Genomic DNA, 57671 nt, shown 5'->3' on the forward strand with positions numbered 1-57671 from the left:
CTTCGACCCGACCGCCCTGGTCGGCATGGGCGGCGAGTCCAACGCGAATGGCTCGGGATCGGTGAACCGCTCGGAGAAGGTCAGCCTGACCATCGCCGCCGTCGTCACCGATGTGATGGCCAACGGCAACCTGGTCATCCAGGGTCGGCAAGAAGTGCGCACTAACCGCGAGGTCCGCGAACTGACCGTCGCCGGCATCGTGCGCCCCGAGGACATCAGCTCGGCCAACACCATCGCCCACTCCCAGATCGCAGAGGCCCGCATCTCCTACGGCGGCCGCGGCGACATCAGCCGCGTCCAGGCCACGCCGGCCGCCCAGTCGCTGGTCGAGCGCTTCAGCCCGTTCTGATCAGCCACACCTGAAAGATGCAGGGACGGCCGGGGTTCGCGCCCCGGCCGTCTTCGTTTGTTCGGCGAACGAGCGTCAATTTCGCAACAGCGAGCACGATGACGCTATTGCGAGAAGCGGAGCCGTGAACCGTTAACGAAAATCGGCGTTTGCCCGGCCAGACGCGAGTAGATTTTCCATGTTCAAGTTCGCCGTTCCCGCCGTAGCCGCCCTGGGCCTGATCGCCATTGCGGCCCAATCGCAAGCCACCAACACGGACGTCGCCGTCGTCGACGGCCTGCCGATGGGGTGGCACCTCAGCCATGAGGAATCGATGGCCAAACTGGCCTACGGCGTCGAGAATTCCGATCAACTCGCCCTGATGATCACCTGCGAGCCGGGCCAGGCCCAAGCGATCGTGTATGGAGACGTCCAGCCGGACAGTCCCCGCCTGGTGCATGCGTCGGCAGGCGCTGCCTTCATCGACCCCCTGTCGGGCGACCTGTCTGACGAGACCCGGATCGCCTTGCGCGATCCCGCGTTACGGGATCTGGCCCGCAAGGGTCGGATGCCGGTGACCGGCGAAGCGGGCGCTTATGAACTGACGGCGACCCGAGAGGAGCGCCGGCTGATCAACCAGTTCCTGTCCTACTGCGAAACCAGCCACGTCTGACGAAACGCGGCCAGGGGGGGGAGACAAGATGATCGCCATTGTCGCCGCCCTGGCGCTGGCCGGGCAGACCGCGCCGGCTGAGGCCGCCTGGACCTGGACCCTGTACGACGACACGACGCCCGTCGTTCTGGCCAACGAGATCCCCGACACGCCAAGCCTTAGGGCCACGCTGGAGTGCGATCCCGCTTCGGGCGTGGCGCGCATCATCCTGTATGGCGGATCACCCGATGGGGGCATGGCCCGGATCACCGCCGGCCAGACCTCCGCCATGGCCCAGGCCGAGGCCCAGCGAGGCGGTGCGCTCAAGCTCGCCCTGCCGACCGACCATCCCGTATTTGCGGCTTTCGCGGCGGACGGCCGCATGTCCATCGCCGTCGCCGAACAGCGCCAGTCGTTGGAAGTGCCGCGCGCCCACCTTGCCAAGCTGCGCCGGTTCGCCGAACTGTGCTCCGGTTAGTCCGGAGCCGTCCATGCGCCTGCCCGTCCTGTTTGTCCTCGCCGGCCTGACGCTGGGCGTGACCGCCTGCGCCTCGGTCGCGCCGCCGCCTGTGGCCTCATCGGGCGCGCCTTTGCCGGTGGACGGCTACGACTGGCATTTCAGCGGCGACGCCGCATCCGCCCGCCTCGCCTACGGCGTCGAGGCCAGCGACGACGTCCGCCTGGCCATGGATTGCCAAGCCGGCGCCGGGCGCCTGGATCTGATCGCCAATGCGCCCGAGGGAACACGCCCGGAGATCCATCTCGAATCCGGCGGCGACACCGAGCGATTCCCGGCCGCGAGCGAACCCTCGATCATCCATGACGGGGTCTTCCTGACCGCCGAGGCAGCCGCGGACGAGCCGGTCTTCCTGCGATTCCGCCGACTGGGCTGGATCGCAATCTGGCGCGGCGAAGAGCGTGAGCCGCTGGCCGCCCATCCGGGGACGCTGCCGCAGATCGAGCGGTTCTTCGCCTTTCTGCGGTTGACGGCGGCGCTCGGCTCCGGTGCAGTCCCGCCCGCATTCGGGAGGGATCCATGAAGACCATGCTCGCCGTCGGGGCCGCCGCCCTGCTCGCCGTCGCCGCCCCGGCCTGCGCCGCGCCCCTCCAAGCTCCACCCGCCGCGTCGCGGAATGCCGAGAACCCGGCCCTGGCGTCAGTGCTGGCGGATTATGAAACCTACCTCCGCACCGTCGATCCCATCACCGCCGGCATGGAGGGCGATCGCGCCGCCCTGTCCCGCCTGCCCGACGCCTCGCGCGCTTTTGAGGTGGCCCAGGAGCCGGTGCTCAAAGCCTTCGCCGACCGACTGGCCGCCATAGACCCGGCGACATTGAGCGACGATGACCGCCTGAACCATGCCTTCCTGGCCTATGTAATCCAGCGCTCGCGCGACCGCATTCCGCTCGACACCGGCCGACTGGAAGCCTTCAACTCCGAGGGCGGCCCCGGCCAGAATGTCAGCTACCTCGCCAGCGTCACCCGCATCGCGACCCGCGAGGACGCCGAGGCCTGGATCGCGCGTCTCGAGGCCATGCCCAAACTGTACGAAGACCAGCTGGCCAGCGCCCGACGCGGCCTGGAAAGCGGCCTGGTGCAGCCCCGCTCGATCGTCGAGAACGCGCTCAGCCTGATCGAGCCGGAGGCGGCCCTGACACCCGCGGCCGACCCGCTGTTGAAGCCCTTCGCCAGTCTGCCCGCCTCGATCCCCGCCCCCGAGCAGGCCGCGCTGCGCCAGCGCGCCGAACGCGCCGTGGCCGATGGCGTCATGCCCCACCGCCGCGAGTGGGCCCGCTTCCTGCGTGAGGACTACCTGCCCCGCGCGCCCGAGACCCTGGGCGTCGTCCACCGCCCGGGCGGCCGCGAGCTCTACGCCTTCTACACGCGCGGCTTCACCACGACCGACCTGACCCCGGATCAGATCCACGCCATCGGCCAGCAGGAAGTCGCCCGCATCCGCGCGCGCATGGACATCGAGATGAAGGCCGCCGGATGGACCGGCGACTTCGCCTCATTCCTCAACTTCCTGCGAACCGATCCGCAATTCTACGCCGCCAGCCGCGAAGCGCTGATGGAGAAGGCGTCGGAAATGGCCAAGCGTTCCGACGACGGCCTTCCGGCCCTGTTCGGGACCCTGCCCCGAACCCCCTACGGCGTGCGCGAGGTGCCGCGCGAGATCGAGGCCAACTACACCACCGGCCGCTACTTCCCCGGCTCAATGGAGAACGGCGTCGCCGGCGGCTATATGGTCAACACCGGGAGGCTGGACCAGCGTCCGCTGTACGAGCTGCCCGCCCTGACGCTGCACGAGGCGGTGCCCGGCCACCACCTGCAGATCGCCCTGCAGCAAGAGGCCGAGGAAGGCCCGTACTTCCGCCGCAGCGTCGACGTCACCGCCTTCGTCGAGGGTTGGGGCCTCTACTCGGAGTTCCTGGGCGAGGAGATGCAGTTCTACCGCACGCCCTACGAGCGGTTCGGCCGCCTGAGCTACGAGATGTGGCGGGCGTGCCGCCTGGTCGCCGACACCGGCATCCACGCCCTGGGCTGGGATCTCGAACAGGCCCGCGCCTGCTTCCGCGATAACTCGGCCCTGGCCCCACACAACATCGAGACAGAGTTGCAGCGCTACATCGGCTGGCCGGGCCAGGCCACGGCCTACAAGATCGGCGAGATCCGCCTGCGCGAGATCCGCACCCGCGCCGAGCGCGAACTGGGCGACAAGTTCGACGTCCGCCGCTTCCACGACGCCCTGCTGGTCGACGGCCCGCTCCCGATGGCGCTGCTTGACGAGCGAATGGACCGCTGGATCGCGGCGGAGAAGGCGCGGCCGGCGGGGTAGGCGCCCGGCCTACAGGCGCCGGACGCGGATCGCGCGGCTGGAGCCGACGGTCATCAGGAAGCTGCCCATCGCCGCGCGGCGGATTCGCACGGGTTGGCCGGGCCGGTTGCGGAACTGCGCCGACTCACTGTCGGCCTGAATCCAGCTGCTGCCGTCGGCGAGGCGGAAGGTCCATTCGTCGCGCGGATTGCGGCTGGCCCCGACCAGGGTGGTCTCGACCTCGGTCAACGCGGCCCCGGCGCCGGCGCCGAACACCTGCGGGAGTGCGGACAGGTCCAGGCCGAAGGTGTCGCGCCGGGCGCGATCCACCTGGGCCCGGTCGACCACCACGATGGAGCCGTCTCGGCGGGCGGTCTCGAGGGCCCCGGCGGCCGCGTCGAAACAGGCCAGGCGGGCCGTCCCCTCGGTCAGCGCGCGGCAGGCGAGCAGACGCTGCAGTTGTTCGGGGTCCTGTGACGGGGGCGCCTCCTGGGCCGTGTTCAACGCCAGCGCCGCCAGTACGGATGTCACCAACATGGGCCTCTCCCTGTTTCGCCCGCGGAGCATGCGGTCAGCCGGGAGGAAGTCCAAGGGCTGCGCGCCGTTTTATCGAGAGCTTCGCCGAGATCAGCGAATGGGCGATGACCAGATGCTCCGCCAGTTCGTCGTCGGGCCAGTCGTCGATGCTGGGCAGGTTCACCCACTTGGCCCTGGCCAGATAGGGCGCCGGGCGAGCGCGGCCGTCCTCGGTCAGCACCTCATAGGCGATGTCGGAGACCTTGAACGAGATGCCGCCCATCTCGCCGACCATGGCGAACATCTTGCCGCCGATGCGATAGGCGTCGTGATGGTCGCCGAACGGGTGGTCGAGCGTGGCCCCCGGCAGCGCCAGGCACACCTTGCCGACCCCCGCCCGGTCCATGATCAGGCGTCCGCGGCGACGCCGACGCCGATCGGGCAGACCACGCCCGTCCCGCCGATTCCGCAGTAGCCGGCCGGGTTCTTGGCCAGATAGCCCTGGTGGTAGTCCTCGGCGAAATAGTAGGGGCCCGCCGGTTCGATCTCGGTGGTGATCTTGTCGCGGCCCGCCTTGTCGAGCGCGGCCTGGTAGGCGTCGCGCGAGGCCTCGGCCTCGGCCTTCTGGGTCTCGTTCAGGTAGTAGATCACTGAGCGGTAGGTGGTGCCCACGTCATTGCCCTGGCGCATGCCTTGGGTCGGGTCGTGATTCTCCCAGAACACCTTCAGCAGTTCGCCGTAGGTGATCTCGTGCGGATTGAAGACCACCTGCACCACCTCGGCGTGGCCGGTGCGGCCGGTGCAGGTTTCCTCATAGGTCGGATTGGGCGTCAGGCCGCCCGAATAGCCGACCGAGGTCACCCAGACCCCCGGCAGTTGCCAGAACACGCGCTCGACGCCCCAGAAGCAGCCCATGCCGAAGATCGCGGTCTCGAACCCCACCGGATGCGGCCCCTTCAGCGGCCGGCCGGAGACGAAATGGACCTCGTCGGTATGCAGCGGCTTGTCGCGCCCCGGCAGGGCTTCGGCGGCGGTCGGCATCTCGGCGGTCTTCTTGAACAGCATGGCGGGGTTCTCCAGTCGGAGGCTTCAGGACGTCGTCGCCTATATGGGATGCGTCGCGGCGCTTGCCGAGGGGGCCCGGGTGTTCTATCAGCGCGCCTCGCGCCGGATCGACCGTCCGGCGCCTTCACGCACGTCGTGGAAACGGACAGGTGGCGGAGTGGTCGATCGCGCACGCTTGGAAAGCGTGTGTAGGTGAAAGCCTACCGAGGGTTCGAATCCCTCTCTGTCCGCCACGCCCCCCCCCGGAACAGTTCTGTGATCTGATCGAGGCCTCGCAAGGGCCCGGGCCGTCGGGGTGGATTGCCGTTACCCCCGTACCGCTCCCCTGGAAACCGCCGCGCCTCGCCAAGCCAGTCAGCGCGGGCCCTTCGGCTACCGCCCGCCTCAGGGGTCGCTCGTCTACAAGAAGGCGGGCAAGCTACGCCCCTGCGAGCTCCTGCTGGCGACGCCCGGTGGTGGTAAGCCGACACCACAAACAGACCAGATCGCTCACCCGTCCGGCTTTCAGATAGCGATTGATTCACGTAGGTGGATCATCATGTTGTTGGGGGGGCCAGACAGCAGGAGAGCGCCGCGCGTGGCCCGGATACTGATCGCCGACGATGATCCCCTCCTGAGGGCCCTGTTGCAGCACAGGCTGGCCGCCGACGGGCATGATGTGTTCGCCGTGGAACATGGCGGCCAGGTTTTGCCCGCCCTCGCGGATTTTCGTCCCGACCTCATCGTTCTGGACGCGATGATGCCGGTCATGGATGGGTTCGAGATCCTGCGCCGCCTGAAGTCCGGTGCGGACCAGGACGCCACGCCGGTCATCATGCTGACGGCCCTGAAACGCGAACCCGACATCGTGGGCGCCCTGCAGCTGGGCGCCGCCGATTACCTGGTCAAACCGTTCATTCCGGAAGAACTGTCGCAACGCATTCGCCGCATTCTGGCGGTCGAAACTAGCGGAGAAGAGCATGATACCGGCGCCCGCCGTCCAGGTTGAGGTCGCAGCGCAGGTTCAGGCGGATCCGCAGGCCCTCTATGAGGCGGCCGTCACCGCCCGCCTTGCCGGCCGCCATGCCGAGGCGGTCGACCTCCTGAACCGAGTGCTCGCCCTGCGCCCCGCCGACGTGGACGCGAGGCTGAACCTCGGTCTGTCTCTGCTGGCTCTCGGCCGCATTCCCGAGGCCGAGACGGCCTTCCGGACCGTGCTCGATCAGGCGCCGGGATATGCGGACGCCGAAGTCGGGCTCGCGCGCGCTGCTGAACTGCGCGGCGATCGCGAAGCCGCGCGGGAACACGCGACGCGGGCGCTGATCCTTTCGCCCGGTCGACAAGATGTGGCGGCGTTCCGCCGCAGCCTCGACGCGGTCGCTTGGCGCGGGGACATCGATGTCTCGCGCAGCCGGCTGTCGGCCGGCCTTCCGGACTGGACCATGACCCGCCTCGGCGTGGCCCGTTCGATCACGCCCGTTTGGAGCGTCAGCGGGTCGGTGGAACGGACGGAGCAATTCAACCAGGTGGACGTCTATGTCGAGGGCCGCATTGACCGCCGGATGACTGGAGCCGACGCCTATGTCGCCCTGGGCGGAACGCCCGAGGCCGACCACCGACCGGAAGTCATAGTGATGGCGGGGGGGAGCGCCTTGATCGCCCCTGACTTGCGGGCGACGCTGGACGCATCGGCCGCACGCTATGTGACGGGATCTGTGGAAAGCCTCCAACCCGGTGTGACGGGCGCCCTGTTCAACGGCCGTTTCGAGATCACTGCGCGCTGGATCAACGTCTGGGACGAGACGGATCGCCATCGCAGCGGTTATGCGGCGCGCGCCGCCTGGCAGGTGACCGATCGTTTCCGGTTGAGCGCCGGACACGCGGACGCTCCGGAGACTTCCGAGGGCGTGGTGGTCGATGTGGTGGCGACTAGTCTCGGGGCGGCGTTCGATATAACGGATCGGGTGACCCTGCGCCTTGGCGTCGTTGACGAGGACCGCGTCTCCTACACCCGCGAGGAGGTTGCTGTCGGCCTCGGCTGGCGCTTCTGACGTGAGCACGCTCGCGGGTCTCTGGTGGACATCCCTTCTCCTGGCGGCTCTGGCGCTGATCTGGATGAGCGGTCTCGTCCTGGCCCGGTTCAGCCGGGAAAAAGCTGACAAGCGCCGGGACATCGACAGGGCGCGCGTCCGCGCCGCCTGCCTGGACATCATGCAGGGAGCGGGAGATGCCGCATCGGGCCTCATGCCCTTCCGGCGTCGGGCCCGGCTTATGTCCGAAACCCTTCTGGAATTTCTCGCCATCGTGCGGGGAGGAGAACAACAGGCGCTGGTCTCGGCGTACAAATCGCTGGGCATCGACGGTCGCATCAGGGGACGCCTCATGCGAGGCGGCAAGGCAGGCAGGCTGGCGGCCGCAGAAGCGATAGCCGCCTTCCCCGGCCCGGAGACCGTCGCCGCGCTGGAGCGGCTCATAAGGGAGCACGGCGACGCCGAACTCCGCATCGCGGCTGTAAAGTCGCTGATCGATCTCGACGCCCCCCCGCCACTCCGGGACCTTCTGGCCGACATGCGGACCCAAGGCGTCAGCGAGTCCCTGCTGTACCTCCCTGTGGTTCAACGCATGACCAGGCTGGATCCGGACGGCGCGCTAGAACTGTTCGCCGACGCCACCGTCGAGCCTGCGGCGCGAGCCCTGATGGCCGACGCGCTGGGGCAGTCCGGAGACTATCGGGCGGTGCCTCCCTTGTGTGTCGCCGCCGAGGCCCCGGACCGGTCGCTCCGGATTTCAGCGGTCCGCGGTCTCGGGGAGCTTGCCCACCCTGCGGCCGCCGAAGCCGTCATCCAGGCGCTTGAGGATCCGGAATGGGAGGTCCGCTCCGCAGCCTGCGAGGCGGCGGGGCGCATTGGCCTGACCGCTGCGCTTCCGGCGCTGACCTTACGGCTGGCCGACCACATCTGGTGGGTTCGCTTCCAGGCCGCCGAAGCGATGACCGGGATGGGTCGCAAGGGGATCGAAAGCCTTCGCGTCGCCGCCGAGGCCGAATTCGATGTCGTCCGTCGCGCGGCTTCCATGGCGCTGGCGGAAAAGGGCCTGACCGAAGGGGTGGACGCTTGATGGAGTCCGCAGGCCCCGTCATGGCCGGATTGGCCGGACTGATCGCCTGGTTCGTGATCGGCACCGGACTGCTGCAGAATCTGATCTATCTGGTGCAATTGGGACTGGCCGCGGCCGCCCTCATCGAACGCCCGCCGTCGCCCCAAGCCGGCGTGTTGTGGCGCCGTTATGCGGACGCCTCGCCGCCCATCGCGCTGCTGGCGCCGGCGTTCAACGAAGCGATGACGATCTCGCAGAGCGTTCGCTCGCTGTTGTCGCTGCACTATCCCAATTTCGAGGTCATCGTCATCAATGACGGCTCGACGGACAAGACGCTGCAGGTCCTGATCGACGTCTTCGACCTCAAGCCGCTGCATCGGCATTACGATCTGGCCATCGATCACAAGCCGATCCGCGCGGTCTACGGCGCCGCGCACCAGCCGCGCCTGATCGTGGTGGACAAGGAGAACGGCGGCAAGGCCGACGCCTTGAACGCGGGCATCAACGTCTCGCGCGCGCCGATCTTTTGCTCGATGGACGCCGACTCCCTTCTGGAGCCGGACGCCCTGCTCCGCGCCGTGCGTCCTTTCGTCGAGGATCCCGAGAAGACCGTCGCCGTGGGCGGCACCATCCGCATCGCGAACGGTTGCCGGATCGAGGATGGCAGGGTTGTCGAGGTGCGCGCGCCCCGCAATCCCCTGGCGCTCCTTCAAACCGTCGAATATTTGCGCGCCTTCCTGATGGCCCGGCTCGCCTGGAGCCGGATCAACGCCCTCACGATCATCTCCGGAGCCTTCGGCCTGTTCCGCCGCGCACGGGTCATCGAGGTCGGCGGCTACACGCATGGCACCGTCGGGGAAGACATGGAGCTTGTGGTCAAGCTGCACCGGCTGATGCGAGACAAGGGCTTGCCGTACCGGGTCTCCTTCGTGCCCGAGCCGGTGTGCTGGACAGAGGCGCCCGAGAGCATTCGCGTCCTCGGCCGTCAGCGCTCCCGCTGGCACCGCGGCGCCTTGGAGACCTTTGAGCGCCACTGGCGGATGCTGTTTACGCCCCGCTACGGCCGCGTGGGATTCGTCGGGTTCGGCTACATCCTGCTGGTCGACGTCATCGGCCCGGTCGTGGAGCTTCTGGGTTATCTGCTGATCCCGACGCTGTGGGCCATGGGCCTGCTGTCCGTCGACTATCTGCTGGCGTTTCTGGCGGGCAGCTTCACGTTTGGCGTGGTCATCTCCGTTGGCTCCCTTGCGCTGGAGGAATCGGAACTACGCCGCTTCCCCCGCGCCCGTGATCTCATCCTGTTGACCACCGTCGCGGTGATCGAGAATTTCGGCTACCGGCAGGTCAACAACCTGTGGCGCCTCCGCGGCATCTGGCAGTATCTGCGGCGGAGCCAATCCTGGGGCGCGATGACCCGAAAGGGCTTCGGCGCCCCGTCTAGCTGATCGTCTCCCGCAGGACAGAGAGCAGCGCGATCATGTCCGCATCCGAAGGCTGACGGCCGTCCGTCAAGGCATCGTCCACCAATGCGGCCGCTTTGCTGACGGCCGGGAAGCCGAAGGTGCCACCGGAGCCCGCGAGGCCGTGGGCAAGCACGCGCAGGTCATCGCCGGAGCGGACGCCGTCGCGCCAAAGGCTCTCGAGGGCAACCAGATCGACGGCGCATCGCTCGCGAAATCGCGCCCTGAACGCCTCCATGGGATCTGTCATTTCCCGTTGGCCAACAAGGCGCGCACATCCTTCGCCAGAACCATTGGGTCGAACGGTTTGATGATCACGTCCAGCGCGCCCAGCGCCGCCCGGTACTGATCCGTCTCGCTGGTCTGGGCGCGCGCCGTCATGAAGATGACCGGCGTCCCCGCATGCCCAGGCAACTCCCGGATCAGCGCGAGCGTGCCGGGGCCATCAAGGCGCGGCATCATGACATCGAGCAGGATGACGTCAGGCCGATAGCCCTCTTCCAGGACCGCCAGGGCCTCTGCGCCGGAGGCCGCGCTGCGCAGTTCGATCTGCGGATCAATCGCGAGGGAAAAGGCGGCGACTTCACGGATATCGTCGTCGTCGTCGACGTGAAGAACCTGCATACGCGTCATGATTGATCCTCGCCCGGCGGTCGGCTCAGCTTCCTGACGGTTCTCGCCAGCTGGGTGAGCGACATACGGGATTTCGTCAGCACCGCCTGTACGGCTGGCGCCAGGTCGCGGTCGATCTCCTGGGCGGAATAAACGATCACCGGAATGGTCCGACCGGATTCGTCCGTCAGGTCGGGCAGGATTTCAAGGCCCGAGCCGTCCGGCAGCCCCAGATCAAGAATGACCAGATCGGGACGGAGCTGCCGCAGGAGCCGGCGCGCGTCCGCGAGACTTTCCGCGGTGGTCACATCCGTGACATCCGCTAGCGCAGCGCGGGTGACTTCGAGGATATCGCGGTCGTCGTCGATGTGGAGCACGACCGGCCGTCGACCGCTGGTCAAGACGGCTCCGATCGCCTCGCGGATGCGACTCTGATCAAACGGCTTTTCGATCCAGTCCACAATCTCGAGAGACCGGCCGCGGGCCTTGCCCCGGGCGATGTCACCCGAGACGGCGATAACCGGCAGAGCCCGCGTCTCGGGCCGCGCACGCAGGGCCCGGATCACGGCGATACCGTCAGTGTCCGGCAACTGAAGGTCAATCAGGGCCGCGGCGTACCGGCAGGATCGGGCAAGTTCGAGCGCGTGACGTCCGGTCGAAGCGATATCAGCCTCGAACCCTTCGATCGCCAGCATGTCGGCGAGCACGGCCGCGACGTCAGCGTCATCCTCGCAGATCAGCAGCCGCCCCATGGAGACCGCGCTGGCGTCGATCTCATGATCAAGGGGCAGATCGAGGTGAAAGGCGGCGCCTTCGCCCTCGGCGGATTCGAACCAGAGTCGCCCTCCGTGCCGCTCGGCGATCTCTCGTGCGATGGCGAGGCCGAGACCCGTTCCGCCCTTGGCTCGGGTGTCTGAACTGTCGGCCTGGGCGAACTTCTGAAAAATGCGCGACCGGAAAGCGTCAGGGATGCCCGGCCCCTGATCGACGACGGTGAGACGGGCGATCCGGGTTTCAGGATCGACGGCGACCTTCACCTCCCCCCCTCGCGGCGAGAACTTCGCGGCATTGGAAAGCAGGTTGGTGACGACCTGGATGAGGCGGTCGGCATCCCCCCTGACAGGAGCCGGCTCGCCATCGGTGAGAGTCAGGGCCACGCCAAGGCCTTCGGCAAAGCCGCTGACCCCCTCGATCGATCGCGCCGCGATGTCCCGTAGGTCGACGGGCGCAAGCTGAAGCACCAGTTGGCCGGCCTCCAGCTTCTCGACGTCGAGAATATCGTTGATCAATCGGACCAGCCGCTGGCTGTTGGAATGGGCGATGCCGACGAGCTTCTGCGCCCGCTCCGGCAACGCTCCCGCCGCTCCGCCGGCGAGAAGGCCGAGAGAGCCCGCGATCGAAGTCAGGGGCGTGCGCAGTTCGTGACTGACAGTCGAAACGAAGGCGTCTTTCATGCTTTCGACACGTCGCCGCTCGGTGATGTCGCGCATCACCGCCACCACGTGGCGGCCATCCGGCAAGTCCATCGCCGCCAGGGTGACGTCGACCGGGAAGGTCTGGCCGTCCCGGCGCCGTCCGATCAACTCCCGCGCCACGCCCTCGTCGAGCGCCCCCTGGGTCGCTCTCAGCCGATCCAGGAAGCCCCCGTCGCCGTTGGAGGCGACATCGAACAACATCTTCACATCCCGCCGGCTCAGCTCTTCGGCCGGGTATTCGAACATGAGCCGGGCTGCGCGGTTGACTGTCTCGATGCTTCCGCTGGGGTTGAGAGTGACGATAGCGTCGATGGTGCTGTCGAAGATCGCCTCCTGTCGGGCGGCGGTGGCCTTGATCCGGCGAAGCAGAACATCCCTCGTCTGGACATAGCGCCACACGAGCCAGGCGGCGCCGGATGCGACAGCGACGAGCGCGAGAAACAGGCTGATCACCAGAATTTCCGTCACTCTGGTCCGGGCCGCGGCGCTGACAGATCGCTCCTCGAGTGAGCGAGCCTCGCGTTGGGTCATGCGGTCTATAACGGCGCGTATGTCATCCATCGCCGTCTTGCCCGCGCCGCTGGAGACGATGGCGATGGCCGCTTCAGCCCCCTCACGCGAGCGCGCCTGAATGCCCCGTTCCATCGTGCGCCGTTTGACCGCGGTCAGCGCCACAAGTTCGCGGTGATCCCGGGCCTGCTCGGGTTCGTCGGCAAAGCGAAGCCCGAGTTCGGACAACCTGTCGTCCAGTCTAGCGCGCGCAGCCTCGTACGGTTCGAGATAGCTCGGGTCGCCGGTGATGACATACCCCCGCTGGCCAGTCTCTGCGTCCTGGAGCAGGGAGAAGACGCTCTGGATCGAAGACCGGGTTTCGTAGGATTCGCGCACCGCTTCGCGAACCCGGCTGGCGCTCGCAAATTCGCGATAAAGCTCTACTCCGGTCAGGACGAGAAGGGCGGCTATCAGCGCGCCGCTCAGGATGGCCGTGAGGCCAAACGCCGGCCATCCGGCGCGTGCGCGCGACCTCAGCTTCACTGCGCCAGAGGCCGGCGTTCCTTGGTCGGATGGCTGCCTCGAAATCATTGTGGTTGTGCTGCCTGCGCCGTGTGGACGTACACCATGGTGGATCGGGGTTACCGGCCAGTGACCTTCAAGCCGGCCACCGGCGGAGAAAAATTGGCAGGCGACTGACTGCACCGCCAGGGCGCACCACGACAATCTAATCTTTCGATCGGTTTCCGTCCTGATCTGGCGAGGCATGCGCTGGCGGTCGTGGCGGGTCCCGCCTCGGCGAGCAGGCCGTTGGTTCAGCGCCTCGGCGTAGCGCCCGACGGCTCCGGGCCGTGCTCGCGCCGCGGCGTTTGCTTGCCGACGTCCGCCGGCTCTCCGCGCCCCACAGGCTTCGGCTCGCTGCAGTCGAAAATTGCGTCCACCCGGCTCGCTGGGGCGGACCGGGTGGACGTCAAATCAGCAGAATGAACTGAACCCCACGCCCGGCGGCGCGAGGCCGCCGGACGTGGGTTCGGACCGGTTAGAGCATCCAGTGATCGCCGAGGTCGTGGCCGTAGCCGGCGCCGAGGTCGGCATCGAAGTGCAGGGCGAGGTTGACGCGCTCCGGCATCAGGCTCGCCAACTCTACGGCCTGCGTTCCGAGGTCCATGTCGAACGCCTGCCCCAACGGCGAGACCATCGGCAAGTCGGCGCCCTTGCTGTAGACGAAGTCGTCGTCCGCCAGGGTCGGCAGGACCTGCGGACCGGCTTCCTTGGCCGTGAGCGCCGGCGCCGGCGGGGCGACAACCAGCGACTGCGTCACGCCGTTGCCGAAGCGCAGGCTTTCGATGTTGGTCAGGAAGTCGTTGCCGTCGTCGCCATCGCCGAGGTTGGTGTCGATGACGCGCCAGCCGGCGCCTTCCTGGGTGATCGAGTAGCCCGACGCCAGACCCGACAGACGGGCGATATCGACGCCGTCGCCGCCGTTCAGAGTGTCGTTGCCGGCGCCGCCCGTCAGGGTGTCGTTGCCGGCGCCGCCGGTGATCGAGTTGTTCAGGGCGTTGCCGCCGCCGGTGAAGGCGCCGGCGCCGGTGAACACCATGTTCTCGACGTTCGCCCGCGCGGTGTGGGTGTTCAGCGAGACCATGACGGTGTCGACGCCTTCACCCGCGGCCTCGACGTAGGTGTCGTTGGAGTCGACGTAGTAGGTGTCGTCTCCCGCGCCGCCGATCATCGTATTCGGCGTGCCGACGCCGCCGTACAGGGTGTCGTTGCCGGCCATGCCGATCAGGGTGTCGCCACCCAGGCCGCCTACCAGGACGTCATTCCCGGAGAAGCCCGCGATCGTGTTCGCTCCATCGTTGCCGGTAAAGTGGTGACCGGTCGCGCTCTGGCCGTAGAGGTTCTCCAGCTCGGCCGCCAGTTGGTAGGTCGCCAGCGTGGTGCTGACGCGATCCACGCCGCTCGTGTCGACGACCATGTCGCCGGCGTTGTCGACATAGTACCAGTCGTTGCCGTTGCCGCCGACCATGAGGTCGGCTCCGCCGGCGCCGTTCAGGGTGTCGTTGCCCTCGCCGCCCGAGATGAGGTTGGTCAGCTCGTTGCCGGTGATGGTGTCGTTGTAGGCCGAGCCGATCACGTTCTCGAAGCCGGTGATCATGTCGAAGCCGTCGCCGGTGTGCTGGAAGCCGCCGTTCGACAGATTGACCGTGATTCCGTTGAGCGTGTTCTCGAACGAGATGGTGTCGTTCGAGGCCGTCCCGCCGCGCAGATCGTCGTCACCGGCGTCGCTGTAGACCAGGTCGTCGCCCGAACCGCCGTTGACGAAGTCGTTGCCTTCCCCGCCGCGGAGGACGTCGTTGCCCGAACCGCCGTTGAGGGTGTCGTCGCCGGCGTCGCCGTGCAGCTCGTCGTGGCCGGAGCCCGCGATGATCTGGTCGTCGCCTTCACCGCCGTGGACGATGTTGGCGCCCGCGCCGGCGTTGATGAAGTCGTCGCTGTCGCCGCCGGTGATGTCCTCATCGGCCGCAACGCCGGTGTAGCTGTCGCCACCGTCCAGCATGTTAACGACGTTGATGGCGCCGTTGATGGTGATGGTGACCGTCCGCTGCTCCGTCTCGGCGCCGGACTCGTCGGCGGCGATGTAGGTGAAGCTGACGTCCAGCGACTGGCCTTGGTTCAGGTAGGTGTAGCTGGAGGCGTCGAACGAGTAGCAGCCGTCCGAGCCGAAGGTCAGGCCCGTCGGAGCAGCGCTCGTCAGGCTGTAGACCAGGCTCTCGCTGTCGACGTCGGTGGCGTCCAGCTGACCCCAGAGGGTGTCGCCTTCCGTCACCGAGGTTTCCGAGTTCACGCCCGCCACCGGACCGTCATTCGAGCCGGTGATGTTGATGTACAGCGTGCGCTCTTCCGAGACGCCCGTGTTGTTGTCGGTGACCGTGTAGGTCGCCGACACCGTGGTCTCCTCGCCGTCCGCCAGCCAGTCGTAGCTGTCCGCGTCGAAGGTGTAGACCCCGGTTTCGCCGTCGATGCTCAGGCCTGCGGGGGCTTCGCCGGTCAGCTGGTAGCTGACGATCGAGCCGTCCACGTCGTCGCCGACGAGGTTGCCCGAGATCTCGCTGTCCTCGGCGACGTCGTCGCAGACGGAGCCGGCGGTCGGCAGGTCGTTCGCGCCGGTGACGGTGACGGTGACGGTCTGCGGTTCGCTGTCCGCGTCGCCGTCATTGACGATGAAGTCGAAGCTGACCTCGGTCGTGTCGCCTTCCGCCAGCTCGAAGTACGAACCGTCGATGGAGTAGGCGCCGTCGCTGTTGAACGTCAGCCATTCCGGCGTCTCGCCGGACACGGCGTAGGTGAGCACGCTGTCATCCGCGTCGCTGGCCGAAACCGAACCCTCGGCTTCGGAGTCCTCGGTGACCGCGATCGAGCTGGCATCGCCCGCCGGCGCGTCGTTCACGCCGTTGATGTCGATGGTCAGGGTGCGCTCTTCCGACACCGCGCCGCTGTCGTCGGTCACGGTGTACGAAATCACGACCGTTTCCGAATCCCCCTCGTCGAGGCTGTCGTACAGGCCGCTGGCGTCGAAGGTCCAGGCGCCGGTCTCCGAGTCCCAGGTCAGGCCCGCCGGGGCGTCGTCGACCAGGTTCCACGAGACCACGGTCCCGTCGAGGTCCGAGGCGTCCAGCGTGCCGGAGGCCGAGCCGTCCTCGTCGATGCAGACGTAGTCGTTGTCGGCGTCCGGACCATCGTTGGCGCCGGTGACGGTGACGGTGACAGTCGCCGGAGCGCTGTCGGCATCGCCGTCATTGGCGGTGAACTGGAAGCTGACGTCCTGCGTCTCGCCTTCCGGCAGCTCGAAGTAGGAGCTGTCCACGGTGTAGGTGCCGTCGCTGTTGAACGTCAGCCATTCCGGAGTCTCGCCGACCAGGGCGTAGGTCAGGGCCTCGCCGTCAGCGTCCGTGGCCGAGACGGAACCGTTGATGCTGCCCGGCTCGGTCGCTTCGTTCGTGCTGTCCGCAGCCACCGGCGCATCGTTCACGCCGCTGATTTCGAAGGTCAGGGTGCGCTGTTCCGACTCCGCGCCGTTGTTGTCGGTCACGGTGTAGGTGACCTCGACCGTCGCCGTCTCTCCGCTGTCCAGACCCTGGTGCGCGACGCTGGCGTCGAAGCTCCATTCGCCGGTCTCGGAGTCCCAGGTCAGGCCGGCCGGGGCTTCATCGACCAGATCCCACGAGACCACGGTCCCGTCCGAATCCGAGGCTTCCGCCGAACCGGTGGCCGTTTCGTTTTCGGTCAGGGTGATGGTGTCTTCCGAGGCGATCGGAGCGTCGTTCACGCCGTTGACCGTGATGGTCACCGTGTGCGGCTCGCTGACGCCGCCGCTGTTGTCCGTGCCGGTGAAGGTGAAGGTCACCTCTTCCGACTGGCCTTCCGAGAGGTCGAAGCCGGCGGCGTCGAAGCTGTAGCTGCCGTCCGGGTTGAACGTCAGGCCCTCGGGCTCTTCGCCAACCAGTTGGTAGCTGACGATCGAACCGTCCACGTCGTCGCCCGAGACCTGGCCGGTCAGCAGGACTTCGCCCTCGTCGAGCGAGACGTCGTCTGCGTCGACTTCCGGCTCATCGTTCGAACCGGTGACCGTGATGGTCAGGGTACGGGTCTCGGACGGCGTGCCTTCGGAGTCGACGGCGACGTATTCGACCTCGACCTCCTCGGTTTGTCCGCCGGCCAGGTCGTCATAGGCGCCGGCGTCGAACGACCAGGTGCCGTCCGGGTTGAAGGTCAGGCCTTCCGGCGCTTCGCCGACCAGTTCGAAGGTCAGGTCCGTGCCGTCTTCTTCGTCCGTGGCCAGGTTGTCGTCATCTTCGCTTCCGGCCACCGAGCCGTTGATCGACGAGTCCTCTGCAACTTCGTCCGCGAAGTCTGAAGCGACCGGGGCGTCGTTCACGCCGGTGATGGTGAAGGTGACCGTGGCCGGCTCGCTGACGCCGCCGTCTTCGTCGGTGCCCGTGTACTGGAAGCTGACTTCCTGGGTTTGACCCGCGCCGAGCGCATAGGCGCTCGGGTCGAAGGTGTAGGAGCCGTCGCTTTCGAACTCCAGACCGGTCGGAGCTTCGCCGACGATGCTCCAGCTGGCCATTTGGCCTTCGGCGTCGTCGCCCGTGACCTGGCCGTCGTAGATCCCGTCGTCCTCGCTCAGCGGGATCGAGGCGTCATCAGCCGTCGGGTCGTCGTTCGCGCCGATGACCGTGATGGTCAGGGTCTGGGGCGCCGACTCGAGGCCGCCGGAGTCGATAGCGATGTAGTCCACCGTGACCGGCAGGCTGTCGCCGCCGGACAGGGAGTCATAGCTGCTGGCATCGAAGGTCCAGGTGCCATCCGGGTTGAACGTCAGGCCCGCGGGCGCGTCGCCGACCAGTTCGTAGGTCAGGTCTTCGGCGTCATCCTCGGCGTCCGTGGCCGAGACCGAGCCGGAGATCGAGGAGTCCTCGTCCACCTCGTCCGACACGTCGACCGCGACCGGCGCGTAGCTGACGCCGTCGACGGTGAGGATGATGACCTGCTCGGTGTAGGCGCCGGTGGCGTCGGTGGCCCGGATGGTGACCTCCGCGCTGGCGGACTCGTCCGTTTCCAACTCATCGAACGAGGCGTCGGTGGCCGTGTAGGTCCAGGCGCCGTTCGAGGTGAGGCTGAAGCCCGTCGGGGTTTCACCGACCACGCTGAAGGTGATGGCGCCTTCGGCTTCCGGATCGACAGCCGTGAAGACGCCGGCGGCGTAGTCGTCCTCTTCGGTCGAGATCATATCGGCGGTGAACACCGGGGCGTCGTCCGTGCCCGTGATGGTGATGCTGACCGTCTCGGTGTCCGTGCCGCCGTTACCGTCGCTGACGGTCACGTCGTACGACTGGACGATGCTTTCGCCCTCGTTCAGCGCGTTCAGGATCGCGTCGTCGATATCCAGCGACCAGGTGACATTGCCGTCCTCGTCGATCGAGGCGGAGAAGTCGCCGACGTAGTCCACGCCGTTGGCTTCGGATTCGACGGTATGCTCGTCGGACAGGTCGACGTCGGTGAAGGCGATCGTGCCCGAGATGCCGTCGGCGATCGCATCGTCTTCAGCGATGGAGCCGTCGCCGGTCACGTCGGTGATGGTGACGCCGTCGTTCTCGCCGGTGATGGTGATGGTGACGGTCTGCTCGACCGTGCCGCCGTTCCCGTCGTCGACGGTGACGGTGTAGACCTGCTCGATGACCTCGCCCTCGGCGGCGAACTGCAGTTCCGAAGCGTCCGCGGTCCATTCCCACTCGACGGTGCCGGCGCTGTTGATCACAGCGCTCAGTTCCCCGGCGTAGTCCTCGTCGCCCGAGACCGAGACGGTGTGGGTGTCGGTCGTGTCGAGGTCGGCATAGGTGAAGCTGCCCTCGGCGGAACGCTCCGTCGACGAGCCGCCGGTCCCGTGCGGAGCGGCCAGCCAGTTGTCGATGCTGACATGGAGGGCCGTGCCGACCGAACCGGAGGGGCCGTTGTCATACAACTGGATGTAATAGGTGCCGGTATACGTGGCGAGGAAGGAGCCGAACGCCGACTGGGCGCCGCTCATCATGTCCGTTTCCTCGTGCGCGAAGTAGTAGATCGGGTTTCCGGCGGCATCCAGGACGTTAGCGTGGAGGTCGTCGCCCGAATTCGCATAGTCGATGTCGAGGGTCACGACCTCGCCGGCCACGAGTTCAATCCGCAGGTACTCGCCGGTGTAGCCTTCGGCTCCATAGTTGACCCGCAGCGTCGGCAGGCCGTCGTTGGCGACGTCCACGTTCGGCGCGATGCGGAACGCATCGCGGTCGAGCACGGTCGCCGTCCCCAGGGTCGTGTTGAGCGAGCCCGCCTCGACGACGCCGCCCTCCGGAGTGTCGGCTTCGGTGACGCTGCCGCTCACCACGGTCGCCGCGGTGATAGTCGGATCGTCGTTCGTGCCGGTGACGGTCACGGTGACGGTCTGCGGGGCGCTGGTGGTCTCGTTCTCGTCGGTAACGGTGTAGTCGAAGCTGACGGTGGTCGTTTGACCAGCAGCCAGCGAGTCGAACGTCGAGGTGTCGAGGCTGTAGGTGCCGTCGGCGTTGAATTCCAGCCCAGCCGGAGCTTCACCGCTCAGGGCGTAGGTCAGGACGGCGTCGTCGTCGGCGTCCGTGGCCGACACCGAGCCGGTGTGGGCCACGTCCTCGGTCGCGGCGCCCGTCGTGGTCGTCGCCACCGGGCCGTCATTCGTGCCGTTGACGGTGATGGTGATGGTCGACGGCTCGCTGGTTACGCCGTTCTCGTCGGTGGCGGTGTAGGAGAAGGTCACCGTGGCGGTGTCGCCGACGTTCAGGTGCTCGAACTCCGGCCCCGGAACGAAGCTGTACTCGCCGGTCTCGTCGTCGAAGGACAGGCCCGCCGGCGCTTCGTCGGTCAGCTGGTACGAGACGATATCGTCGCCGTCGACGTCAGACGCCACCATGTAGCCGCCCAGCGTCGCGTTCTCGTCGACCTGGACCTCGGCGTCGCTGCCGGTCGGGGTGTCGTTGACGCCCGTCAGGGTGACGGTGACGTCCTGCTCGACGCAGCCCCCGTTCCCGTCGCGGACGGTGACGGTGTAGGTCTGGACGACCGACTGGCCGGCGGCCAGGCCCTGGATGTCAGCCGGGTCGACCTCGAAGGTCCACTCGACCTGACCGGCCTCGGTGATCATGGCGATGAACTCGCCGACGTAGCCGACACAGGCGGCCTCGCTGTCGACGGTGTGGGTGTCCAGCGCATCGACGTCGGCGAAGGCGACCGTGCCCGAGGTCGAGGCGTTGGTGTCCTCGAGGATCGTGCCGTTGGTCGCCGAGGTCACGGTCGGGGCGTCATTGGAGCCCATGACGCAGAACACCAGCGCCGCGTCAGAGCCCTGACCGGTCGCGTCATTGACGTGATAGGTGAAGGCTTCCTCGACGAACTGGCCGGCCGACAGGGTCTCGTCGGTGATTTCGTAGTCGTAGGAGCCGTCTGCGTTGATCGTGAGCGTGCCGTAGGTCCCGACGATGACCGTCGCGCCCGAGATGACCGTCATCGAGCCGCCGGCGGCTTCCAGGCCCGCGCGGGCGCCGGAGACCGTCATCGTCTCGTTCTCGATCTCGATGTCGTTGCACAGGACATTGCCCGACGCGCCGCAGTTTTCCGCGGCGAAGGCGCTGTCGTCTGCCCCGTAGGCGTAGGCGTTGCCGGTCGAGCCGTCGACCTGGATCAGGGCGTCGTTGAACTGGATGAACTCGACGTTGCGCAGCACGTCCACGCCGTCGCCGCTGGTCACGGTGATCCGGAACGAGCCCTGGACGGCGGTGACGTCCCCGGCGTTGGCGTTGATCACGACCGTGTCGAGACCGCCGTTGCCGTTGATGGTGTCGTCGCCGCCGCCGCCGGTGATGACGTTGGCGACCGACGAGCCCGAGATGGAGTCGTTGTGGGTCGAGCCGATCGCGTTCTCGATGCTGAACAGCTGGTCGGTACCGACGCCGCCGCCCGAGGCCGCGTTGTTCAGGTTGATGTTCATGGCGCCGGTGGCGGCCGAGTAGTCGACCGTGTCCGAACCGCCTTCACCGCGGTAGTTGTCGCCCACGCCGTCGACGGTGCCGACGAACACGTCGTCCCCCAGGCCGCCGTAGACGTTATCCGAGCCCGCGCCGCCGTCGAACAGGTCCTCGCCGCCCGCGCCGTAGATCAGGTCGTTGCCGGCGCCGCCGTTGGCTTCGATCGACTCGCTCGAGGTCATCAGGCGACCGTCGAGGATGTCGTTGGCGCCCGTGCCGTTCATGATGACGGTGTCATCGGACAGGCCGGTGGCGCCGAAGTCGCCTTCCAGCACGATGTGCTGGCCGTTCAGGACGATCTCGTCCATGCCGCTGACGACCATGTCGACGTCGCCGTCGCCGTCCAGGTCCAGCTCGATGGTCTCGCCGGCCGATTCCATGCGAACGACGTCGCTGGCGGTCAGGTTCGAAACCTGGATGTTCAGGGTCTGGAAGCCCTCGCCGCCTTCCATCTCGACCACGTCGTCAGGCAGGTCATTGGCGTCGAAGGCGGTCACCAGGGTGACGCCCGCGCCGACCGTCACGTTCTCGACGTTCGAGATCGAGTCGACCTCGCCGTCGTGGGTGATGGTGCCGGCGCCGAAGTCGACGACCACGTCGGAGAGCGACGACGCGATGTGAACGGTGTCGTAGCCGTCGCCGCCGTCAATGACGTCATTGCCGCCACGGCCGTCGATAAAGTCGTTGCCATCGCCACCGGTCAGGGTGTCGCCGTCGCTGGAGCCGAACAGGCCCATCACGCCGCCGCCGGTCTCGAGGATGCTCAGGGCGCCGCCACCGAAGGCGCCGCACTGAACCGCCGCCAGCGCTTCCTCAAAGGTCGCGAAGGATCCGAGAAGGTCGCGGCCGGACTTGACGATGAAGGGATTGGTGTCGGCGGTGGTCAGGGTCAGGTCGTCGATCGCCAGGCCGCCCTCGACGGTGTTGGCGGTGAACCAGCCGTAGCGGTTGCCGCCGATCTGCGAGGCGATCAGGTCCGACGGATCCGAGATCGTCTGGGTGAAGACCACGCCGCCCTCGGCGTCGATGACCGACAGAACGACTTCAAGCACGCCATCCTCGTTGGCCTGGAAGCTGTGCGCGAGCGTGTACCAGCCGGACTCCGTGATGACGGCGTGGGGACGGAGTTCAAGATCCGTCATCGGGGTCGCGGGCGACCCGGTGTTGACGCCGATCATCAGCTGTCCGTCGTCCATCGCCACGTGGAAGGCGAAATCGCGCCGATGCGTACCGTTCTGGTCGTTGACGGCCACCGTGAAGTTGAAGCCCTCCCCGTTGGACCAACCGGCGTCGAGGTAGACCTGGACGCTGGCGTCGAAGCCGTCGTTGAACGCCCGGCGGTAGCCGTCGAACTGCGTGTAGGGGCCCGGGCCGTGAAGGAGTGCGTGCGCCTCGTCCCCTGCACCTGCCGGCGTCAACGATCCGCTGCCGAAGAAGAGAACGCCGGAAGCATCGGCGGCTTCGAAGCCTTGAGCGAAGCGGGTCAGGTGGTTCGGGTTCGCGACGTACGGCATGGCACAATTCTCCCACGGCCGGCAGCGCATACGTCTGTCCGGTCCAAGATTTCACACAGCAGGGAGCGCGCGCGGACTCGTAATGAATCCTCGTTCGCGAACTCCCAAGAGTCCTTCAAAGATGAGATCGCCGCGGTGGCCGCACCTTGTGCTTGGCCCCGGGCGTCTGCCCCCCCTTAGTTCTTCCGGTGGATGCCCTTCTCGATAGGGAATGCCACCAGCGCGGCAGACTTGGCGGTTTACGCTTTATTAATCATCCCCCGATCGGGGTAGACAGACGAAAATCTGATCTATTCTCCGCAAGCGGTCCCGGATCCCAAGACAACATGCTTAACAACGCGCTCGAGAATGAAGGACGTCATGCACCAGCCGGCACGCTCGGCTAGATCTGCTATCTGGAATTTCTTACTACCGGCGCGCGTGGACGTCCGAAACCTTGATGGTTCTGGTCTCTCATTTCCCAAGGTGGCGCGCTTCCCAAGCCGGAAGAACGACGTTGCTCAGGAAGGATTCAAATCAGGGCGTCTAGGCCACCCGATATGCGAGCATTCGCGAGTAGAACTCCTCGCGGCCGCGAACGCCCAGTTTGGCGTAGATGCGCCTCAGGTGGGTTTTGGCGGTTTCGTAGGTGATGCTCACGCCAGCGGCCGCTTCGGCCAGCAACTCACCCTCGGCCAGGCGCCGCGCCAGCGTCGCCTCGGCATTGGTCAGGGTGAAAGCTGTCGCGAAATCCGCCCACACGATCGAGGACCGGTTGCCGCTGTCGTGGAGGACGCAGGCCACCGCGGGCTCCATCTGGTCAGGCTCGAGCCGCACGCAGCGCACCAGCAGCACGCCGCACTCGTCGTCCCGCACAACCCAGGCCGAAGGAACGGTGGTGACGCCGGCCAGATAGGCGGTGAAGGCGGCGTGAAGCATCCGGTCGCAAAACTGCAGCGCCCGATCGTGCTCGCGGACCGGCGCCGACGCATCCAGCGCGGCGAAGGCAGGGTTGCGCCACAACACCTTAAAGTCCGGGCCGATCAGGAACGACGGTAACGCGCTCGCGGACTGCCACAGCCGGTGGTAGGTCGAGACGTCGGGGTCTACGGCAGTGCGCATGTCAGTCTTCGCCACAGGGCTGCGACGCCACCAGACTCCGACCCCCGCCACGCGCGACCTGTGCGCGTTACGGCAGCCGCCGAGACAACCGGAAAAGCGGTTGCACGGATGGTCTCACAGCCAGTTGTCGCCCCCGTCCCGCGCCAATGAAGCGCGGCCCCCCGTTGACGGCCGACGCAAAAGTCGCATCGACGAGCGCAACCTACCCCAAAGGGAGAACATCGATATGCCTGTCCGTCTCAATCTCTTGCCTCTCCGTTTCAGAACACCACTCACTCGCCCGGTTGGAGAACTGCTTGAAAGCCAGAAACATTTTCGAGGGACGTCGTTATTTATAAGCGTTGCTTTTCCTGACTAACCCCCTATTGGGGTATGGAGCAGTCTCATTTAGGGACACATGACCACCAGTCCAACGAACACCAGTCGACCCGGCGTCGCCAGCTGGAACATCTCGGCCAAAGACAACCCCGACGCCTACGAATACTACCAGAGCGGGATTTCAGAATGGTATGAAGTCTCGAGCGTCGAAGACGGCGCACAGCGACCGTTCTTCACTCAGAACACCGTCTGCCAATTCGGAGAGTATGTGCTCGGACGTGGCCGGTCGGTTGGCCAGACGCTGACCCGCGGCCCCGCCGAAGTCCGTCGGTCAGGCATGGACGCCGTCACGATCATTCTGAACTTCGCCTCCACCCAGGGCGACGTCGACGGCGTTGACATAAACACCGGCCCGGGAACGGTCCATTTCCGCGACCTGTCCCGAACTTCTGCAGCCCAGGTGACGGCGGTGGACGCAATCACCCTGGTGGTGCCGCGCGACCTCGCGCCGCGCTGGCTGACGGAACGTCAGTGCCACGGCCTGACCGTTGACAGTTCGCGCGTGCTCGGCGGCCTGCTGGTCAACCACCTTTCCGGGCTCGGCGGCGCCGCGCCGCTGATGACCGTCGACGAAGGGATCGCCGGAATCGAGGCCGCCCTCATGCTGGCCGAAAGCGCCCTGATCCATTCCGACCGGCTGTCCGCCAACGACAATGCGGCCGCCTATCGCAGCCTGCGCGCCGACGCCGTCCGCCTGATCGACCGAGAGCTGTTCAATCCGGAGCTGGGCATCGAGAGCCTGATGCAGGAACTGGCCGTGTCGCGCGCGACGCTGTTCCGCGCCTTCTCCGAGAGCGGCGGCGTCAACCTGTTCATCAAGCACCGCCGCCTGCAGAAGGCGCGCGCCGCCCTCCTCCGCCGCGTCGGACACCGGCCCACGATCGGCGAGATCGCCCGCGCGCACGGCTTCGTCAGCGAGTCCCACTTCAGCCGCGCGTTCCGCGAGTACTGCGGCACGGCGCCGGGCGCGCTGGGCACGCTGGGCGCGCTGGGCGCGGCGCCCTCTGTCGTTTCGCCTCATCCCCAGCAGGACAACAACGCAATGCGCTACGATGTCCTGCTCGGCTGGATGAAGGGCGAACGCGATTGACGACGCGTTCGCGGGGCCCAGAGCCCCTCGACGCCGGCAGGCCAGCCGCTAGTCTCCGTCGCTCCACCCGCCGGAGCCTCCCATGAAGCGCGCCCTCCTGTCGGCCACGCTCGCGTTCGTAGCAACTCTCGCCGCGTCGACGCCTGTCCTCGCCAACGACTGGCCCGGCGGCGCGCGGGCCGCGGTGGTGCTGACCTATGACGACGCGATGGCGTCACAGCTTGAAACGGCGATCCCGGCCCTGGATGCGCGGGGACTGAAGGGGGTCTTCTACCTGTCGAACGTGCGGCAGGCGGACTTGCCGCGATGGCGGGCCGCCGCCGCCGAGGGGCATGAGTTGGGCAACCACACCCTGTTCCACCCCTGCGCGGCGGCCACGTTCCCAGCTGACCCCCGCTACACCACCGAGGCCTATACGGTGGGCGAGATGCTCCGTGAGATCGAGCAGGCCAACGTCCTGTTGACGGCCATCGACGGTCGCGCGCAGCACGGCATGGCCACGCCGTGCGGCCAGAGTACAGCGGGCGGGGTCGACTACTTGGAGGCGTTGCGGACAGCCGGTCTGGTCACCTATGTGCGCGGCGTGTCGGTTGAGCCGGGCGATCTTTCCGCCGAGATCGGCGACCTGGACAGGATGCACGTCCCGGCCAAGGCCTTCGACGCCGACGTCACCGGGGCTGAGCTGATCGCCTGGGTCGAGCAGGCTGTCGCGGGAGGCGGCATGACGGTGCTGCTGTTCCACGGCGTCGGCGGCGAGCACCTGCCGGTGTCGGCCGAGGCGCACGCCGAACTTCTGGATTGGCTGGCGACGCACCGGGACCGGGTGTGGACGACAACGCTGCAGGAGGCGCTGGACCACGCGGCCCGGCCCCTAGGCTGACCGCACCTTGGACTTCGCCTTCTTGGTTGGCGTCGACGCGGCAGGCTCCGGCTTGGCGGCGAGGACGGCGCGAAGCCGGGCCCCCAACTCGGTCCGCTGGTACGGCTTGTCGATCACCTCGAACTCGTGGTCGAGCTGCTGCGCAGCCTCGCCGAGATAGCCGGAAGTCAGCAACACCCTCAGGTCGGGGCGCAGGGCCTGGGCGCGGCGACCCAGCTCGATGCCGTTCATGCCGCCCGGCATGACCACGTCCGAGAACAACAGGTCGTATGACTGGTCGCCTGCCAGCCGGTGCAGCGCGCCAGCGGCGTCGGCGGCGACCTCACAGCGGTAGCCGAGCCCCGTCAGCATATCGAGGCAGACGCTGAGTACGGCGGGATCGTCCTCAACGATCAACACCCGCTCGTGACCCAGCTCGACCTCATGCGCGCCATCGCCCGCCACTGCCGTCTCTGGCAGATCGTCGGTGAGCGGCAGCACCAGGGTGAAGGCCGCGCCCTCGCCGGGGGCGCTGACCAGCTCGACGCAACCGCCGGACTGGGCGACGAAGCCGTACACTTGGGACAGTCCCAGGCCAGAGCCGCGCCCGACGTCCTTGGTCGTGTAGAAGGGCTCGAACACCCGGCTGGCCACCTCGGGGCTCATGCCGGCGCCATTGTCGGCGATGCGTATGGAGGCGCGCCGCTCGCCTTCCTCGTCAACTTCGGACAGGCCAATCACCAGCCGCCCGTCATTCTCCATGGCGTCGCGGGCGTTAACCGCCAGGTTCAGCAAGGCCGTTTCCAGGTGGGTCGGGTCGACAGAGGCGTAAAGCGGCTCGGCCGCCAGATCGAGGTCTATCACCACCCCTTCCCCAACCGCCTGCCGCATCAGGGGAGTGAAGTCGCGGATCAGGGCGTTCAGGTCGACCACACGCGGATTCAACTGCTGGCGGCGCGAGAAGGCCAGCAGTTGACGGGTCAGGGTCTGGCCCCGCTCGGCCGCCGCTCTGATCGCCGCCAGGTGTTTGACGATCCGCGGCTGGTCCTCGACCCGGCGCAACAGGATGTCGGCGTTGCCGAGCACCACCGTCAGCAAGTTGTTGAAGTCGTGCGCGACCCCGCCGGTCAGCTGGCCCACCGCCTCCATCTTGCGCGCCTGCGTCAGCTGTTCCTCCAGGTGCCGGCGGTCGGTGACGTCCAGCAGGGTGCCCAGGATCTGCCCATCGACCCCATCCTCGTCATCCGGCACCCAGACGCCCTGGTCGAGGAAGGTGCGGTACTGGCCGTCAGCGCACAACCAGCGGTACTCGCAGGCGTAGGCGCCGCTCTCCGACGCCTTCATCAGGCAGTTGACCACGCCTGCGACATCGTCCGGATGAATGCGGCCCAAGCCGATGTCGGGCTCGTCCACGAACCGGTTGGCCTCGAAACCGGTCAGGGGCCCGATGCTGTCGCTGACGAACAGGGCGCCGAACGGATGAACGCTGGCGCGCGAGGTGAAGACGACCGGCAGTGACTTCAGAATGTTGTCCTGCCGCTCGCGGGTGCTTCGCAGCGCCATCTCGGCGGCCAGCTTCTCCTCGCTGATGCGGGCGTTCTCCTCCAGCAGGATGCGCTGCTCCTCGGCCTGACGGCGGACCTCCAGCGTCTTGAGGTGCAGATCGGCGAGGATCGACACCTTCGAGCGCAGGATGAAGGGGTCGACCGGCTTGAAGACCACGTCCACGGCCCCGACCGTATAGGCCTGGAAGATATGGGCCTCGTCGCGGAACACCGCCGTCACGAAGACGATCGGCGTATTGCGGGTGCGCGGGTGCTCGCGGATGAGTCGCGCCGTCTCGTAGCCGTCCATGCCGGGCATGTGCAGGTCCAGCAGGATGACCGCGAACTCCTGGGTCAGAAGAAGCCGCAGGGCCTCCTCGCCCGAGCGGGCCACGACCAGCTCATGGCCCAGCACCCCCAGCGCCTCGGCGGCAGCGAAGGCGTTGCGCTCGTCGTCGTCGACGATGAGGACCCGCGCGGTGAGCGGCGGTGGGCCCGAACTGATGCGATCGCTGGCCATCAGACCGCCGCAGGCTCGCGCGGGGCCGGCAGGGAAAGCCGCTGTGCGTCGGTGCGCTGGATCGAAACCCGCATGACCGAGATCAAATAGTCGATGTCCACCGGCTTGGAGACGTAGTCGGAGGCCCCGGCCTGGATACATTTCAGGCGGTCGCCCTTCATCGCCTTGGCGGTGACGGCGATGATCGGCAGGTCGGCGAAGCGGGAGATCGACCGGATCTCGCGCATGGTCTCGTAGCCGTCCATGTCCGGCATCATGATGTCGACCAGGACGATGTCGATCTCGGGATGCTGAGCCAGCAGGTCGAGGCCGGCGCGGCCGCTCTCCGCGTAGTGCAGCCCGACGCCGAACTCCTCCAGCGCGCTGGCCATCGAGAAGATGTTGCGGATGTCGTCATCGATGACCAGGGCGGTGCGGCCGGTCAGGATGGCGTCCTCCTTGCGCGTCTGGGCCAGGGTGATGCGGGCGACGTCCGACAGGCGCTCGGTCGGCTCGTGCAGCAGCAGGGTGGCCTGCTCCAGCAGCTGTTCCGGGGTGCGGGCCAGGCGAGCCTGGCCGGCGAAGACCGACAGCCGAAGGCGCCGCTCGTCCTCCGCCGCCAGGGGTTCCGCAGCATAGACCAGGGCCGGACGGCTGGCGGACTTGAGGTATTCGACCACGACCGACACCGGCGTCGCCGGAACGTCCAGGATCAGGCTGTCGGCGTCCTTGATCTTCAGCTTGGCCAGGGCCTTGAGGTTCTCGACGCGGGTGAACTCGCCAAAGGCGGACTTGAGGCCGGCGGCGGCTTCGGCCTCAGGGCCGACGAAGACCAGTCGACGGTCCGCGGCGGCGATGAATTTCTTCACCTCGGCCAGGCTGGCGACCACCCCTTCCCGGTCAATCGGCTTGGCGGTGAAGCCGAAGGCGCCGATGGCCAGGCCGAGACCCGCCTGGTCGTCCGCCGAGATCACGTGCACCGGGATGTGACGGGTCTCGGGCGTCCGCTTCAGCAGGTCGAGCAGGGCCAGGCCGTCCATGTCGGGCAGGCCGACGTCCAGCATGATCGCCTGCGGGCCGTAGCGGCGCGCCAGGGAGGCGGCGGCCACGCCTTGCGGCGTGATCACCCCCTTGAAGCCGCAGTCGCGGACGAGGGCCAGCAGGATGCTGGCGAACCGGGTGTCGTCCTCGACGATCAGGATGACCGGGTCGCCCGGGGCGATGCCGTCGCGGTCGTCGCTGATGATCTCCGGGGCCTCAGCCTCCTCCTCGATCGGCGCGGTGCGGACCATGACGTTGCGTCCAGCCTCGCCGCCCGCGGAAGTCGGCAGGGCCGTGGGGCTGAAGTTGAGCGGCAGGTACAGGGTGAAGGTGGATCCCTTTTCGGGCTCGCTCTCCACCTTCAGCTCGCCGCCGAGGGTGCGGGTGATCTCGCGGCTGATCGAGAGGCCCAGGCCGGTGCCGCCGTATTTGCGGCTGGTCGTGCCATCAGCCTGCTGGAAGGCCTCGAAGATAATCCGCTGCTTGTCCTCGGGGATGCCGATGCCGCTGTCCTGCACCGAGAAGGCCAGCACCTGCCCCGCCTTGTTCAAGTGTTCGTTGCCGGTGCTCCAGCCGCTGCCGACACGCTCCATGCGGAAGCGAACGCCGCCGTTGGCCGTGAACTTGAACGCGTTGGACAGCAGGTTCTTGATGATCTGCTGCAGCCGCTTGTCGTCAGTGTACATCGACGCCGGCAGCTTCGGATCGACCTCGATCTTGAAGTCCAGCTTCTTGTCCTGGGCCATCTGCGAGAAGGTTCGCTCCATCTGGTCGCGCAGCGAAGCGAAGCTGGTTTCGCCGATATCGAGGGTGACCGTTCCAGACTCGATCTTCGACAGGTCGAGGATGTCGTTGATCAGACCGAGCAGGTCCGAGCCGGCGGCGTGGATGTTGTTGGCGAACTCCACCTGCTTGCCGGTCAGGTTCCCCTGGGTGTTCTCGCTGAGCATCTTCGACAGGATGAGCAGGCTGTTCAGCGGCGTGCGCAGCTCATGGCTCATATTGGCCAGGAACTCGGACTTGTATTTGGAGGTCAGCGCGAGCTGTTCGGCCTTCTCCTCCAGCGCGTAGCGGGCCTGTTCGACCTCCTGGTTCTTGGCCTCCACCTGCTTGTTCTGCGCCGACAGCAGGACCGCCTTGTCCTCGAGTTCGGCGTTGGACTGCTGCAGCTCCTCCTGCTTGGCGCGCAGCAGCTCCTCGGACTGGCGCAGCGACGCGGCCTGCTGTTCGAGGCGATCGTTGGTGGTCTTCAGCTCTTCCTGCTGGGCCTGCAGTTCGGCCGTCAGCAGCTGCGACTGGGTCAGCAGGCCTTCGGTGCGCATGTTGGCGCCGATGGTGCTGAGCACGATGCCGACGGACTCCATCAGCTGGCTGAGGAAGGATTGGTGGGTCTCCGAGAACTCGCCGAAGGTGGCCAGCTCGATCACCGCCTTCACCTCGCCCTCGAACAGGGCCGGCAGGATGATGATGTTCAGCGGCGCGGCGCCGCCGAGGCCGGAGCCGATCTGGACGTAGTCGGCCGGCACATTGGTAAGGAGGATTCGCTCCTTCTCCTTGGCGCACTGGCCGATCAGGCTCTGGCCAAGGCGGAAGGTCGGCGACAGCTGTTCACGCTCGGTCGAGGCGTAGGCCGCGGCCAGCACCAGGACCGTCTCGTCGTCAGCGTCCTTGTCGGCGACGTAGAAGACGGCGTGTTGGGCGTTGATCAGCGGGGCCAGCTCGGACAGCACCATGTTCGACACCGTCGCGAGGTCGCGCTCGCCCTGCAGCATGCGGGTGAAGCGGGCCAGGTTGGTCTTCAGCCAGTCCTGCTCGGTGTTCTTGAGAGTCTGCTCCTTCAGGTTGCGGATCATCTCGTTGATGTTGTCCTTCAGCGCCGCGACCTCGCCCGAGGCCTCGACGGTGATGGAGCGGGTCAGCTCGCCCTTGGTCACCGCGGTCGACACCTCGGCGATGGCGCGCACCTGAGTGGTCAGGTTGCCGGCCAGCTGGTTCACGTTGTCGGTCAGGTCGCGCCACAGACCAGCGGCGCCCGGCACCCGCGCCTGGCCGCCCAGCTTGCCCTCGATGCCCACTTCGCGGGCCACGTTGGTCACCTGGTCGGCGAAGATGGCCAGGGTCTCGATCATCCCGTTGATGGTGTCGGCCAGCGAGGCGATCTCGCCCTTGGCGTCCAGCGTCAGGGTGCGCTTGAGGTCGCCGTTGGCCACCGCGGTCACGACCGACGCGATGCCGCGCACCTGGCCGGTCAGGTTGGCGGCCATTGAGTTCACATTGTCGGTCAGGTCTTTCCAGGTGCCGGCCACGCCGGCCACCTGCGCCTGGCCGCCCAGCTTGCCCTCGGTGCCGACTTCACGAGCCACGCGGGTCACTTCCGAAGAGAAGGCGTTCAGCTGGTCGACCATGGTGTTGATGGTCGACTTCAGCTCCAGGATCTCGCCCTTCACGTCCACGGTGATCTTCTTGGACAGGTCGCCCTTGGCCACCGCGGTCGTCACCTCGGCGATGTTGCGGACCTGGCCGGTCAGGTTGCCGGCCATGAAGTTCACGTTGTCGGTCAGGTCCTTCCAGGTGCCGGTCACGCCCTTCACCTGCGCCTGACCGCCGAGCTTGCCTTCAGTGCCCACCTCGCGCGCCACGCGGGTCACCTCGGAGGCGAAGGCGTTCAGCTGGTCCACCATGGTGTTGATCGTGGACTTCAGCTCCAGGATTTCGCCCTTCACGTCCACGGTGATCTTCTTGGACAGGTCGCCGTTGGCCACGGCGGTGGTCACCTCGGCGATGTTACGGACCTGGCCCGTCAGATTGTCGGCCATCAGGTTCACGTTGTCGGTGAGGTCCTTCCACGCCCCGGTCACGCCGGTCACCTGCGCCTGGCCGCCCAGCTTGCCCTCGGTGCCCACTTCGCGGGCCACGCGGGTCACTTCCGACGCGAAGGCGTTCAGCTGGTCCACCATGACGTTGATGGTCGATTTCAGCTCCAGGATCTCGCCCTTCACGTCCACGGTGATCTTCTTGGACAGGTCGCCGTTGGCCACGGCGGTGGTCACTTCGGCGATGTTCCGCACCTGGCCGGTCAGGTTGTCGGCCATGAAGTTCACGTTGTCGGTCAAGTCCTTCCAGGCGCCGCCGACGCCCTTCACGTTGGCCTGGCCGCCCAGCTTGCCTTCAGTGCCCACTTCACGGGCCACACGCGACACTTCGGAGGCGAAGGAGTTCAGCTGGTCCACCATCACGTTGATGGTCGATTTCAGCTCCAGGATTTCGCCCTTCACGTCCACGGTGATCTTCTTGGACAGGTCGCCGTTGGCCACGGCGGTGGTGACTTCGGCGATGTTACGCACCTGGCCGGTCAGGTTGTCGGCCATCAGGTTCACGTTGTCAGTCAGGTCCTTCCAGGCCCCGGTGACGCCTTCCACCTGCGCCTGGCCGCCCAGCTTGCCGTCGGTGCCGACCTCCTTGGCCACGCGGGTCACTTCCGAGGCGAAGGCGTTCAGCTGGTCCACCATGACGTTGATGGTGTTCTTCAGCGCCAGCACCTCGCCGCGCACGTCCACGGTGATCTTTTTGGACAGGTCGCCCTTGGCGACGGCGGTCGTCACCTCGGCGATGTTGCGGACCTGGCCGGTCAGGTTGTCCGCCATCAGGTTCACGTTGTCGGTCAGGTCCTTCCAGGTGCCGCCGACGCCTTCCACGCGCGCCTGGCCGCCCAGCTTGCCCTCGGTGCCCACTTCGCGGGCCACGCGGGTCACTTCCGACGCGAAGGCGTTCAGCTGGTCCACCATGGTGTTGATGGTGATCTTCAGCTCCAGGATTTCGCCCTTCACGTCCACGGTGATCTTCTTGGACAGGTCGCCCTTGGCCACGGCGGTGGTGACTTCAGCGATGTTCCGCACCTGGCTGGTCAGGTTGGCGGCCATGAAGTTCACGTTGTCGGTCAGGTCCTTCCAGGTGCCGGTCACGCCCTTCACCTGGGCCTGGCCGCCCAGCTTGCCCTCGGTGCCCACTTCGCGGGCCATACGCGTCACTTCCGAGGCGAAGGCGTTCAGCTGGTCCACCATGGTGTTGATGGTGTTCTTCAGCTCCAGGACCTCGCCCTTCACGTCCACGGTGATCTTGCGGCTGAGGTCGCCGTTGGCCACGGCGGTGGTCACTTCGGCGATGTTCCGCACCTGGCCGGTCAGGTTGGCGGCCATGAAGTTCACGTTGTCGGTCAAGTCCTTCCAGGCGCCGGCGACGCCCTTCACGTTCGCCTGCCCGCCCAGCTTGCCCTCGGTGCCCACTTCGCGGGCCACGCGGGTCACTTCCGAGGCGAAGGAGCCGAGCTGGCCCACCATGGTGTTCACGACCTTGCCGGTGCGCAGGAACTCGCCGCGCAGAGGGCGATCCTCGTTCTCCAGGTCCATGGTCTGGCTGAGGTCGCCCTTGGCCACGGCGCCGATCACGCGCGCCATTTCGGCGGTCGGGTGCACCATGTCCTCGATCAGGGTGTTAACGGCGTCGACGCTGTCCGCCCACGCCCCCGTCGCCCCCGGCACTCGCGCGCGGTTGTTGATCTTGCCCTGACGACCGACGACCTCGCCCAGTCGCCCGAACTCGCGGCTCATGCGGTCGTTGAGTTCGACGACGTCGTTGAAGGCCTCGGCCAACTCGCCGTCCAACCCGGTCAGGTCATCGGGGAGGCGAACGGAGAAATCTCCCCGCCGGAAGGCCCGCAAGGCGGCCAGCAGCCGGCGATTGTCGAGCGTGGACTCAGGAGCCAAGGCGGCGAGCGACATTCTTCACCTACGGACGGGACAGACCCAACGACCGGAGGCGCAGAGCGATTCAGACCCAGACCGCCGGCGACACCTGTCCACCGACTGCCTGATTCTGATCAGCTCATCGCGCTGCTTCCCCCGAACCAACTTCTCAAAACCATCAATGGGTTCCTTGGTTCCGTGCGGGTTCCAGAATCTCTTGCGTTGCCATTCGCGGTTTCGTCGTTAGCTTCGCGCGCCATGTTGACCCGATCCGTTCAGACGGCGGCGGCGTGAGCGCGGAGTCGCGGTCGCCTCTCAGCCTGGAGCTTGTGTCCTTCATCGAAGGCGCTGTTCCCTCGGTGTGGGCGCTGGAAGTTCTGCTCCTGCTGCGCCGCAACGCCGGTGCGTCCTGGGCGGTCGATCCGATCGTCGCAGAGCTGCGCGCCAGCCCCCAGCTGGTCACCGACTGCCTGACCGGCCTGGAGCGCGCCGGCCTGGTCGCCCGCGACGCCGACGGCTTCCACTACGCACCGGCCTCCGCGATCCTCAGGGACCTAGGCGACGCGCTCGAAGCCGCCTACCGTGAGCGCCCGGTCGCCGTCGTGAAGACCATCGCGTCACGTCGGCCGGATCCGTTGAGAGGGTTTGCGGATTCGTTCCGCTTCAGGGGCTGGAAGTCGTGATGGATTGGGGCCCCGCCGTCGTCTACGGGCTATGTCTGCTGACCAGCGCGGCCTGCGCCGCCCTGCTGGTCCGGTCATGGCTTAAATCCCGGCAGCGGCTGCTGATGTGGAGCGCGGCCTGCTTCATCCTGCTGGCGCTGAACAATCTGATGGTCGTTCTCGACATGGTCGTCTTCCCGGACGTGTACCTGTCGCCCGCCCGTCAGGTCACCGCCCTCGCTGCCGTCTCCGTGCTGATCTACGGCTTCATCTGGGAGGTCGACAAATGAGCCCCGCCTCCATGATCACCGGCGCCATAATCATGGGCTACGCCGTGGCCGCGTTGTTCTTCCTCAAATTCTGGCGGCGCACGGGGGATCGGCTGTTCCTGGCCTTCGCCGCCGCCTTCACCCTCATGGCTGCGACGCCGCTCCTGACGGGTCTTCTGCAGGTCCCGCGCGAGGAACAGAGCCCCTTCTACCTTCTTCGGCTGCTGGCCTTCCTGATCATCATCCTGGCGGTCATCGGCAAGTCGCGCCGGGCGCCCAAGGCCTGAAGCTCAGTCGGCGGTAAGCCGTTCCTTGTCGCCGGGACCGGCGGCGGGATCGGGCGCGGCCGCCAGCCCCTCAGGATCCCCACCGAGCGCCGCCTGCAACTGCGCCTGATCCAGCTGCCCCTCCCAGCGCGCCACGACCAGGGTCGCAACCGCATTGCCGACGAAGTTGGTCAGGGCCCGGCACTCGCTCATGAAGCGGTCGATGCCGAGGATTAGCGCCATGCCGGCCACCGGCACGCTGGGCACCACCGCTAGGGTCGCGGCGAGGGTGATGAAGCCGGCCCCGGTGATCCCCGCGGCCCCCTTGGAGCTGATCATGGCGACCAACAGCAGGGCGACCTGCTCCTGGAGGCTCAGTTCAATGTTCATAGCCTGGGCGATGAACAGCGCGGCCATGGTCATATAGATGTTGGTGCCGTCCAGATTGAACGAATATCCGGTCGGCACGACCAGCCCGACCACCGATTTGGGCGCGCCGGCGGCCTCGAGCTTCTGCATGAGACTGGGCAGTGCCGCCTCGGAGGACGAGGTGCCGAGCACCAGAAGCAGCTCCTCCTTCAGGTATCGGATCAGGCGCAGGATCGAGAAGCCATTGGCCCAGGCTACGGTCCCCAGCACTCCCAGCACGAAGACGAGCGAGGTCAGGTAGAAGGTCAGGATCAGGGCCAGCAGGTTGGCGATCGAGGCGATGCCATAGGCTCCGATGGTGAAGGCGAAGGCGCCGAAGGCGCCGATCGGCGCGGCTTTCATCAGGATGGCGACCAGGCGGAACACAATCTGGCTCAGAGCCTCCAGTCCTCGCTGGACCGGGGCCGCCACGTCGCCGACGACGGCCATGGCGACGCCGAAGAGGATCGACACGAACAGCGTCTGCAGGATGTTCCCCTCGACAAAGGGGCTGACCAGCGTTGTGGGGATGATGCTGGTCAGGAAGCCGACGATGGTCGTCTCGTGCGCCGCCTGGGCGTATTGCGCGACGGCGCCGGCGTTGAGCGACGCCGGGTCGATGTTCAGCCCGCGGCCGGGCTGGACGACATTGGCGATGATCAGGCCAACGATCAGGGCCAGGGTCGAGAAAACGAGGAAGTAGGCGAAGGCCTTGGTCGCGACCCGCCCCACACGGCCCAGATCGCGCATGCCGGCGATGCCGGTCGAGATGGTCAGGAAGATCACCGGCGCGATGATCATTTTCACCAGCTTGATGAAGGCGTCGCCAAGCGGCTTCAGCTCCTTGCCGACGTCTGGCCAGAAATGACCGATCAACCCGCCGAGCAGGATGGCGGCGAGGACCTGGACGTAAAGGCTGCGGTAGAGCGGCTTGCGCACGGCCGGTGCGACGTCTGGCTGGACAGGCTGGATCAAGCCGAGCTCTCCAATCGACGGCCCTGAGGGTCCGTCAGAATACGACGCGAGTATTCGAAGCCGCCCACGCCAAAACAAGCGAAATCCGTCAACCGCTAGATTTTGAAAAGGATAACCTTTTTCCGCTGACAGCGCTCGACCGCGGGGCGCATCCCGATCGGCGGCGGCCGCGGGTCGCCGATCACGTATCCGGAACCGCCCGGGAAACGTCACGTTGTGGACCCCACCGAAGGAGGCTCCGATGAAACGGATCATGCCCATGGCGACCGCGCTGGCGCTGGCTCTCAGCCTGCCGCAGGCGGCCGCCGCTCTAGACAACAACGGCAACGGCAACGGACACGGCCGGGACCACGGCGACAAGGGTGGCAAGGGTCACAACGACGACCGTGGCGGCCGGGGCCACCAAGGCCGCGGCAATGACCGCGCAGATCGCGACCACAGCCGCGGCCCGCAGGCGGTGCGGATCGACACCCGCAGGGACGACCACCGCGGCCCCGACCATCGAGACGAACGTGGACGCGGCCATGACCGCGACGTCCGCGTCGTCGAGCGCGAAATCAACCGAGTGGTGGTGGACCGGGATCGACCGGTCGTCTACCTACGCACGGCCCCGGACCGCGGCCTGATCGCTGGCTGTCCGCCCGGCCTGGCCAAGAAGCACAACGGCTGCCTGCCTCCGGGCCAAGCCCGTCAGCTGGAGCGCAGCCGCTACGACTACGTCTGGCGCGTGCGCGACGACCGCTTCGACTACCGATATGACGATGGCTATCTGTACCGGCTGTCGCCCCAAGGCTCGCTGCTGGGCTACCTGCCTGTGCTCGGCGGCGCCCTGTCGCCCGGCAACGTCTGGCCGGCGCAGTACGTCTACGAGCCCGCGCCGCGGTACTATGTCGACTATTTCGGCCTGAACGACCGGTACAACTATCGCTACGCTGACGGCGCCATCTACGGGCTGGACCCGCAGACGCAGGCTATCGGCCAAGTGGCGGCGCTGCTGACCGGCCAGCAGTGGAACGTGGGCCAGCGGATGCCGTCGGGCTACGACGTCTACAACGTGCCGTATGCCTACCGCAGTCAGTACGCAGACACGCAGGACCGCTTGTACCGGTACAACGACGGCTATGTGTACCAGGTCGACCCTACGACCCAGTTGGTCCAGGCCGTCATCCAACTCCTCACCTAAGCGTCGCCGGAGACACAGATGCGAAATCTCGTGCGCTGGGCGGCGACGCCCCTCGCCTTTCTCGCCCTCGCCGCCTGCAACAGCGGCGACGGCAAGACGGGGGATGGGGCCCTGGAGCCCTCCTCCAAGACCCTGTCCGCTGGGCTGGACGGCGACTTCAAGACGCTCGACCGCGTCATCGATAACGCCGGGCTCGAGGCTGTCCTCGAGGGCAAGGGGCCCTACACCGTCCTGGCGCCCTCCGACGCGGCCTTTTCGGCCGCCCAGGGGGCGGACTTCACAGCGGATACGATGAAAGCCCAGGGCGCCGCCCTGGTGCAGGCCCACATCCTGCCCGGCGCCCTCACGCGTCAGGACATCGGGACCGCCATCGATCGCGCGGCTGACGGTCGGGTCCAGATGCGGACGATGGCGGACGGCGTGGTGACCTTTTCCCGCGACGGCGAGACGATCGTCGTCACCGCCGCCGACGGCGCCCGGGCCCGACTCGCCGGCGACGAGACCCTGAGCAGCAATGGCGTCATCCAGCCTGTCGACGCTCTGCTGGTGAAGGCTCCGGATGGAACCACCGCCAACGGCAGCGGTTAAGCTTGCTACGGCCACGCGCCGGCTGCTCGAGCGGAGGGTCGAGCCATGCTCAAGTTCCTAAAACAGCTGTTTTGCAAGCATCACTATGTGCAGAGCCGCAGCCATCCCGGGATGCTGACCTGCAAGCGGTGTCGCCACAGGAAATGGCCGGGCTGACGATGGCTGCGCCCTAGAGGGCCCAGTCATCGACGGCGCCCGAGCCCCCAAAGTCGGCGTCGCGCACAGCGAAGCCGAGGTCATCGTTCTGCAACATCTGCCTCCACAGAGGAATGTGGCGGCTCTCGTCCCCCGGCAGGACCAGTGGACTGAGCGGGTTCTCGGCCTTGGCGAGCGCCGCGAAGGCTCCACCGCTGACCAGGAATTCGTCGGAGCCCGGGAGGACCTGCGGTCCTGAACCCTTCGCGTCGGAGACGGCCGGGATGACCTGCGGAGCTGCGCTCTTCGGTTCGGCGGCAGGGGCCGGGGCGGACACCAGGGTCGACAGAAGCACCGTCGCGCCGTTGCTGAACCTCACCCGCTCGACTCCAAGGAGTTGATCGACCCCGTCGCGCCCGATCACCGAGTCGGTGATCTGGTAGCCGCCCGCGACCGCGACGACGGTATAGCTGGCCTGCAGACCGGACATGACCGCCAGGTCATTGCCAGCGCCGCCGGTGAGGGCGTCGTTGCCGCCACCCCCTGTCAGGGTGTCTGCGCCCACGCCGCCGATGATGACGTTGTCGATGGCGTTGCCAATGCCCGTGAAGTTGCCGACCCCGGTGTAGGTCACGTTCTCAACATTGGCGGCGAGCACATGGTAGCTGGACAGGCTCTGGACGCTGTCCACGCCATCTCCCGCCAGTTCGACGATGGTGTCGCCCGCAGCGGTCAGAACATACAGGTCGTCACCCAAGCCGCCCTGGAGCTGGTTGGACACGCCCGAGCCGCCGTGCAGAACATCATTGCCGCCGAAGCCGAGCAGAGTGTCTCGCGCCAGCCCGCCATTGAGGACGTTGACGTCCGCATTGCCGACCAGCAGGTCAGCGAAGGCGGAGCCGGTCAGGTTCTCGACGCCGACAAAGGTGTCCGCCCCGCCATCGCCGTCCACGCTCGCTCGCATGGCGGTGAGGTTGGCGTTCACCGAGCCGGCGGCGGCCGCATAGGTGACGGTGTCGACGCCTCCAGCCCCGACGAGCGTGTCGTTCCCGCCCGCGCCGTACAGGGTGTCGGTCCCGCCCGATCCCGTGATGATATTGGCCAAGGCGTTGCCGGAGCCGGTGAAGTTGCCAGCGCCGGCGAAGGACAGGTTCTCGACGTTGGCCCGCTGGGTGTAGGTGTTCAGCGTGGTCTCGATACTGTCGATGCCTTCGCCCGCCAGTTCCACGATCGTATCGCTGGCCGAGACGACATAGTGGTCGTCGCCGAGGCCGCCGATCATCGTGTTCGCCGCACCCGCGCCCCCAACCAGGGTGTCGGCGCCGCCCACCCCCACCAGGGTGTCCGCCCCGCTTCCGCCGATCAGCATGTTGCCGAGGGCGTTGCCCACCAAGGTGTCGTTGAAGTTCGACCCGGTGACGTTCTCAATGCTGTTGAGCGTGTCGACCGCACCGCTGCCGTCATTCGACGCCTGGTTGGCGTTGAGGCTCACGTTCACGCCGTTGCCTGACTGCGAGTAGTTGGCGGTGTCGAGACCGCCCAGGCCATTGAGCGTGTCGTTGCCCGCGCCGCCCCAGAGGCTGTCGTTGGCCGCCGTTCCGTTAAGGACGTCGCCGATGCTGTCCTGACCATTGATCGTGATGGTCACGGTCGCCGTGTTGCCGCCTGCAAGGGTGTAGGTGAAGGTGTCGAATGCAGTCGTGTTCGAGGCGCCGGAGAGCGGTCCGGGCAGGCTGCGGAAGATCAGACCCGGATTGTACGAGAACGTCCCGTCGACATTCAGGGTCAAAGTGGCGCCGGAGGCCAGGACCGTGGCGTTCCCGATTGCCGCCGTCGAGCCGTTGACCGCCGAGACCGCCAGAATGTTGCCCGCCGGGATGGTGATGTCGGCCCCGCCGCCGTTGTTGGCGAGGACGTTCCCGTTCAGCGTTCCGGTCTCGGTGATTGAGAAGGCGTCCGCCTGGGCCACCGCCGTATCAAGGGCGCTGATGGCGAAGTCGACCGTGCCGGTCAGGCCGTCGGAGAAGCGCAGCAGCTCGATGTTCCGCAGCACATCCGTGCCGTCGGCCAAGGTGCCGCGGGCGTGGACGATGGTGTAGCTGCCGTTGCCGTTGTTGATGATGTCGTAGTCTTCCCGGATGCCCGAGAACCGGGCCACGTCGATGTCGCCTACGGCCCCGCCATTGACGATCTCACGCACGATCCTGAGCTGGCCTGGATTGTAGGTCCCGGCCAGCATGGCAGCGTTCAGGGCCCCGCCCATGCTGGCGAAGCTGGCGATCTGGACGTTGTTCGCGTCGAACACCCCGATCCTGGCCTGCAGGAAGCGGTCGCCGTCCAGAATGTCGTTACCGCCGCGGCCTTCGATGACGTCGCTGCCGCCGCCGCCGAGGATGATATTGCCCGTCGAGAACTGGACCACGCCGATGCCGACGATGTCCTGAAGCCCGGCGATGCGCGCGATGCCCGCCGCGTTCAGCACGCTGCCGCGCGCGCCCTCGGTGAACTGAAGGACGCCGCCGACGAGCCCCTGCGCCGCAAGATCCGCGACGTCGGAGCCGAACAGCTGGTCGTTGCCCGCGCTGCCTGAGAGCCCCTCGACGTTGGCATACCGGTCGGTGGCCGTGTTCGGCGTCGGCGGGATCGGCGTCTCGTCAAACGCCGGCAGGTTCAAGTCGGCCAGCACGGACGGCAAGGTGTAGTAGGCCGCCCAGTCAAAACCGGACATGCCCTCCATCCGGTTGACGCCGAAGCTGCCTGTCATGACGTCGTCGCCGCCCTCGCCGACGAACTCGTCGAAGCCGCCATTGCCGAAGAAGACGTCATGGCCGGCGATCTGGTCACGGCCGAAGGGATCGAAATTGTCCCCCGGGGCCCCGTCCTGTGTGCCGATCTCGATCCAGTCGTCGCCCTCGTTGCCCTGCATGCCTTCATTGAAGGTCGAGCCGAAGATGAAGTCGTTGCCGGTCCCGGCGAACACCTCTGACGAGTCCTCGCCGGTGATCAGATAGTCATTGCCGGATCCGCCGATGATGAGGTTCAGGCCGGGGCCGCCGTGGATGACGTCATGGCCCTCATTGCCCTTGATCACGTCGTCGCCGCCGGCGTCGGTGATGATGTCGTTGCCGACGCCGCCGTCGATGTTGTCATTGCCCTGGCCGCCTTCGATCCGGTCGTTGCCGCCGTCCCCCCAGATCGTGTCGTCGCCGATACTGGCGATCAGGGTGTCATTGAGGGCGCTGCCCCCGAGGACGACGTGATCGACGCCGTTGTAGCGGAGGTAGCTGACCGCCGGTCCAGGATCAGCGCTGCCGGCCCCGGGATTGCGGTCGACCAGCGGAACAGTGCCCGCCTGGGTCGGATCGAGGTTCCCGAGACCAGCGTTGAACTGGGCGTCGCCATCGGCATCCACATCGAGGCGATCAACCTCGAGGATGTAGGTCGGCGTTGAGAACACGTCGATCGGAAGGTGGTCCGTGTTGGAGTTCGCCATGATCAGGCTGGCGAAGGAGTTCTGCTCCAGCTCATTGATGAAGTTCATGCCTGCGGTGCGCGCCAGGTAGTAGAAGCGGTCGCCGTTCTGGAGAGCTTCGAGCTGGGTCTCGAACACGAAGTTGAAGGTCGAGCCCAGCATGCCGCCGAAGGGCATGACCGCCTCGGCCAGGCCGCCGATCCACAGGTCGACCTCGTCGAGGCCCGTGACGCTGTCGGTCCCGACATTGGCCCAGGCGCCTTCGCTGTTCAGATAGTCGACGGCGTCAGCCGGCGCGCCCACGCCTCCGAACACGATCAGCATCGCCGCGTCGCGCTTGGCCTCGTAGCCGACCGCCCCTGTAACCGACGGGTGGGTGCCGTAGGCGGCGATGAAGTTGACGATCGACATCTGGTGCTTGAGGTGCAGCGCCAGATCGTACCAGCTCTCATACGGCCTGAGCTGAGCGTCGCCGGTCTGATCGTAGAAGGTCTTGCGCGCGTCGTTCAGGGTGGCCACCCCCGTCTCCCGCCCGCGGGCCAGGTTGATCGCCGCGAGGTCGAGCGGCAAGCCGAGCAGGCTGTTGCGCAGAGCGTCGGTGACGAACTCGTCGATCTCGTTGGCGACCTGACGAGTCATGCCGCGGATGACCGCGCCCGCCGCCACGTCAGCGTCGATCGTGCCGCCCGCATCGAACTCGACCGGATTGAGGAAGGCCTGGATCAGGCCGATGTGGTCGGCCGTGAAGTTCGGATCGTACCGATCGATGGTCTCGGTCAGCATCGAGTGGCCGAAGCGATAGACCGTATGGGCGAACTCCGCGACGATCGAGGGATCGACAGTCACGTCATAGCCGACCGGCGCCACGAAGACGTCGATCTGCGGCTGCAATTTCCGCGCGAAGTCCTCGAACACGAGGTGCTGGTACTGCATCTCGGTGGCGAATTTCGCGGCCTGGAACAGGCGTTCGCCGTTCCAGTCGAAAGCGTCCGGATTCAGGTTGGCCAGGTTCAGCGCCTGGAAGGCCCCCAGCGACAGCGGCGTGTCCAGCCAGTCGTTCAGGAAGGCCAGGTGCTCGGCGGCCGTGAACTCCGGATCATCCAGGGAGTCGAGAACGAGCGCCTTGGAGAAGTCGACTTGCCGGTTGTGCTCCGAGTGGAAGACATGGTGCACGGCGGTCAGGCCGATGTTCTCGTTCACCCGGCCGTCGCCGGCGATGAAGTGCGCATTGAGCAGCGCCGCATCATACTGGCCGGCGGGAAGCGGCTGACCTGTCTGTTCATTGAAGGGATTGGCCGCATGGGCGATGTCGAGCAGGAAGGAGTGCCCGCTCTTCGTCGCCAGGGTGGCGTCTACGGGAGCCCCGGGCGTTCCCGACGTCCAGACGCCATTGATCAGCAACTGCGGGAAGCCGTTCGCGCCGGGTATGAAGTTGCCATAGAGGTCGGTGCGAACGAGCGGGATGGCGGCGGCGTCGTAGTCATCCAGCGCAATGCCCATCAGCAGAGCTTGCGCTTTCACAGCGGCCCAGGTGGCCATGCCGCCGTTGTCGCCTTGGATCAGCTTGCCCGTGGCTTCCGGTGAACCGTTCGGCCCCGTGAAGGTGTAGCCGCGCAGGAAAACCTGGTGCGACGGGTGCGAGGAATAGGTCTGGTTCTGGTCGACGTAGGGCGAGGTGGCGTTGACGGCCTCGCCGCCGGCGACGTTGGCCCGGGTCAACAGCATGAAGTTGGTGGGCGAGCCGACGACGAAGAGCGGATCATCCGGCTGGAGGGGGACGAAGACCGTGCCGCTGCCGCCCTTGTTCACCAGGTCGAGCCCGTGATCGAAGAACTGGCCAAACAGGGTCATCCACGAATTGAACGGGGCTGACAGGCCCTCGTCCGGGGCCCGATTGGGGATGTGGTAGAGGAAGACCCCTGGCTCGATCTCGGTCTGGGTGGCGTCGAGCCCCTGTTCGAGCGCCAGCTCATAGGCGGCCGTCGCGGCCGGGTTTCGGCTGGTCATGTCGACGAGCAGGTTTGAGATCGTCCTCGGCTGCGCGTCAGTGACGAGCGCTCCAGGCTGGTTGGGGGTCGGATTGTAGTTGACCCCCTGCCGGTCGTAGTCCGCCGGCGTCATGCGCGGGAACGGCTGGTCAGCCTGGCCGAAGTCGGATTGGCCGTCGGTCAGCAGGTTATTGAAGATGCCGCTGACGGTGCGCAGCCCGAATGAGTGGTTCGGCGATCCATCAACCAGCGCGAGGAGACTGGTGCGGCCGGCGGTGAGCTCGGCGGCGGTGACCGCCGTCCCGTCATTGAACGTGGAGCCGGTGGCGGCCGCGTGCTGCTCTGCGATTTTGATCTGGGCGAGAATGAAAACCAGATCGCTCCTAATGAAATTCGCCATAGCCCTTACCCCGCTCTCGGAGGGCGGCGACCGTGGCCGGGCCCTCGATTGTTGCTGGGCCCGGCCGCGGGGGCCGGGGCCCTATTGCGTCAGAAGAACCAGTCGTCGCGGGGGTCTCCGTCGCCCCTGAACCACTCGCCGCCGTGGTCGACGCGGACGGCGAACCGCCCGTCATCCACCTGATCGTTCCAGGCCGCCTTCCATCTGGGGCCCGCCATTTCCGCGTCGAGCGGCGGCAGGACGGGCGGCAGGTCGCCGCCCTTGAAGACGAAGTCGTCGATCGCCGGGATCACCTGCGCCACGTCGATGCCCTTGAGGACGAAGTCTTCGACAGGGGGCAGGACCGGCGGATCGGTGACGTGGTCCTTCGCCGCGGGCAGGACCGAGGGCCCCGCTTCCTTGGCGCTCACCGCCGGCGCCGCGGCCAGGGTGGAGAGGAGCACGGTGGCCCCGTTGGTGAACCGGACCCGCTCGATGCCGATCAACTGGTCGACGCCATCGCGGCCGCCGATCAGGTCGGTGATCTGGAAGCCGCCGGCCACCGCGGTCACGATGTAGTTGGCCTGCAGGCCTGACAGGATCGCCAGGTCCTGGCCTCCACCGCCGTTCAGGGTGTCGTTGCCGAGGCCGCCCGTGAGGGTGTCGGCCCCCGCACCGCCGGTGATGACGTTCGCCAGCGCATTGCCGATGCCGGCGAAATTACCGGCGCCGGTATAGGTCAGGTTCTCGATGTTCGCGCCGAGGCTCCGGCCGGCCAGAGAGGTCTCGATGGTGTCGGTCCCCTCCCCGGCGAGTTCGACCACCGTGTCATTTGCGTCGAGGATGTAGACATCGTCGCCGGCCCCGCCCTGCAACTGATTGGCTGCGCCGGAACCGCCGCGCAGGGTGTCGTTGCCGAGCTGGCCGAGCAGGATGTCGGCCCCGTCGAGGCCCCAGAGCGTATCGCCTCCGGCCCCGCCGTTGAGCGTGTTGGCGCCGGCGCCGCCCGTCAGGGAATCTGCGAAGGCCGAGCCGGTCACGTTCTCGAAGCCGGTGAGGCTGTCGACCCCGCCTTCGCCGTCGTTTGACGCGGTCTGGAGCGCGAGGTTGACCGTCACGCCCGCCGCCACTGCGACATACGTCGCCCAGTCGACGCCGCCGCCGCCGATCAGGCTGTCATTGCCGCCACGGCCGCTCAGGATGTCGTTGCCGCCGCCGCCGGTGATGACATTGGCCAGGGCGTTGCCGATGCCGATAAAGGCCCCGCCGCCGGTATAGGTCAGGTTCTCGACGTTGGCCGCCACGGTGCGGACCGCGAGGGTGGTCTCGATCCTGTCGACGCCCTCCCCGGCGAGTTCGACGACCGTGTCGTTGACGTCGAGGACGTAGACATCGTCGCCGAGGCCGCCCTGCAACTGATTGAGCGCGCCCAGACCACCACGCAGGGTGTCGTTGCCGGCCATGCCCAGAAGGACATCCGCCCCGCCCCCGCCGCTCAGGTCGTCGCCGGAAACGCCGCCGATCATGACCTGGACCAGTTCGTTGCCGCCCAGGACGAGCCCGGGACCAGCGAGATAGTTGGCGCGGATCTGTTCGACCTCGGATCCGGCCGTCAGCGTCCAGTTGGCGCTGGCGTAGACGATGTCCACGCCGCCGCCGGCCGTCTCGCCCACAGTGTCGCCCGCATTGTCGACGTAGTAGCGGTCGCCGCCGCCGCCGCCGGTCATGGAGTCCGCCCCAGCCCCGCCATCGATGATGTTGGCGGTGTTGGTGGCGATCAGAATGTCGTTGAAGGCGCTGCCGGTGACGTTTTCAAAGCCGCTCAGGGTATCGCCCTGAGCATGGCCGCCGGTGACGGTTCCGAGCAGCAGATGGATGCTCACCGCGGCGTTCGAACTGCGGTAGCTGACCGTGTCGTTGCCGGCGCCGCCGATCAGGGCGTCCGCGCCGGCGCCGCCCTCGAAGGTGTTGTTGGCGCCGTCGCCGGTAAGGAGGTCGTTGAAGCCGCTGCCGACAATGTTCTCGACATTGACCGCGACGTCGCCTTCCGCAGTGCCCCCGTCGCCCTCATTCGGCAGGAAGCGGCCGGCGGGCACGAGCAGGCTGACCGTCACCCCGGCGCCCGAGGCGCTGTAGTCGATGGTGTCGATGCCCTCGCCGCCATCGAAGGCGTCATCGGCTCCGTTCCCGCCGACCATCCAGTCGTTGCCGGCGTCGCCGTTGAGGAAGTCCTTGCCGTCGTTGCCGTAGATGATGTCGTCGCCGGCTCCGCCGCGCAGGACGTCGTCATTGCCGTTGCCGTTCAGGATATCGTTGCCGTCGCCGCCGTAGAGGAATGCGTCCTGTGCGTTGAGGCTGGCGTTGAGGACGTCGTCGCCCCCCTCACCGTGCAAGGCGTCCTTGCCGCCCCCGCCGCCTATCGTGTCGTTGCCGTCGCCGCCGTAGATGGTGTCGTTGCTGTCGGTGCCGGTGATGGCGTTGTTCAGGGCGTTGCCGACCAAAACCAGGTCAAGCGCAGAGTTGTTGAAGTCGCTGAAGTTGCGATTCACCTGCCCGGCCGTCATGGCGACCGTGTCGGTCGTCTCGAAGGTGTCCCAGTGGAGGTGGGTCAGGCCGGTGTTGCGCGCGATCAGGTCGGAGAAATGCTCCGAGTCGATGTCGCGCAGCAGCATCGTCCCGTCGAACTGGTTGATATAATAGAACCGGTCGCCGTCCTGCAGCCGGTCAAGCTGCTCCTGGAAGATCCAGGTGAAGGTCGAACCCATCTGGCTGGCGCCGAAGGAGGCTTCAGCCAGGCCGCCGATCCACAGGTCGACATCGTTCACATGACTGATGCCGGTGCCGTTGAGCAGACCGTTGCCGGGATCGATGACGTCCTCGCCGTAGACCGCCTTGAAGCGGGCAAGCAGGTCGGCGCGCTCGGCCGCATTCCCACGCAGGGCGGCACCGAACTGATCCCAGTTGGCATAGGGCGACAGCTGGGGAATGCCAGCCTCAGTAGAGTAATCCGAAGCCTGGCCATTCTGCTGCAGCAAGGAGGTGTTGCCGCTGATGTAGGCGCGGAACTCATTGAGCGAGGGCAGGCCCAACTCGCGGCCGCGCATCAGGTTGGCGGCGCCGAGATCGAGCGGCAGGCCGAGCAGCATGCTGCGCACCGCCTCGACGATGCTGTGGTCGATACGCTGATGCTCGACCCGCATCAGGCCACCCATCAGCGGCGCCGCGCCGCCCGGGACTTCCGGATGGCTCGCGTCACCGCCCGCGAACATCGACGGATTGAGGAAGGCGTCGATCAGGGACACCTCCTGCAGCACGCCGTTAGCGTCGAGGTAGGGAATGGTCTCGTTGATCATCGAGTGACCGACCCGGTACATCGCGCCGGCGAACTCGTCGGAGATGGCCGCATTGACCGCGGGGTTATAGCCGTCGAAGCCGTGGTCGCCCGCGCCCGGCAGGGTGCCGGACATCTTCTCGGCGAACTCGTCGAAGACGGTCCGCTGGTACTGGGCGACGGTGACCGCCTTGGCCGCCTGGAAGATCTGCTCGGCGGTCCATTCCGGATGCAGGGCGGCGATCTTGTCCGCCTGGAAATTGTGTTCGCGGTGGAAGACCGTGTGCACCGCCGTCAGCGCCACGTTCTCATTCGGCCGGTGGTCGCCGGCCACGTAGTAGGACAGCAGGGCTTCAAGGCTGAAGTTCGCGTTGGCCCCGCCGCTCTGGGCGTAGGGCGATGCATCGAAGTCGTTCTTGTCGCCGATCAGCGGCGTGAACAGGCCGTCGCCGATGTCGCCGAAATCACGAAAATCGAGCGCGCCCTGCAGGTAGGTCCAGGCGGCGAAGTCGCCGCCCGCCACGGCCGCCATAGCCAAGGCCGTATCAAGGTCGGCCTGGCTCACCCCGTTGTTGAGCAGGACGTCGGCATAGGTCGGCAGGTTGCCGCGGCTCACGCCGTCCGGGCCGATCTCGAGGGAGCCGTCAAGCAGGCGATGGGTCTTGATCAGATCGCCGTTGCCGTCGCGCATGATGTCGCCGTTGGCGTCCCGCGCAGTCTCGCGCAGCAGGAACTGCAAGGCAGCCGTCGAACCATAGGTCTGGTTCTGGTCGACAAACGGCGACGTCATGTTCAGGCGCTCGGTCCCGTTGACGTTGTCCAGCGTGATGACGCCGTTGATGTCCACGGTGTAGCGGGCCGCGCGACCGCCGATCAGGAATTGCAGCTGCGGCGGGACGCCTTGGGCGATGATGTTGTCGGTGACGTCGATGTTGAGCCCGGGATTCGCCGCAGCGATCGCAGCGAGCTGCGCGTTGATCGTGCTCAGGTCGACGAACTGGCTACCGCCGCCGCGCGCGTAGAAGTCGAGGCCGTGGTCGAAGAACTGGCCAAAGGACATCATCAGCAGATTGGTGTTCGCCGTGCTGGGCACGTCGATCGACAGGCCGTCGCCGCCGACGAACTGCGAGACCACATTGGAGACCAGTCGCTCGTTCGGCAGCGGCGCTCCGCTGGCGCCGGTGACCCGCACGCCGTTGACGGTGCTGGTTTCCGGATGGGCCGGCGTCAGCCTCAGGAACGGCTGGTTGGAGTTGCCCCAGGTCGGATGGGCGGCATTGTTGCCGAAGCCGCTCGGCACGCGAACCTGCCCATTGGCGATCTCGCCTGCCAGGAAGCTGAGATCATTCGCCCGTAGTGAGATCGGCATAGCAACTACCTCCAGCCGCAATCCTTAGTAATCGTCAGTAGTTCGCGCCCACGTTCGACCTCCGTACGCGCGACATAAAGTTGTTCTATCGAGAGTTGTCGACAGCGCTGGACACGCAGGATCGGGGCCCCATGGATCAGAAAGGCGAGTGCGTCCCAGCCCCGGACGCGGGCGGCCCAACCCCGGCGTTTCCGCATCATTCCCACCATAGCTACCCTCCAGCAGCCGCCCATGACTGGTCATCGCCCCGGAGGGCCACGCACAGGTTCGTCTTTGTCGGATACTGCCGGGGAGATTCTAGCCCACGAGCGGGCTAGAAATAGCCTCGATCTCGCCCCTACTTTGACGCACGTTTACTGATTTGAACCAGAGAACGCTGATCGTCTATTGTCCTTAGGGGATACATACTTTGGACTGCCGACGAATCTATCTCGATCGGTCTAGGGTGGACGACCTAGAGAGCCCTTAGACGCGGCCCGACCGGGCTTTCAGGCCGCGCCGTTCACGCAGCGCCCAAGGAAGGCCGCGTGACTTGGCATGCCGTCGACACGGGCCTGAATCGCCGCACGAATTCGCGCCAGCCGAACCCGGAGATCATCGTCGGCCAGGGCGTCGGCGATGGGATGGTAGTCGTCGGGAACGAGACCCTGGCCGTACAGGATTGCGAACCAGTTGGTTTCGCGAAACAGCTCGTGGTTCTCGACCATCACCTCGCCACGAGCGCGAAACGTCTCGAGTTTCGCGGCGAGGCTGTCTGGGATTTCCATGTCGCGGCAGTACCGCCAGAACGGCGTGTCATCCCGCTGACTGACCTTGTAGTGGGCGATGATGAAGTCGCGGACGCTCTCGTACTGGAGGTCCATTTCGGCATTGAAGCGATCAGCCATCGCCGGGTCGAGACGGCGTCGCGGGAACATGCCCAGCAGCTTCGAGATACCGGCCTGGGTCAGGTGGATGCTGGTCGACTCCAGGGGCTCCAGGAATCCGCTCGCCAGGCCGAGCGCGACGCAGTTGGCGACCCACCCCTTCTTGCGCCGCCCGCTGAGGAACCGCAGCACCCGCGGCTCGGCCTGAGCCGCGCCGTCCAGGCGGGACATCAAGGCGTCCGTCGCCTCGGCCTCGCTGACGTAGCTGTCGCAGAAGACATAGCCGTTGCCGGTGCGGTGCTGCAGCGGGATGCGCCATTGCCAGCCCGCCTCGCGCGCGGTCGACCGGGTCACCGGCTCCGGGTCGCCGATCCGCTCGCACGGCACGGCCACCGCCCGGTTGCAGGGAAGCCAGCGCGACCAGTCCTCGTAGCCGGCCTTCAGCTTGTCCTCGATCAGCAGCCCGCGGAAACCGGAACAGTCGATGAAGAAGTCGCCGCGCACGGCCTTGCCGTCGGCGAGGGTCACCGATCGGATCGACCCGTCCTGGCCATCCTGCTCCACCGTGACGATACGGCCCTCGCGCCGAACCACCCCCCGCTTCTCCGCATAGCGACGCAGGAAGCCGGCGTAGAGGCTCGCGTCGAATTGGAAGGCGTAGTGGATGCTCGGCATCTCCGGCGTGGGCCGGGGCGTGCGCATGAACCGGCCCAGGCGGATGGCCTCGGCCTCTGCGACGAAACGGTGATTGCCGGGATCGCCCCCGCCCTTCAGCGCGCGCAGCCAGTAGTGGGCGAAGCCGATGCCATTCATCTCGGCTCCGAACAGGCCGAATGGATGCATGTAGGTGTGGCCCAGCCGCGCCCAGTCGACGAACTCGATGCCCAGCTTGAAGGTCGCCTGGGTCTCGCGGATGAACTCATCCTCGTCGATGCCCAGGAGCTTGTTGAACAGCAGGATCGGCGGGATCGTCGCCTCGCCGACGCCGACCGTCCCGATCTCCTCGGACTCGATCAGGGTGATCGAATAGGTCTCGGTCCCCACCACCTTGGCCAAGGCGGCGGCGGTCATCCAGCCGGCCGTGCCGCCGCCGACGATGACGATGTCGCGAACCAGAGCCTCGGTCATCCGGCCCGTCCAAAGGCGGCGTCCATCAAGGGCATGGCGCGGACCTCCTCGGCGATGCGGCCGAGCAAGCTGCGGAAGCGATCGATCTGCTCCCCCTCCGGCACAGCCTCGACCAACGGGTCGTAGTCAGCCGGGATCAGGCCATGGCCGACCAGAACGGCGATCCAGTTCTGCTCCTGAAAGGACTCGTCGTCGAAGGTCGCCACAAGCCCCCGCGCCGCAAACAGGCGCAGCCGCGTCTTCAGCGACTCCGGCGGATCGACATCGCGGGCCCGGTCCCAGAAGCGCTCGTCGAAACGCCGGTTGAGAACATAGTGGGCCAGCTGGAAGTCGCGGACGTTGCGGACGTGCGAGGCGAAACCGGCGTTGAACGCCTCGGCCTCGGGCATGGCGACGGCGTCGACCGGGAACAGCCCGATCAACAACGACAGGCCCATGTGCACGAGGTGCAGTTGCACGGCGTCCAGCGGCTCGAGCGCAGCGGCGGCGGCGCCCAGGGCCACGCAGTTTCCCGCCCAGGCCGGACGCACCCCGGCCTCGAACGGCTCCACCGACGCCTCGCCCTCGAGGCTCAGTCCGGTCAGCACCGGGATGGCGTCCAGCACAGCGCGATCGGACATGACGGAGGCGTCGTAGACCACCGTCAGAGCTGTCCGATCCCGCAGTGGGTGGAGGCCGATCCAGCCCGCCTCAAACGCCACGATCTGGGCGTAGGCCGGAAGCGGCTTCAACGCCTTCGCCGTGGCCGTCAGCATCCGGTTGGCGCCGAACCAGCCGCGCCAGCTCTCGAACCCGGCAGAGGGCGCGTCCCCGGCCACCGCCGCCTCCGGACCCGAGGCGTCGATGAACAAGTCGGCCTCGATCCGCAGGCCGTCTTCCAGCGTCACCGAGACGATCCGGTCGCCGTCCCTCTCGACGCTGCGCATCGCCCCCGACCGAGCCTCGAGGCCGGCCGCCAGGGCTTGCCGCCGCAGCAGGTCGACATAGCCCCGCGCATCCAGGTGATAGCCCGGAGAGACCGGGACCTCGGGTCGCGCCCCGTCCCCTTCCAGCGGCGAGCGCCCCTGCTTGGCGGCTGCGGAGGCGAGCGAGAAATCCTCGAGCTCGACGTTCAGGCCCTCGCTCCGCGCCTTCACCCAGTACTGGATCAGATCGATGTCGTTGATGCCGACACGCTGGGTGTCATAGCCATGCATGAAGGGCGCCTTGGCCCGTGACCAGTTGGCGAACCGCTGACCCAGCACCGGCAAGCCGGCGGCGGCGGCGAGGACGTCCATCTCCTCCAGGCCCAACAGCCGATGCAGTCCGCCGAGCGCCGGCACGGCGGCATAGGCGTCGGCCGGAGTCAGCAGCGACGGCAGCTCGACGATCCGGACGCGAACGCCCGCGCCGGAGTACGCCCGGTGCAGCCCCAACGCAGCCAGCCAGGCCGCAGCGTCCCGCCCGACGACCAGCACCTCCTTGACCGGGCGGCTCATGCCCCGGCTCCCGCTGCTCGCTGTGGGGCCTCGCCGCCGCAATAGTCCGCAACGAAGACGTCGTGCGCCGGCATGGCGTCGACGCGGTCGGAGATGCGCCGGCGGATGTCCGCCATCTCGGCCGCGGCCTGATCCAGCGGCATCCGATCCGTCATCGGGTGATAGCCGCGCGGCGACATCCCCTGCCCGACGAAGACGCTGAGCCAGCTGGGCGGCGAGAACAGACCGTCCTTGTACTGGGCGATGTGCCCCCGATGTTCGAACAGGGCCATCTTCTCGCGCAGGCTGTCGGGGATCTCCATCTCGCGGCACTGCCGCCAGAGGTCCCCATCCTGCCGCGCGTTGACTTGGTAGTGCAGGATCAGGAAGTCCCGCACGCGATCGTATTCATTGTCGATGCGACGGTTGAACTCCGCCGCCAGCGCCGGATCGACGTTGCCGCGCGGCAACAGCTTGAGCAGCGTCGTGACCGCCACCTGGGTCAGGTAGATGCTGGTCGACTCCAGCGGCTCCAGGAAACCGCTGGCGAGGCCGACGGCGATGCAGTTCTTCGTCCAGGAAGCCGTGCGGCGGCCCGACTTGAACTTGATCGGCCGCGGCTCGGCCAGGGGCTTGCCGTCCAGATTGCCCATCAACCGGGCGTGGGCCTCATCATCGCTGATGAAGGCGCTGGAATAGACATAGCCATTGCCGGTGCGGTGCTGCAGCGGGATGCGCCACTGCCAACCGGCCTCCAGCGCCGTGGAGCGGGTATAGGGCGTAAAGTCGGCCGAGCGCTCGGTCGGCACAGCCAAGGCGCGGTCGCAGGGCAGCCACTTGCCCCATTCCTCGAACGGCCCGTTCAGGGCCTGGCCGATGATCAGGCCACGGAATCCCGAGCAGTCGATGAACAGGTCGCCGGCGATGACCTCGCCCGACTCCAGGGTGACGGAAGCGACGTCGCCGCTGTGCGGATCCAGCGTGACATCGACGACCTTGCCCTCTGTCCGAACCAGCCCCCGCGCCTCGGCCCAGCCACGCAGGTAGCGAGCGTAGAGCCCGGCGTCGAAATGATAGGCGTAGTCGAAGGTCGAGTTGATCGCGCTCTTGTCGTCCGCCGGAAAGTCGAAGCGGTTCCGACGGCTGGCGACGATGGCGAAGGAGTAGTCGCCGATGTCCTCGGCCTGTCCGTTCAGCCGGGCCCGCGTCCACTGATGATGGAAGGCGACCCCGCCCATCGGATGACCATGAGCGCCGAACGGGTGGACATAGTTCGACCCCTTGAAGCCCCAGTCGCGGAACTCGATGCCCAGTTTGAAGGTGGCGTTTGTCTTCCGCATCATGTCGGATTCGACGATGCCGATGAGGTCGTTGAACTCCCGCATCTGCGGCAGGGTGGCCTCGCCGACGCCGACGATGCCGATCTCGTCGGACTCGACCAGACGCACCTGAACCTGCTGCTGCGTCAGGGACCCGACCAGGCCCGAGGCGGTCATCCAGCCCGCCGTGCCGCCGCCGACGATGACGACCTGCAATGGTCGCGTCATCCGAACCCCCACCCCAAGCCACAAACCGAAAACGCGCCGCCCAAGGGCGACGCGTTTTCTTGTACCGTCGTTCCGGTCAGAACCGGTAGCGGAGACCGACCACCATGCGACGGTCGGACCGTAGCCAGGCGTTGGGCGTCAGCGTCCCGCCCTCGGAGGCGTTGTTGACCTGCTGGTACAGCTTGGTCTCGGTCGAGAGCAGGTTGCTGCCCTGCAGGCTCAGCTCAAGGTGGTCGTTGACCTTGTAGCGCAGGGAGCCGTCGAGGAAGCCCGCCGACTCCTGCCAGATCGGCAGATAGACGCAGCAGTCCACGGCCGTGACCAGGTATTCGGAGCGCCAGTTGTAGGCGAGACGCGCGGCCCAAGGGCCCCACTCGTACATGCCGACGATGTTGTACTGGTGGTCCGACAGGCCTTCCAGCTTGTCGACGCCCAGAACCGAACCCGAGCTGCCGGCCTGCGCCGTCTCGCCGCTGGCGCCGCCCGAGGCGACCTTCAGGTTTGAGTTCGTGATGCCCTGGTTGTCGATGTAGGTGTAGTTCGCCTGCATCCCGAGGCCGGCCCAAGGTCCGGGCAGGAAGTCGAAGAACTGCTGGTAGGCGAGTTCGATGCCCTTGATCTCGGCGCCTTCGCCGTTCATCGGGCCGCGGACGCGCACCGTACGGGTGACCCCGTTGTTGGTGACCTCAAGGTCGTACGAGCCGTACTGAATGTAGTTGTCGAACGTCTTGTAGAAGGCCGTCGCCATCAGCGAGCCGACATCGGAGAAGTAATACTCGACCGCGAAGTCGAACTGATCCGCGGTCGTCGGGGCCAGGTACGGGTTGTAGGCGTTGGCCGTATAGGTCGGATTGACCCCGGTGATCACGCCGCCGCTGGAGATGTAGCGGGGATCGGTCGGATCCGTGCCCGGCAGGCTGGTGGAAACCTCGACATAGTTCTTCAGCAGCCCGATATCCGGCCGCGCCATGGCGCGGGAGGCGGCGAAGCGCAGAACCAGGTCCTCGCGCGCATCGAAGCGGATGTTGAAGCTGGGCAGCCAGTGCTGGTGCTCGCTCTCAGCCGTGCTCTGGACGCCGCCACCGGAGTTGAAGGCGATGTCGTCCGCCGAGAGATAACAGCCGATGCTGCCCGGAGTGGTCGGCACGCCGGGGATCGGAACCGTCGGCGTACAGGCCAGGGTCGAGGGCGAGAACGGCACCGGATAGGACAGCGAGCCGGTGCTGCTGTTGTCCGTCTCGACGTAGCGAATGCCGATGTTGCCGACGAACGGCGTGCCGCCGATTTCGGCGCCGTCGCCCCCGAAACGAAGCATGGCGTAGGCTGCGCGGGTTTCTTCCTCGACCTCGTTGAGCTCGTTCGGACGGAAGCAACTGTCGGCCACCTCGCCTGCACGGTCGCAGACCGGCCGCCACTGATCCTGTCCGGCCCCGATGTTGTCGTAGCTCAGCAGAGCCATGTCGCCGTTCGCCATCCGGTCGATGTCGAAGAAGACGTACTCGCCATTGGTGCCGAAGAAGCCGTTGCCGAACTCACGGTTCTGGTACAGCCCGGTCGGATAGCCGGTGAAGGACCCGCTCGGCGAGTGCCGATCGATGTTCCAGAACGCCGCCTGGCCGCCGCCGAGGTTCCAGTTGTTGGCGATATTACCCCAGTTGTAGGCGCTGTACTTCACGTCCTGCTCGCGCTTGGCGTAGCGGACGCCGACACGCAGCGAGTCCAGCCAGTCGGAGCCGAGGTCGTACTCCATGTCCGCGCGCAGGGAGAGCTGATCACCCCCGCTGTCCTCGCGGTGGTCCATCGCGTGGTTGTAGCGATAGTTGTTCGGGTTGGTCAGACCGCCGGCGGACTGGTTGATATTGGTCGGCGCGGCGAAGGTCATGTTCGGCCGGTCGCCAGACCAGTCCAGCGTCATATTGGCGAAGGTGTACTGGCCCACCTCGGCGTCATAGTTGTCGACTTCCGAGTGAATAAGCTGGGCGTCGAAGCTGGCGCGCAGGCGGTCGGTGATTTCCCACTTCAGATTGACCGACGCGTCTTCCGTGACGTTGTTGGTCTGGTTGAAGCGGGTCACCGCGTTCAGGTCGCCGCCCCGCACCGGATTGGTGCAGGTCCCCTGCCACGCGTAGCAGGGCTCGAGCATGTTCTGGCCCTGGTCATTGACCGCGATCTGCGCCGCCTCAGCGTCGCTGGCGCCCCACCAGAAGGTGTCGGTCTGCTGGACCAGCAGCGTGCCGCTGCGGAAATTACCGTCGGAGTCGAACACATACGGCGTGCCGCCGACGCCCGGCGACGGGATCCACTGCGAGCGCGCTCCACCCGGCGTATAGGTGAAGTCGACCGGCAAGGCCCACATGTCGGCGTTGTAGCTGATGATGGCGTGCTCACGCCATTCATTGCTGAAGTCCGAGCGGTTGTACTGGCCGGTCAGCAGGAAGCGGCCGTCGTTGCTCTTCCATTGACCCGCCAGGGCCAGGCCGTTGCGCTCGCGCTCGTACTCGGTCTGACGGTTGCCGACGCTCGACGGAATGTACTGGGTGCCCGGGCCAAAGACGCCCTCGAAGATGCCCATCCGACCATACTGGATGGTCTCGGACATGGTCGTCACGTCGGAATAGGCGAGGTTGATCAGGAAGCCGAACTGGCCGGCCTCGGTGTCCCAACGATCGCTGAAGATCGCCGAAGCCTCGGGCGTGTAGTTGCGCGACAGGTCGCCGTAATTGACCGCGGCCGACACCTGGACCACCCGACCAGAGGCGTCGAATGGCACGCGCGTGCGCAGGTCGATCGTGCCGGCGATGCCGCCTTCGATCATCTCTGCGGTCTGGTTCTTGTAGGTGTCGACGCCCTGCATCAGCTCGGGCGAGATGTCGCCCCAGCTCAGGCCGCGCGACGAGTTGGCGCTGAAGGTGTCGCGGCCGTTGTACTCCGACCGGACCTGCTGCAGGCCGCGGACCAGAACGCCCGAGGGCTCGGCCGAGAAGTGGGAGGTGTCGTCGCTGGCGGCGAAGCGGTTGACGGTCACGCCCGGAACACGCTGCAGCGCCTCGGCCACGGACTTGTCCGGCAGCGCGCCGATGTCGGTGGCCGTGATCGAGTCGACGACGGTGTCCGCGTTGCGGCGGAGCTGTTGTGACGTCTCAAGCGCCTGGCGCGTGCCGACGACGATGACTTCCTCGACCTCTTCGGTCTCCGGGTCCTGCGAGTCCGCAACCTGTGCGAATGCGGTCGAGCCCGCGGCCATCGCAACGAGCGCCCCAAGAGCCAGGGCGGAGGCGCCGCCGAGAAGCCCAGGCCTGCGCGCAGGCGTAATCCTGTTTGTGGTCTTCATTCCTACCGCCTCCCAACAGCGGGTCTGAATCGGGCTGACAGCCCTGTCAATTTTAAGCCGAAGTCGTCTTCCTGGTAGTCACCGGGGCGGTACGGCCGCCCTTCGCATTCTTCGATGAGATGGCGCGGGAGCGATTCCCACAAGGCACTTGCGGACCGGCAGACCCTGCCCGCTACGCTAGAAGTCGGATGTGGCTGACACCGTCCGCGACTGCGAACCGTAACCTCCCCCTCGTCCGTTCTTTTGCCGAACTTGGTCTAGGTTGTAATGTGAAGTTTACGGCGTTCGCCAGTAGCTTTGTGTAACAAACGTCACATTCAGCCTGCTGTGTGAAATTCATCATACGGTTGAGACTGGGTTCTTCAGGGAACAGCGCTGACATGACGTCGTCGACGGGTCTGGCTTCCATCGATGCGGCCGGGCTTGAGCCGCGCCGCTTCCATGAGGAGATCCTGCCTG

The 57671-nt window shown here is 66.7% G+C and carries 34 protein-coding genes and 1 tRNA gene (2 of these 35 running past the window's edge); 18 read left to right on the top strand and 17 right to left on the bottom strand.

Translation table 11 applies throughout. The annotated features are described in order from the left end of the window. From flgH to ASC65_RS15655, 5 genes are all read left to right on the top strand, one after another. Positions 1–349 carry the 3' end of a flagellar basal body L-ring protein FlgH gene (gene flgH / locus ASC65_RS15635; RefSeq protein WP_056455386.1) on the top strand. The gene continues 395 nt to the left of window position 1, outside the view, so the window shows 349 of its 744 coding nt (coding positions 396–744); its start codon lies off the left edge, out of view; its stop codon occupies positions 347–349. Between the two features lie 178 nt (positions 350–527). Then, a complete protein-coding gene (locus ASC65_RS15640; protein WP_056455388.1) occupies positions 528–1001 on the top strand; it encodes a hypothetical protein in 474 nt (157 codons plus the stop codon). A gap of 28 nt (positions 1002–1029) precedes the next feature. After that, positions 1030–1458: a hypothetical protein gene (locus ASC65_RS15645; RefSeq protein WP_056455390.1), complete on the top strand. Its 429-nt coding sequence runs from the start codon at positions 1030–1032 to the stop codon at positions 1456–1458. Positions 1459–1471: 13 nt separating this feature from the next. Then, positions 1472–2020, top strand: a complete 549-nt coding sequence (locus ASC65_RS15650; protein WP_200939858.1) for a hypothetical protein — start codon at positions 1472–1474, stop codon at positions 2018–2020. Continuing rightward, the gene (locus ASC65_RS15655; protein ID WP_056455392.1) at positions 2017–3819 is read left to right on the top strand and encodes a DUF885 domain-containing protein; all 1803 of its coding nucleotides are present in this window, start codon (positions 2017–2019) and stop codon (positions 3817–3819) included. The genes ASC65_RS15650 and ASC65_RS15655 overlap by 4 nt, the downstream gene beginning before the upstream one ends. A gap of 9 nt (positions 3820–3828) precedes the next feature. Here ASC65_RS15655 and ASC65_RS15660 read toward each other — a convergent pair whose 3' ends face one another. From ASC65_RS15660 to msrA, 3 genes are read right to left on the bottom strand one after another with little or no spacing between them, the layout of a single operon-like run. Continuing rightward, positions 3829–4335, bottom strand: a complete 507-nt coding sequence (locus ASC65_RS15660) for a hypothetical protein (protein ID WP_056455394.1) — start codon at positions 4333–4335, stop codon at positions 3829–3831. A gap of 34 nt (positions 4336–4369) precedes the next feature. Then, positions 4370–4720 (bottom strand): MmcQ/YjbR family DNA-binding protein, encoded by a 351-nt coding sequence (locus tag ASC65_RS15665; protein WP_056455395.1) that lies wholly within the window; start codon positions 4718–4720, stop codon positions 4370–4372. Positions 4721–4722: 2 nt separating this feature from the next. Further along, a complete protein-coding gene (msrA, locus tag ASC65_RS15670; RefSeq protein WP_056455398.1) occupies positions 4723–5379 on the bottom strand; it encodes a peptide-methionine (S)-S-oxide reductase MsrA in 657 nt (218 codons plus the stop codon). 143 nt (positions 5380–5522) lie between these two features. On the opposite strand from msrA, the gene ASC65_RS15675 reads away from it, so the two are divergent. The 5 genes from ASC65_RS15675 to ASC65_RS15695 all read left to right on the top strand — a co-directional run bounded on the left by ASC65_RS15675 (position 5523) and on the right by ASC65_RS15695 (position 9899). Further along, positions 5523–5612, top strand: a tRNA-Ser gene (locus ASC65_RS15675). Positions 5613–5956: 344 nt separating this feature from the next. Continuing rightward, the gene (locus ASC65_RS15680) at positions 5957–6367 is read left to right on the top strand and encodes a response regulator transcription factor (RefSeq protein WP_200939859.1); all 411 of its coding nucleotides are present in this window, start codon (positions 5957–5959) and stop codon (positions 6365–6367) included. Beyond that, positions 6339–7409, top strand: a complete 1071-nt coding sequence (locus ASC65_RS15685) for a YaiO family outer membrane beta-barrel protein (protein WP_056455402.1) — start codon at positions 6339–6341, stop codon at positions 7407–7409. Before ASC65_RS15680 ends, ASC65_RS15685 begins: the two co-directional genes overlap by 29 nt. Position 7410: 1 nt before the next feature. Further along, positions 7411–8475 carry a HEAT repeat domain-containing protein gene (locus ASC65_RS15690; protein WP_056455404.1) on the top strand — a complete coding sequence of 355 codons (1065 nt, stop codon included), beginning with the start codon at positions 7411–7413 and terminating at the stop codon, positions 8473–8475. 20 nt (positions 8476–8495) lie between these two features. Further along, positions 8496–9899, top strand: coding sequence for a glycosyltransferase family 2 protein (locus ASC65_RS15695; protein ID WP_235561521.1), 1404 nt, complete (start codon positions 8496–8498; stop codon positions 9897–9899). Here the strand turns inward: ASC65_RS15695 and ASC65_RS15700 are convergent. The 5 genes from ASC65_RS15700 to ASC65_RS15720 form a co-directional block, all read right to left on the bottom strand. Continuing rightward, entirely contained in the window at positions 9892–10164 is a 273-nt protein-coding gene (locus ASC65_RS15700) for an Hpt domain-containing protein (protein ID WP_082526096.1), read from the bottom strand. The genes ASC65_RS15695 and ASC65_RS15700 overlap by 8 nt on opposite strands. Continuing rightward, a complete protein-coding gene (locus ASC65_RS15705) occupies positions 10161–10547 on the bottom strand; it encodes a response regulator (RefSeq protein ID WP_056455410.1) in 387 nt (128 codons plus the stop codon). Before ASC65_RS15705 ends, ASC65_RS15700 begins: the two co-directional genes overlap by 4 nt. Further along, positions 10544–13036, bottom strand: a complete 2493-nt coding sequence (locus ASC65_RS15710; RefSeq protein WP_056455412.1) for a CHASE3 domain-containing protein — start codon at positions 13034–13036, stop codon at positions 10544–10546. The genes ASC65_RS15705 and ASC65_RS15710 overlap by 4 nt, the downstream gene beginning before the upstream one ends. A gap of 496 nt (positions 13037–13532) precedes the next feature. Beyond that, on the bottom strand, positions 13533–22604 hold the full coding sequence (locus ASC65_RS17260; RefSeq protein WP_056455414.1) for a VCBS domain-containing protein: 9072 nt from the start codon (positions 22602–22604) through the stop codon (positions 13533–13535). A gap of 525 nt (positions 22605–23129) precedes the next feature. Then, positions 23130–23705 carry a helix-turn-helix transcriptional regulator gene (locus ASC65_RS15720; protein ID WP_056455417.1) on the bottom strand — a complete coding sequence of 192 codons (576 nt, stop codon included), beginning with the start codon at positions 23703–23705 and terminating at the stop codon, positions 23130–23132. 397 nt (positions 23706–24102) lie between these two features. Here ASC65_RS15720 and ASC65_RS15725 point away from each other — a divergent pair, with 397 nt between their 5' ends. Both ASC65_RS15725 and ASC65_RS15730 read left to right on the top strand, forming a co-directional pair. Then, entirely contained in the window at positions 24103–25173 is a 1071-nt protein-coding gene (locus ASC65_RS15725) for a helix-turn-helix transcriptional regulator (RefSeq protein ID WP_056455419.1), read from the top strand. Positions 25174–25255: 82 nt separating this feature from the next. Then, complete coding sequence (locus ASC65_RS15730) at positions 25256–26053, top strand: polysaccharide deacetylase family protein (protein WP_056455421.1); 798 nt, start codon at positions 25256–25258, stop codon at positions 26051–26053. On the opposite strand, the gene ASC65_RS15735 is transcribed toward ASC65_RS15730, so the two are convergent. Both ASC65_RS15735 and ASC65_RS15740 read right to left on the bottom strand, forming a co-directional pair. Continuing rightward, complete coding sequence (locus ASC65_RS15735) at positions 26045–28096, bottom strand: response regulator (RefSeq protein WP_056455423.1); 2052 nt, start codon at positions 28094–28096, stop codon at positions 26045–26047. The genes ASC65_RS15730 and ASC65_RS15735 overlap by 9 nt on opposite strands. Beyond that, positions 28096–33894 carry a HAMP domain-containing protein gene (locus ASC65_RS15740; RefSeq protein ID WP_156459712.1) on the bottom strand — a complete coding sequence of 1933 codons (5799 nt, stop codon included), beginning with the start codon at positions 33892–33894 and terminating at the stop codon, positions 28096–28098. Before ASC65_RS15740 ends, ASC65_RS15735 begins: the two co-directional genes overlap by 1 nt. 293 nt (positions 33895–34187) lie before the next feature. Between ASC65_RS15740 and ASC65_RS15745 the strand changes: the two genes are divergently transcribed. Genes ASC65_RS15745 through ASC65_RS15755 form a run of 3 tightly spaced genes read left to right on the top strand, consistent with a single transcriptional unit; the run spans position 34188 to position 35076 of the window. After that, on the top strand, positions 34188–34541 hold the full coding sequence (locus ASC65_RS15745) for a hypothetical protein (protein ID WP_056455425.1): 354 nt from the start codon (positions 34188–34190) through the stop codon (positions 34539–34541). Further along, the gene (locus ASC65_RS15750) at positions 34541–34810 is read left to right on the top strand and encodes a DUF5985 family protein (RefSeq protein ID WP_056455427.1); all 270 of its coding nucleotides are present in this window, start codon (positions 34541–34543) and stop codon (positions 34808–34810) included. The genes ASC65_RS15745 and ASC65_RS15750 overlap by 1 nt, the downstream gene beginning before the upstream one ends. Continuing rightward, positions 34807–35076: a DUF5985 family protein gene (locus tag ASC65_RS15755; protein WP_056455429.1), complete on the top strand. Its 270-nt coding sequence runs from the start codon at positions 34807–34809 to the stop codon at positions 35074–35076. Before ASC65_RS15750 ends, ASC65_RS15755 begins: the two co-directional genes overlap by 4 nt. Positions 35077–35079: 3 nt before the next feature. On the opposite strand, the gene ASC65_RS15760 is transcribed toward ASC65_RS15755, so the two are convergent. Continuing rightward, positions 35080–36435, bottom strand: a complete 1356-nt coding sequence (locus ASC65_RS15760; protein WP_327019511.1) for a dicarboxylate/amino acid:cation symporter — start codon at positions 36433–36435, stop codon at positions 35080–35082. Between the two features lie 244 nt (positions 36436–36679). Between ASC65_RS15760 and ASC65_RS15765 the strand changes: the two genes are divergently transcribed. Together ASC65_RS15765 and ASC65_RS15770 are read left to right on the top strand one after the other, a co-directional pair. Further along, on the top strand, positions 36680–37621 hold the full coding sequence (locus tag ASC65_RS15765; RefSeq protein ID WP_056455432.1) for a hypothetical protein: 942 nt from the start codon (positions 36680–36682) through the stop codon (positions 37619–37621). 18 nt (positions 37622–37639) lie between these two features. Beyond that, positions 37640–38209 carry a fasciclin domain-containing protein gene (locus tag ASC65_RS15770; RefSeq protein WP_056455434.1) on the top strand — a complete coding sequence of 190 codons (570 nt, stop codon included), beginning with the start codon at positions 37640–37642 and terminating at the stop codon, positions 38207–38209. A gap of 169 nt (positions 38210–38378) precedes the next feature. On the opposite strand, the gene ASC65_RS15775 is transcribed toward ASC65_RS15770, so the two are convergent. From ASC65_RS15775 to ASC65_RS15800, 6 genes are all read right to left on the bottom strand, one after another. After that, positions 38379–44204, bottom strand: a complete 5826-nt coding sequence (locus ASC65_RS15775; RefSeq protein ID WP_056455436.1) for a peroxidase family protein — start codon at positions 44202–44204, stop codon at positions 38379–38381. Positions 44205–44293: 89 nt separating this feature from the next. Next, positions 44294–48883: a peroxidase family protein gene (locus ASC65_RS15780; RefSeq protein WP_056455438.1), complete on the bottom strand. Its 4590-nt coding sequence runs from the start codon at positions 48881–48883 to the stop codon at positions 44294–44296. 488 nt (positions 48884–49371) lie between these two features. Further along, positions 49372–50877, bottom strand: coding sequence for a tryptophan halogenase family protein (locus tag ASC65_RS15785; protein WP_056455440.1), 1506 nt, complete (start codon positions 50875–50877; stop codon positions 49372–49374). Further along, complete coding sequence (locus tag ASC65_RS15790) at positions 50874–52355, bottom strand: tryptophan 7-halogenase (protein WP_056455442.1); 1482 nt, start codon at positions 52353–52355, stop codon at positions 50874–50876. The genes ASC65_RS15785 and ASC65_RS15790 overlap by 4 nt, the downstream gene beginning before the upstream one ends. After that, the gene (locus ASC65_RS15795) at positions 52352–53881 is read right to left on the bottom strand and encodes a tryptophan halogenase family protein (RefSeq protein ID WP_056455444.1); all 1530 of its coding nucleotides are present in this window, start codon (positions 53879–53881) and stop codon (positions 52352–52354) included. The genes ASC65_RS15790 and ASC65_RS15795 overlap by 4 nt, the downstream gene beginning before the upstream one ends. 76 nt (positions 53882–53957) lie before the next feature. Beyond that, on the bottom strand, positions 53958–57212 hold the full coding sequence (locus ASC65_RS15800; protein WP_082526099.1) for a TonB-dependent receptor: 3255 nt from the start codon (positions 57210–57212) through the stop codon (positions 53958–53960). 380 nt (positions 57213–57592) lie between these two features. Here ASC65_RS15800 and ASC65_RS15805 point away from each other — a divergent pair, with 380 nt between their 5' ends. After that, positions 57593–57671 carry the 5' portion of a cupin-like domain-containing protein gene (locus ASC65_RS15805; RefSeq protein WP_056455448.1) on the top strand. Its footprint extends 944 nt past the window's final position, so the window shows 79 of its 1023 coding nt (coding positions 1–79); it begins with the start codon at positions 57593–57595; the stop codon falls past the right edge of the window.

This window comes from Brevundimonas sp. Root1279 (genome assembly GCF_001425945.1).
Lineage (GTDB): Bacteria > Pseudomonadota > Alphaproteobacteria > Caulobacterales > Caulobacteraceae > Brevundimonas.

What these genes read in the sequence shown, in the direction of transcription:
- ASC65_RS15640 (WP_056455388.1), top strand. Translation starts at nt 528, where the DNA reads ATGTTCAAGTTCGCCGTTCCCGCCGTAGCCGCCCTGGGCCTGATCGCC.
- ASC65_RS15665 (WP_056455395.1), bottom strand. Translation starts at nt 4,720, where the DNA reads ATGGACCGGGCGGGGGTCGGCAAGGTGTGCCTGGCGCTGCCGGGGGCC.
- ASC65_RS15755 (WP_056455429.1), top strand. Translation starts at nt 34,807, where the DNA reads ATGAGCCCCGCCTCCATGATCACCGGCGCCATAATCATGGGCTACGCC.
- msrA (WP_056455398.1), bottom strand. Translation starts at nt 5,379, where the DNA reads ATGCTGTTCAAGAAGACCGCCGAGATGCCGACCGCCGCCGAAGCCCTG.
- ASC65_RS15790 (WP_056455442.1), bottom strand. Translation starts at nt 52,355, where the DNA reads ATGAGCCGCCCGGTCAAGGAGGTGCTGGTCGTCGGGCGGGACGCTGCG.
- ASC65_RS15800 (WP_082526099.1), bottom strand. Translation starts at nt 57,212, where the DNA reads ATGAAGACCACAAACAGGATTACGCCTGCGCGCAGGCCTGGGCTTCTC.
- ASC65_RS15775 (WP_056455436.1), bottom strand. Translation starts at nt 44,204, where the DNA reads ATGGCGAATTTCATTAGGAGCGATCTGGTTTTCATTCTCGCCCAGATC.
- ASC65_RS15770 (WP_056455434.1), top strand. Translation starts at nt 37,640, where the DNA reads ATGCGAAATCTCGTGCGCTGGGCGGCGACGCCCCTCGCCTTTCTCGCC.
- ASC65_RS15785 (WP_056455440.1), bottom strand. Translation starts at nt 50,877, where the DNA reads ATGACCGAGGCTCTGGTTCGCGACATCGTCATCGTCGGCGGCGGCACG.
- ASC65_RS15655 (WP_056455392.1), top strand. Translation starts at nt 2,017, where the DNA reads ATGAAGACCATGCTCGCCGTCGGGGCCGCCGCCCTGCTCGCCGTCGCC.
- ASC65_RS15650 (WP_200939858.1), top strand. Translation starts at nt 1,472, where the DNA reads ATGCGCCTGCCCGTCCTGTTTGTCCTCGCCGGCCTGACGCTGGGCGTG.
- ASC65_RS15740 (WP_156459712.1), bottom strand. Translation starts at nt 33,894, where the DNA reads ATGTCGCTCGCCGCCTTGGCTCCTGAGTCCACGCTCGACAATCGCCGG.
- ASC65_RS15700 (WP_082526096.1), bottom strand. Translation starts at nt 10,164, where the DNA reads ATGACAGATCCCATGGAGGCGTTCAGGGCGCGATTTCGCGAGCGATGC.
- ASC65_RS15695 (WP_235561521.1), top strand. Translation starts at nt 8,496, where the DNA reads ATGGCCGGATTGGCCGGACTGATCGCCTGGTTCGTGATCGGCACCGGA.
- ASC65_RS15750 (WP_056455427.1), top strand. Translation starts at nt 34,541, where the DNA reads ATGGATTGGGGCCCCGCCGTCGTCTACGGGCTATGTCTGCTGACCAGC.
- ASC65_RS15765 (WP_056455432.1), top strand. Translation starts at nt 36,680, where the DNA reads ATGAAACGGATCATGCCCATGGCGACCGCGCTGGCGCTGGCTCTCAGC.
- ASC65_RS15685 (WP_056455402.1), top strand. Translation starts at nt 6,339, where the DNA reads ATGATACCGGCGCCCGCCGTCCAGGTTGAGGTCGCAGCGCAGGTTCAG.
- ASC65_RS15780 (WP_056455438.1), bottom strand. Translation starts at nt 48,883, where the DNA reads ATGCCGATCTCACTACGGGCGAATGATCTCAGCTTCCTGGCAGGCGAG.
- ASC65_RS15705 (WP_056455410.1), bottom strand. Translation starts at nt 10,547, where the DNA reads ATGACGCGTATGCAGGTTCTTCACGTCGACGACGACGACGATATCCGT.
- ASC65_RS15660 (WP_056455394.1), bottom strand. Translation starts at nt 4,335, where the DNA reads ATGTTGGTGACATCCGTACTGGCGGCGCTGGCGTTGAACACGGCCCAG.
- ASC65_RS15645 (WP_056455390.1), top strand. Translation starts at nt 1,030, where the DNA reads ATGATCGCCATTGTCGCCGCCCTGGCGCTGGCCGGGCAGACCGCGCCG.
- ASC65_RS15725 (WP_056455419.1), top strand. Translation starts at nt 24,103, where the DNA reads ATGACCACCAGTCCAACGAACACCAGTCGACCCGGCGTCGCCAGCTGG.
- ASC65_RS15795 (WP_056455444.1), bottom strand. Translation starts at nt 53,881, where the DNA reads ATGACGCGACCATTGCAGGTCGTCATCGTCGGCGGCGGCACGGCGGGC.
- ASC65_RS17260 (WP_056455414.1), bottom strand. Translation starts at nt 22,604, where the DNA reads ATGCCGTACGTCGCGAACCCGAACCACCTGACCCGCTTCGCTCAAGGC.
- ASC65_RS15720 (WP_056455417.1), bottom strand. Translation starts at nt 23,705, where the DNA reads ATGCGCACTGCCGTAGACCCCGACGTCTCGACCTACCACCGGCTGTGG.
- ASC65_RS15730 (WP_056455421.1), top strand. Translation starts at nt 25,256, where the DNA reads ATGAAGCGCGCCCTCCTGTCGGCCACGCTCGCGTTCGTAGCAACTCTC.
- ASC65_RS15735 (WP_056455423.1), bottom strand. Translation starts at nt 28,096, where the DNA reads ATGGCCAGCGATCGCATCAGTTCGGGCCCACCGCCGCTCACCGCGCGG.